A 57,525-nucleotide genomic window follows, 5' to 3' on the forward strand; every position below is an offset into this window, starting at 1 on the left:
GACCGCCACGGGGACCAGGCTTCGGCCATTTGCCGCAGTTGTTTCTCTGTTGGCCGTTCCGAAAGGTCATAAAGAACGCGCGCAGCCTCCTGAAGTGCCAGGTCGCCCGGTGCAAAGACGTCCGCACGTCCCAGAGAAAACATGGCGTAAATCTCGGCCGTCCAGGCTCCGATGCCCGGAACTTCGGTCAGAGTTGTGATGATTTCCGCATCTGATGCTGAACGTAAGGCGTTGTAATCTATACGCGCCTCAGCCAAAGCGCGGGCATAGCGGATCTTCTGTCGGCTCAGGCCTGCGTTTCGCAAGTCGTCGTCGGTCGCCCACATGATCTTGCGCGGCCCAGTGAGTCTGGCCTGCCTAAGCCGGATCCAGATCGCGTTGGCTGATGCGACACTGACTTGCTGGCTGACAATCGCGCTCAGTAACTGCGCAAACCCGTCTGGCCTGCGACGTAGTGGCAGGGGACCCGTCAGTTCCATCGCACGCGCCATACGCGGGCATTGACCCGCCAGCCAGGCCGCCCCTTCGGCGACACAATCAGACGTTTCGATTATCCGGCCGGTGCTCATCCGGACACTCCGTTTCAAGGGACGCAACGTTTCACAGGTTAAGGTGCGCCACAGCACATTCAACCCGCTTGTGAACCTTTGGATTCGCCGGTACGGATCTGGCCATGACAATGGCGGCCCAATATCAAGACAACAGCCTTGCCAAAAGGAACGTGATCGTTCTGGTGGCAGCGCAGGCTATTTTGGGCGCGCAGATGCCAATGGTTTTCATTGTCGGTGGCCTGGCCGGGCAGTCTCTTGCCAGCAACCCTTGTTTGGCCACCCTGCCCATCTCGCTGATCGTTCTGGGCTCGATGTTGGCGGCCACACCGATATCCGCGATCATGCAGAAATGGGGCCGGAAAGCCGGATTTCTCGTCGGCGCCACCGCCGGTTCTATGGGCGGTGCAGTCGGCGCCTATGGCCTTTATCTTGGCTCTTTTCCGGTTTTTCTGGGCGGCAGCCTGTTGACCGGTGTCTATATGAGCGCGCACGGATTCTATCGTTTTGCCGCCGCTGACACGGCCTCTGACGAATTCAGACCCAAGGCGATTTCTTATGTGATGGCAGGCGGCTTGGCTGCAGCGGTTATCGGGCCGCAGATCGTAAAACTGACGTCGCAAGCCTATGTCGTTCCATTTCTCGGTACATATTTTGCGGTCATCATGCTGAATGTTATCGGCTCCGGGCTGTTTCTGTTCCTGAACATCCCCAAGCCTTCGGCACCTTCTGATGACGCGCCACGTGGCCGGACTCGGCTGGAGCTGCTTCGAACCCCGCGCATCGCCGTCGCCGTTATTTGTGCCATGGTGTCTTACGCCCTGATGAATCTCGTCATGACCTCAACTCCCCTTGCGGTCGTGGGTTGCGGGTTCTCTGAAAGCAATGCGGCAGACGTGGTGACCAGCCACGTCCTTGCCATGTACGTTCCCAGTTTTTTCACCGGGCATCTGATTGCGCGCTTCGGCGTGAAAAAGATCGTTTCCTGCGGACTCGCTATTCTCGCAGGTGCCGGTCTTGTCGCGCTGCAAGGTGTGAATCTTGGTAACTTCTTTGTCGCCCTCATCCTGCTGGGCATTGGTTGGAATTTCGGGTTCATCGGCGCGACCACGATGCTGGCTGGCGCACATGACATAAATGAGCGTGGGCGGATGCAGGGGCTCAATGATCTGCTGGTGTTCGGTGGGGTAACACTGGCATCCTTGTCGTCAGGCGGGTTGATGAACTGTTCGGGCGGCTCGCCGGTCGAAGGCTGGACAGCGGTCAACCTTGCCATGGTGCCGTTGTTGACATTGGCAGGTGGGTCTTTGATCTGGCTGACGCTGAGCGGCCGTGATTCCGTAAGGTGATCCGGACTATGATCACGGTTTGGGATGGGCGGCCGCCAGCCTTGGCAACGCGAAAACCGATCAAACATCCGTGAATAGCCAAGTTTCGTTTCGATGACCACGATCAGGAAGGTACCCTGATCAGATTATCCGTCTGTATTTCAGGGAGTTCGAAATGAACAAAGCCGCATTGCCGTTTTTGGCGCTTGCCTTCATGGGCCCAGCAGTTGCTGAAACCTATCATGTCGACCCAAGCCACACGGAAATCCGCGTATATTACAACCACGCAGGTATAACCGAACAATCCGGCGAGTGGACGGGAGTTTCAGGAACAATCGAATTCGACCCGAATGACGTCACCGCTACAATGGCGACCATCACGGTCGATGCCGCAAGCGTTTCGACAGGTGTCACAGCTCTGGACGACGATCTGAAAAGCAAGAACTTCTTTGAGGTGTCGGCGTTCCCCAAAATGAACTTCGTCTCGACGTCCGCAGTTCAGACCGGCGCCGATTCCCTCAGGCTGACCGGTGATCTGACCATAAGGGACGTGACGGCACCGATCATTCTGGACGTTCGCTTGACGTACATGGGAACCAACCCGATGGGCGCCTTTTTTGACTACTACAGCGGCGACTGGATCGGGGTGCACGCTACAAGTACCTTGCTGCGCAGCGACCTTGGTGTCGGGCAGTACGCGCCCCTGATTTCCGATGAAATCAGGCTGGAAATCTCGGCAGAGATGAAAGCGGGCGGCTGGAACTGATCTACCAACGACCGGTAGAAGCAATCCACATCAGTGATGCCCTTCGGTGAAACTCGCTTTGGCCAAGGGTCCCTTCCGAGACGCGGCGCGGTTCATTCAGCACCTGTTTCAGGATGGCCTCAGACTGCCACCCACACAACAGCGCCGGTCGTGCCTGCGTTGACACGTCAACACGACGTTGGCGGGCGCGGTGCAACCGGTCCAAAGCCAGTTGCGCCAGAGTCTGGATACCTTTCGTTGTCCCATCCAGCAAAGGGATGCGTCCGCGCACCTCAAGCTCTGGAATGGCCCGAAACCAGTTCGCTACGCCAGTGGCAAAAGCATAGTCGCGCACAACATCTTCTTTGGCTCCTCCCAGTATACGGGCGGCGACCCAGACCAGCGTACCAGTGCTGTGATCAAGATAAGTGGCGAAATGCTCAGCATCCACAAAGGCATCTTTATATATATCCCACCGCCTTACCGCGACATATTCATCCATTTGCCCGGCCAGATCGGCAGGCAGGATCAAGGCCAAAGGCGTCACCACCTCGTGCCGCTTGACAGGTCTCCCCTTTGCAATTGCTTCCAAGGCGTCACGCCACCATTGCAGGCGCATCTCCGCAATCATCGGCTCTTGCGTGACCCAAGGCGCGCGGGCGACCTCGACGTTCAGAGCATAAAGCGGAAACAGCACCCGACGCGCGTCGACCGGTGCTGCCATGGTCGCTAGAAACCGATCGGGATCGGCCCGTTGCACCAACGCGGCGCACGCGTTCAGGTCGTCGTCAAACGTCACGTCCTACTCCGCCGCGCTTGCCTGCGCGCCACAATCGCGTACCAGTTTCCACTGGATCGCTTCGAGCAACGCCTCGAACGAGGCATCAACTATGTTGGCGCTGACACCCACCGTTGACCAGCGCCGCCCCTTGCCGTCCTCGCTGTCGATGATGACCCGCGTTACCGCCTCAGTTCCGCCCTGGGTGATACGCACCTTGAAATCGACCAGATGCATGTCATCCAGGATCTCTGAATACCGTCCCAGGTCCTTGGCGAGCGCCTTGGCCAGCGCATTCACCGGCCCCCGGTCGCTGCCATTTTCGTCAAGGGACTCGCTTACCGACAGTTTCTTTTCACCGTCAACTTTCACCACGACAACGGCCTCGGACAGGCTGACCATCTTGTTGTACTTGTTCTTGCGGCGCTCAACGGTGACTTTATACCGCTTGACCTCGAAAAACTCGGGAAGCTGCCCCAGCTCCTCTCGCGCCAGCAGCTCGAACGAAGCCTGCGCGGTGTCATAGGAATAACCCTCGGCCTCGCGCTCTTTGATCCGCTCCAGAATCCGTCCCAGGGTCGAGTCGCCAGGCTCAACCGCCAGTCCGGCCTCGTTCAACCGTTTTCGCAAGTTAGACTGACCGGCCTGGTTCGACATCGGGATGACGCGGGAATTGCCAACTGTCGAGGGGTCCACATGCTCGTATGTCGACGGGTCCTTGAGTATGGCGCTGGCATGCAAGCCCGCCTTGTGGGCAAAGGCCGACGCACCCACATAAGCCGCCTGTTTGGTCGGTACCCGGTTCAGGATTTCATCCAGCATCCGGCTGATCCGCGTCAAACCGGCAAGCGCTTCGTGGCTCACACCGGTTTCGAAGGTTGAAGCGTAAGGTTCCTTGAGCAACAGCGTCGGGATCAATGCGGTCAGATTGGCATTGCCGCAGCGTTCGCCCAACCCGTTCAGAGTACCCTGAATCTGCCGCGCGCCTGAATCCACGGCCGCGAGCGAACAGGCCACGGCGTTTTCGGTATCGTTGTGCGTGTGGATACCCAGCCGATCACCGGGAAGACCGGTAGCAATCACTTCGGCCACGATCCGCCCCACCTCGGAGGGTAATGCGCCGCCGTTGGTATCGCATAGCACCACCCAGCGGGCCCCCATCTCCAGCGCGGCGCGACAGGTCGCAACGGCGTAATCCGGATTGTCTTTATAGCCGTCAAAGAAATGCTCGGCGTCAAACAACGCCTCGCGCCCCTGCCCCACGATATGCGCCATCGAGGCCCGGATATTCTCGATATTCTCCTCCAGCGAAATGCCAAGCGCATGAGTCACGTGATAGTCATGCGCCTTTCCGACCAGACAGACCGCCTGAGTACCCGCATTCATAACTGCCGCAAGAACATCGTCGTTTTCCGCCGACCGACCCGACCTTTTGGTCATCCCAAAGGCCGTCAACCGCGCCTTGGTGGTCGGAGCGGCATCGAAAAACGCGCTGTCGGTCGGGTTCGCACCGGGCCAGCCGCCTTCGATATAGTCGATGCCCAGAACATCCAGCGCCTGCGCAATCCGCATCTTTTCAGCCGTCGAGAACTGCACACCCTGCGTCTGCTGGCCGTCCCGAAGGGTGGTGTCGTAGAGATAGAGGCGTTCAACCATTTAAAACCCTCCCGGCGTTCAGACTGCTCATCCCACCGCCTCCAGCTTGGAGGCATCAAATCCCGGCCCCGGCACCAGCTCGATGCCGGCCTTGCTCATCCTCACTTCCAGCCCGGCCGCAAGATATTCCGCTTTCAAACGGTCCACTTCGGCAAAGTCCTTGCTCGCCATCGCTTCGGCCCGCGCCTCAGCCAAACGCGCTTCATGTTCCGAAAGATCAATGGTCGAGGCAGAAGCCCAATCCGGCACACAGTCCTCCATTAACCCGAGGAACTGAAGCGAATAACGCAGGGTGGCGACATCGTTGGCAAGCGACAGTTGGTGCAACTCAGAGATTGCGCCAGCGGTGTTCAGGTCTTCTGCCAGGCATTCGATGATCTGCGGATGTGGTTCACCCAACCCTGTGCCCTGCGCCGCCTGCGCATAGAGTTTCCTGAGGGTTCGCTCCGCCTCGCGCGCCTTCTTCTCGGTCCAATCCATCGGCTTGCGATAGTGCGTCGACAGAAATACGAACCGGATCACCTCGCCCGGAACGCCCTGTTCCAGCAGGTCGTGAACGGTAAAGAAATTACCCAGCGATTTGGACATCTTCTTGCCTTCGACCTGCAACATCTCGTTGTGCATCCAGACATTGGCGAACCGTCCCTCGGGATGGGCACAGCAGCTTTGGGCAATTTCGTTTTCGTGGTGCGGGAACATCAGGTCATTGCCGCCACCATGGATGTCAAAGCTTTCCCCCAACAACTCATAGCTCATGGCCGAGCATTCGATATGCCAGCCCGGCCGCCCGCGGCCCCAGGGGCTGTCCCAACCCGGCAGGTCGTCGGTCGAAGGTTTCCACAATACAAAGTCCATCGGGTTTTTCTTGTAGGGCGCAACCTCGACCCGAGCACCCGCGATCATGTCGTCGACGGACCGGCCGGATAGCTTGCCATAATGTTCTTTCCACGAGTCCACAGCAAACAACACATGCCCCTTAGCGGCATAGGCGTGGCCCTTTTCGATCAGCACCTCGATCATCTCGACCATCTGGCCGATATACTGGGTTGCGCGTGGCATGTGATCGGGCTCCAGCGCACCCAACTGGCCCATATCATCCAGAAACCACTGAGTCGTTTCGGCGGTGATGTCACCAATCTTGCGTCCGGTTTCGGCTGCCCGCGCATTGATCTTGTCGTCCACGTCGGTGAAGTTGCGCACATAGGTCACGTGATCAGGGCCATAGACATGGCGCAGCAACCGATAGAGAACATCAAAAACCACCACCGGCCGTGCATTGCCCAGATGCGCCCGGTCATAGACGGTGGGGCCACAGACATACATCCGCACATTGTCGGGGTCGATCGGAACGAATTCTTCTTTCTTCCGGGTCCGGGTATTGTGCAGTTTGATCGTGGTCATCGGGTCTAGTCCTCAACAGCATGCGCAAGCGCCTTGGCGCGGGCTTAGCAACTTGTCTCAGGGATGAAAACGAAAGAAACCGGCCCGCCTGAAAGTTCAGCAGGTAATGCAGCAGATAATGATGCAAATGCTCCGGTTCATGAGTTCTGGATACCTCGCAAGTTCGCCCAGATCAAGTTGCCGCTCAAAACATGCGAACTACTGCCCGCTATGCTAAGCTGCTCAGCAGGTCTTTTGTCAGGAGCGAGGAATTTAGCCAATGTTCACGAAGGGACCCCTGTTCGATACCTTGCCGCCCGGCTTGCAGCGGCAAATCAAGGAAGCGAATGCCAAATACACCAGCAGTGAAGTGAAGAACTTGGACAAGGAATGCGCCAAGCTGGTCATCGACCTCCGGGTGAAACAAAAGAAATTCGACACCGACGTCAAAAAAAACCTGAACGAACTCGACACGGCCATTACCAGAGTCGAGAATCAGCGCGGTGCTCTAGTAACCTGCACAACACAGATTTATGGGCATGAGAAGATCATCGCAAAGCACATGACGGCGTTGAAAAAAGCACATGCGGCAGGTGACGTTAAAAAGTGCAAGACAATTGAAGACAAAATCAAAAAACAAACAGAATCCTATCACAAAACCATGAAGGAGGCGTCCAAGATATCGTCATCGATCGAAACCGACCTGGCAGACGCCGTCAAGTTGATCGAAGCTTTCAAAACCGTTGCCAACATCATCCCGGTATCGCGCATGGTAATCAAATCTACTCTGTGAAGATCAAACCTGGGCACCACACAAGCATATCTTTTTTTGAGTTTCCCAATCCGTCCTCGTGAGATTGACGAATCAAAGCGGTCCTGCCCCTCTCTGTCGAATTACCAAGGGAGCGGATCATGAAACTGTCACATCGAATTACTCATCTGACCGGAGGTGGTTCGGATGGCTGGGAGGTTTTCTATCGGTCACGCCGGATGATTGCCGAGGGAACATCGGTGACCGAACTGACAATCGGTGAGCACGACATTCGCACACACCCTTCGATACTCAAGGTCATGAACGATTCGGCGCTTGGTGGGCATACCGGGTATGCCATGGTGCCGGGAACAGCGTTGTTACGCGATACCGTAGCCGCACGGGTGCAAGCCCGAACAGGCGTGGCGACGACACGAGACAACGTGTTGATCACACCGGGTGGTCAAGCGGCGCTGTTTGCCGCCCACACTGCGGTCTGCAATCCCGGCGATACGGCTCTCTATCTCGATCCCTATTACGCAACCTATCCCGGCACCATTCGCGGCGTGGGTGGCGTTGCAAAGGCGGTCAAGACCCGCGCCACAGACGCCTTCCAACCCCGAGCAACGGATATTGATTCAGCGGCAGAAGGCGCCGTTTCCCTTCTGATCAACTCCCCAAACAATCCTACCGGTGTGGTTTATTCCCGCGAGACGATCAATGCGATTGCCGAAGTCAGCAAAGCCAGAGATCTATGGCTGATTTCGGACGAGGTCTATGACACCCAGGTCTGGAAAGGTGAACATGTCTCACCTCGCTCCCTGCCCGGTATGGCCGAACGCACGCTGGTTGTCGGGTCGATATCAAAATCGCACGCGATGACCGGGTCACGCTGCGGCTGGATCGTGGGGCCAAGCGACGTTATCGGGCATCTGATTAACCTTGCCACACACACGACTTACGGCGTGCCGGGATTCATACAGGACGCAGCCAGCTATGCACTGGCTGCGGGTCAAGAGCTGGAAGACGAGATTTCGGCCCCTTTCCTGCGTCGCAGAGCCTTGGCGCAAGAGATATTGGCGCGTCAAAACGCGATTCTCCCAGTGCCTTCACAGGGGGCCATGTATCTTATGCTCGATATCCGGGCGACCGGGTTGAGTGGCGAATCTTTTGCAAATGCGTTGCTGGACACCCACAGAATCGCGGTCATGCCCGGAGAGAGCTTTGGGCAAGCCGCAGCAGGGCATATCCGCGTTGCAATGACAATCGAGGACGCGGCATTTGTACGCTCGCTGGAACAAGTTTGCAGATTCGCTGCCACGCTGACGCAACAACGTGCGGCGGTGTGATTGTCGGAGAAGGTCAGAACCGGAATGTTGTTCGTAGATTGAAGGTATTTGTCCCAAAATCGCCTGACGCGCCGTTCAAGTCCTTGAAGTCGTGATGCAACGCCTCGCCGCTGATTACCAGCCGGTCAGTGATGGGGTATGCAACGCCAATGCCATAGACGGCCGCGTTATCGCTGTTGCCCGAGGTATGCGCACGCGCTGCTCCAAGGACGACATAGCCCAGGGCCGAGCCGAAATCATAACCGCCGCGCAGCTTAAGACGGCTGATATCGTCAATATCCCCACCCCCGGCACCCAGATTGATGTTGGCATAGTTATATTCCAGTTCGCCACCGACCACGAACCTGCCGAAATCGTAGTCGTAGCCGATATGAGGACCGAAATTGAAGTCATTCCCGCCAAGGCTTCCCGGCCCGGTCGCATCCGTATAACCGAAACTGAATCCGCCATACACACCAGTCCAGTCCTCAGCCGTTGCCGGTGTGACAAAACCGAGCAACAGGATTGCCAATGCTGCGGAGATGACTTTCATCTTCCTTCCTTCTGGTCCTCGGCATCGCATGACCGCGATGCCGAACTTTCCAAATCTTCAACTACTTACGTGGGCAACCTGCCCGGGGCTTTCAATACAACGATGCAAATCACCGACCTTTGCTTCAACCATAACAGATTCGGTAATCACCGTGGGTAAATTCCTGTAAACCGACCAATTTCGTAGTCGCAAACAGAACAGATCGAGTCGCGCACATAGGCCTAATGTCCTGACAGGCGTGGATGGAGAAATTAATGCAGGGCGAGCAGTCGAAAATCTGCTTGGTTAGTCGGACGATCGGCGCCGACCGGGGCCGTGCCGCGCGTGGAAGGCCGTGAAAGCTGTTTTCATTCAGCACCTTCCACAACACTACACGGAAAAAAATTTATGAACGATCAATCCCGTAGCTCCTCTCGCAGCGGTGGCCGTGCAGCCCGTCGCGCCGCCCGCGCAACCTCTCTTCCCGAACATATGCGCCCCGTCCGCCCGGGTCAGGAAGGCGGCTGGCTGAAACCTCTGACGCAAGAGGGAATGGAGCGCATTCACCGTGCGGCGCTGGACGCTCTGGAACAAATTGGCCTGGCCGATGCGCCGCAAAGCGGCATCGATTATCTAGTGAATGCCGGATGCATCCTGGGCGACGATGGCCGCATTCGCTTTCCCCGCGCCCTGGTCGAAGACACGATTGCCAGGGCCAATCGGTCGGTAACTCTTTATAGTCGCGATGGAAAAACCGATCTGAACCTGTCGGGCAACCGTGTCCACTATGGCACTGCGGGCGCTGCGGTTCACATGGTGGATGTCGAGGGGCGCAACTATCGCGACTCGACCGTTCAGGATCTGCACGATGCCTCACGGATCTGCGAAAACCTGGAAAATGTCCATTTTGTACAACGCCCCATGGTATGTCGTGACATTTTGGACAATCGCGAGATGGACCTGAACACGATCTACGCCTGCTGTTCGGGAACGTACAAACACGTCGGAACGTCGTTCACCGATCCCAGCTATGTCGCCCCGGCGATGGAAATGCTGCACATGATCGCGGGCGGCGAGGACAAATGGCGTGAGCGGCCATTCGTGTCGAACTCGAACTGCTTCGTCGTGCCACCGATGAAGTTCGCCACCGAAAGCTGTCAGGTGATGGAGGAGTGCATCAAGGCGGGCATGCCGGTGCTGCTGCTGTCTGCGGGCATGGCGGGTGCGACCGCCCCTTCGACAGTTGCCGGCGCGATTACACAGGCCACCGCCGAGTGCCTGGCGGGTCTCGTCTATGTGAACGCTGTCAAACCCGGCGCGCCGGCGATCTTTGGCACCTGGCCTTTCGGGCTGGATTTGCGAACGGGTGCGATGACGGTCGGATCGGGAGAACAGGCATTGCTGAGCGCGGGCTGCGCGCAGATGCACAAGTTCTATGACCTGCCCGGCGGCGCGGCTGCGGGGGCATCGGATTCCAAGATGCCCGATATGCAGGCCGGGTGGGAGCAGATGTGTTCGAACGTCATGGCCGGGCTGTCGGGGCTGAACATGGTCTATGAGGCGGCAGGCATGCATGCCTCGCTGCTGGGTTTTTGTCACGAGTCACTCATTCTGAGCGACGATTTGATCGGACAAGCCTTGCGCTGTGTACGCGGTATCGAAGTGACCGACGAAACTCTGGCGCTGGATCAGATGGCCGAAGTTTGCCTTGGCGGCCCCGGCCACTATCTGGGCACCGACGCCACACTGAGCCGGATGCAGATCGACTATGTCTATCCTGCGCTTGGTGACCGAACCTCGCCCAAGGAATGGGCGGAACGCGACAAGCCCGACCTTATTGCAAAAGCGATAGCACGCAAGGAAGCGATCCTTGCCGAGCGGTCTCCGGCCCGGTTCGACGCGACATTGGACGCAAGCATTCGCGCCAAGTTCAACATTCACTTGCCGTCGTAACCTGTTGAAAAGAAGCAGCCGGAGCGATCCGGCTGCCCTATTTGCGTGTGAGTTACCCGTCGGTTGCGGGTATCAGACCTGCCTGCTGCGCCACGGCAACTTCGTCGCGATCCAGCGCGCCGTCACCATTGGCGTCCATGGTCGAGAATTGATCGGCACCAATCTCGGGAAAGACGGCCTGCATTTCTTCGATTGTCAGAACACCGTCGCCATTGGAATCGGCACCGGATTGAGCAAAGGCGATGGTCGGGATACTGACGACCAGCGCGGCCAGATATTTCAGGGTCATTGCGGTTTCTCCTGATTAAAAGGAATTGTTGACGTCCGGACGAAGCCAACAAAACCGCTATCCCGTTCTGTGTCAGCACCGACGCCCTTGGCGGGCAATTTCAAGCCAAAGCCCGCGAAAGCCGCCAGAGTCGTTCAGCAGCGTTCCGCACAACTGACGGTGGATTGACCTTGTCGGCAATTCTTCCCTTACGGAAAAACCGAAAAGTGGCGCGATCTGGCCGATCATTTCGGATTGAAAACAGAAAAAAGGGGGCCGAAGCCCCCTTGTCGAGTTTCGCCGTCCAGGCTCATTACATTGACCGCCCGGTGTTTTTTTGCCTGCGGCCTGGACGTCGTCCAGGGCGAGCGCACCCGCCCCATGTGAGAGTGGGAAGGACCGATATTCCGTCCCACCCTGTTCCGGCCGAACATGGGCATGTTCCGCCGAGTGGGATGACGCGTCACGGGTAAGTCTTGGACTTGACTGTCATCCCGGGTGTGGTCGGGACCGGATCACCGAGGGAGATCCAAGCCCCTACACGCCGTCGCCGGCGCGATTCAGTTTAGAGGGTCACGAGCACCCGCTCGTGGATCCACAGGTGTTGCACTTCATGCAGGTGCCGTTGCGCACCAGCGTGTAGTTGCCGCATTCGCCGCAGGGGTCGCCCTCGTATCCCTGCATCTTGGCCTTGGTGCGGGCGTCCATGCCGGTTGCGGTCACGGTTTCGCTGACCACGACGGTTTCAGTCGCCTGCGCCTTGAACCCGGCCGCCGGCTCAGCCATGCCGCCAAAGGCGCTGGCACCGCCGTTGAACACCACCAGTTCTTGCGGCAACCTCTTGCGCAGATATCCCGTCGAACTGATTTGTTTCAGCACTTCCAGTGACTTGGAAGCCGCACTTTCACTAACCTCGGCAATGTTAGAGACGTTTTCATCCTCGCCCCGGCCCAGATCGTCAAAGGTGGCGCCCTCGGGCTTTACATGGGCCAGATCGGTGCGGTCGAGATAGCTGACCGCCAGTTCGCGGAAGATGTAGTCAAGGATCGACGTTGCGTTCTTGATCGAGTCGTTGCCCTGCACCATGCCTGCCGGTTCGAACTTGGTGAAAGTGAAGGCGTCAACGAACTCTTCCAGCGGAACACCGTATTGCAGGCCGACCGACACGGCGATGGCGAAGTTGTTCATCATCGCACGGAACCCGGCACCTTCCTTGTGCATGTCGATGAAGATTTCGCCAAGCTGACCATCTTCGAACTCGCCCGTGCGCAGGTACACCTTGTGTCCGCCCACGATCGCCTTTTGGGTATAGCCCTTGCGGCGATGCGGCAGCTTTTCGCGGTGGCTGCGGATGATTTCCTTGACCACCACCTTTTCGATGATCTTTTCGGCCAGCGTCACCGCTTTTTCCTGAGGCGAGCCGCTTTCCAGAATTTCGGCGGCTTCATCGTCGTCCTCGACCAGGGCCGCGGCCAGCGGCTGGCTGAGTTTTGAGCCGTCGCGATAAAGCGCGTTGGCCTTGATCCCCAGCGACCACGACAGCTCATAGGCTTTTTGACAATCCTCGATGGTCGCGTCATTCGGCATGTTGATCGTTTTCGAAATCGCGCCTGAGATGAAGCTTTGCGCAGCAGCCATCATGGTGATGTGGCTGTCGACATTGAGGAAACGCTTACCCTTCTTGCCGCAAGGATTGGCGCAATCGAAGATCGCATAGTGCTCGGGCTTCAGGTGCGGTGCACCTTCAAGGGTCATGGTGCCACAAACGTGGTCGTTGGCGGCCTCGATATCCTTGCGGGTAAAGCCCAGATGGCGGAGCAGATCGAAGGTCGGGTCGTTCAGCTTGGCCGCAGGAATGCCCAGAACACCGGTGCAGAACTCTTCGCCCAGTGTCCACTGGTTGAACACGAACCGGATGTCAAAGGCCGATTCCAGCGCTTCGTCCACCTTGCGCAGCTCGTTCGGGCCAAAGCCGTGGCCTGTCAGCGAAGTGTGGTTGATCCCCGGCGCGTTGCCGATGGTGCCGTGCCCGACGGCGTAAGACACGATTTCCTCGATCTGGGCCGAGGTGTAGCCCAGTTTCTCAAGCGCGGAGGGAACCGAGCGGTTGATGATCTTGAAATAACCGCCGCCGGCGAGTTTCTTGAATTTGACCAGCGCGAAATCCGGCTCGATCCCGGTGGTGTCGCAATCCATCACCAGCCCAATCGTGCCCGTCGGCGCAATCACCGTGGCCTGCGCGTTGCGATAACCGTTCTGCTCGCCCAGGCTCAGCGCTTCGTCCCAGGCGGACATGGCCAGATCAATCAGGCGCTTGTCGGGGCAGTTGGCATGATCCAGCGGCACCGGCTTGACGGCGAGCTTTTCGTAACCCTGGGTCACGCCTTGCGCCGCACGGCGGTGGTTGCGGATGACGCGCAGCATGTGATCGGCGTTTCGTTCGTAACCGGCGAATGGCCCCAGCTCGCCCGCGATCTCTGCCGAGGTGGCATAGGCAACTCCGGTCATGATCGCGGTCAGCGCGCCACAGATCGCGCGGCCTTCGACCGAGTCATAGCTGTAGCCCATGTTCATCAGCAGACCGCCGATATTGGCGTACCCCAGACCCAAGGTACGGAAATCATAGGACAGTTGCGCAATTTCCTTGGACGGGAACTGCGCCATCATTACCGAGATCTCCAGCGTCAGCGTCCAGAGGCGTGCTGCGTGCATATAGTCGTCGGCCTGGAACACGCCATCCTTGAGGAAGGTCAGCAGGTTCATCGATGCCAGATTGCAGGCGGTGTCATCAAGGAACATGTACTCGGAACATGGGTTCGAGCCGCGGATCGGGCCGTCTGCCGGGCAGGTGTGCCATTCATTCACGGTGTCATGGTACTGGATGCCCGGATCGGCGCAGGCCCAGGCGGCATGGCCGACCTTTTCCCACAGGTCCCGCGCCTTGACGGTCTTGGCGACCTTGCCGTTGGTGCGGTTGATCAGCTCCCAGTCGGCATCTTTTTCGACCGCGGTCAGGAATGCGTTGGTGACGCGGATCGAGTTGTTCGAGTTCTGTCCCGAGACAGAGCTGTATGCCTCGCTGTCCCAGTCGGTATCATAGGTCGGGAATTCGATGCTGTCGTGGCCCTGCTTGGCGTAATCCAGCACGCGCTTGATGTATGTTTCCGGGATCGCGACCTTTTTCGCTTCGCGGATCGCGGTTTTCAGGCTGTCGTTTGTATTGGGATCATAAGCGTCATCAGCTGTGCCGTCCCAGCTGCGGATGGCCTCGAAGATACCGTTCAGCATCTTTTCGTGCATTTTCGATCCGGCTACGATCGAGGCCACCTTTTGCTCTTCGATCACTTTCCACTCGATAAACTGTTCGATGTCGGGGTGGTCCGCATCGACAATCACCATCTTCGCTGCCCGACGGGTGGTCCCGCCTGATTTGATCGCGCCCGCTGCGCGGTCGCCGATCTTTAGAAAACCCATAAGACCCGAGGACTTGCCACCGCCAGACAAAGCCTCGCCTTCGGCGCGCAGGTGGCTGAAGTTGGTGCCCGTGCCCGAGCCATACTTGAACAGGCGCGCCTCGCGCACCCACAGATCCATGATCCCGCCTTCGTTCACGAGGTCATCATCGACCGACTGGATGAAACAGGCGTGCGGCTGAGGATGCTCGTAGGCGGATTTCGATTTGGTCAGCTTGCCGGTCTTGTAGTCGACATAGTGGTGCCCCTGCGCCGGGCCATCGATGCCATAGGCCCAGTGCAGTCCGGTGTTGAACCATTGTGGGCTGTTAGGTGCGGCGCGCTGGGTCGCCAGCATGTACCGCATCTCGTCGAAATAGGCGCGCGCATCGTCCTCGGTCGAGAAATAGCCGCCTTTCCAGCCCCAATAGGCCCAGGCGCCTGCGAGACGATCAAAGACCTGCTTGGACGATGTCTCACCTTCGAACTCGGCCCCGTCGTCCGGCACCGAACGCCAGAGGAATTCGGGGACGTCCTTTTCCTTGACCTTCTTCAGCCGCGACGGGACGCCGGCCTTGCGGAAGTATTTTTGTGCAATCACATCGCTGGCGACCTGGCTCCAGCGGGCAGGAACTTCGATGTTGTCGAGACGAAAGACAATGGTGCCATCCGGATTTCGGATTTCGGAGGTTGCGGACACAAAATCCAGATCCGCATATGCATCCTGACCGGTCTTGGTGAATTTTCTTTCAATCTTCATGTCCGCCGCCCTAGCTTCTCAATCAACATGTCCCCGACCGATCGGCCGAATTATCTTCCTGCGGGTGCTTGCCCACCCTGGAAACCGGTTCGAGACGCCAAAGAATTCCCGGCGCTGAAATTCACAGCGCGAAGTCGATCACCGACCACACGTTTCCTTGAATTGCTTTCCGTCCCTTGCCCGTTGCCTTTCTGGTCATTACCTACCAGATTTAGTGGCAACGCATCCGGCCCACACAATTTGGCGTATATATCCATAGAAGGTCAACGCCATTTTTGGCCCAAATTCGAATCTTTTTTGTTGACCCCCCAATTCACTCTCGCCCGGCCCGGCGACGTATCCGATTCCTCCACAAGTTGTTCACAGGCCAATACGACCGTGTCCAAACGCCTTCTGCGATTTTTTTCTTTGTTTTCAGGTCGGGTTATGTCGCGTACTGTTCGTGGCAGATACCGTCGAAGGCTCTGACAGGGTTCCGGGAATCACTATCGCCTGGCGATGCGGATGGTTCCATGCGCGGTTGATGACCTGTGACCTGAATTGGACCGTCGACCCATGCGCGCAGTTTGTTTCCCCTTGTTCATGACCTTGATCGTGGCCTGTGCACCACAAGATATAGAGACATCGCGCAGCGCTTCTTATCCGGAATACCCCGAATCTCTCATCCGGGCGTTCGAGGCCGCATGTTCGGACACGGGCGAAAGAATTCTTCGCCCCAGCCGCACCTCAATTGAGTGCAGACAGTTGATGCCGCCCCAAACGACGGCCTATCTCATCCTCACATATGACGGCACGCCCGAGAAATTGCCGGAAAGCGTGATGCGCATGAGTGTCACCGAAATATCCGGCGGTCATCGGGTCGATACCGAGTTTTTTCTGGATATCCCGCGCAAGGATCGTGGCGTAACACGGGTCAGGATCGAAAGCGACAGGTTGGATCGAAAAGTTGCGCGACTGCTGCGGGCAACTGGTGGAACTTCTCTCTGACTGAAGTGTGGTCGGGGCGGCAGGATTCGAACCTACGACCCCCTGTACCCAAAACAGGTGCGCTACCAGACTGCGCCACGCCCCGGACCGTGCGCCTTCCTAGCGATGTGTTTCTGATTTGAAAAGACCTAACAGGGCCAGATTGCGGGCCCACCCGAAAAAATTTCGTGCCGCAAGCGGGTTCCCGGCGAAATTCCATAACGACGGGCCAGCCCAGCATTGATTTCGAACACCGCATATATGTCATCACCGCCAAAGATCGCGGTTTCGTCATGGGGGATTGCGTTCTCGTGAACCCGTTGCACGATACCGGTTCGATCAACGAAAATCATATCCAGCGGAATCAACGTATTCTTCATCCAGAACACGACCGGTTGCGGCGGGTCGAACACGAAAAGCATGCCCGAGCGATCCGGCATCTCTTCGCGGAACATCAGACCTTTGGACCGTTCCTGAGGTGTCACGGCAAGTTCGATGTTGAAGCGGATCTGAGAGGTGTCGTTCTTGAGGTCAAGCACCGTCGGCGCGCATTGCGCCAACGCGGTTTCGGCCCGGAGCGCCAGAAACAGCCCCAAAAACAGGAGTAGTTTCTTCAACACCGCGGAATCAATGGTCGACGGCCGCTTCCCAGGCCAGAACCTGGGCCGCCATTCGACCACGTTTACCGTCGATCACCCGCATGGCAAGCGCTTCGCCCGGCTGAAGATCGGAAAGCCCCGAACGGCGTAGGACTTCGATATGCAGAAACACATCCTCGTCACGACCGAATACGTTGGCAAAGCCAAAACCCTTGCCCTTGTCGAACCATTTCACACGCGCGGCTTCCAGCGGCGCCTGTTCAATCGCATCCGGTGAAAGGTCTGCAAAATCGGAAAGCAGCATCGATTCGGCCCGTTCGGGCGGTGCGATGGCAACAACCTCGACGGCCTGCACACCCCTGTCGGTGCGGTGGGTCATAATCTCAATGCCCGCCCCGTCGGCGACCGAACTCTGGCCAAAGTTCCTAAGTACGTTCACGTGCAACAAGATATCCGGCCCGCCTGCGTCGGACACGACAAATCCGTACCCCTTGGCGGGGTCGAACCATTTTACGTGTCCGCGGACTCGTTGCATGTTGTTCAAATCTTCCGGCACTTGCTTCCCAACGTGACTTCTGCCCATCCCATAGGCTGACGATGTGTATGGAATTGGTTGGTAAATTCAAGCTGAAAAACTCTAGCCTTTTCAGCGTTCTGCATTTCACGACACGCAAACGTCATGGATTTAACCTCTGCACTAACCACTCTGAAGCCATATCCTGTCGACGCCACACGAACCGATCATGCAACCGAAACGCGCCATCTGCCCAGAACTCGATTTCAGTCGGGACCAACCGGTATCCGCCCCAAAACGGAGGGCGCGGTGGATTGGGACCCAGCTTTGCCGTCACCTTCGCCACTTCTGCCATCAGGGCCGCTCGGCTGGACAATGGTTGCGACTGGCGCGAGGCCCATGCGCCCAATCTGCTCTTGAGGGAGCGCGAAGCGTAGTATTCGTCAGCCATTGGCCCCTCTTCGCGGGAAATGGTTCCACGAACGCGAATCTGACGTCGCAGTGATTTCCAGTGTATCACAAAGGCCGCTTTTCCGGCAGTTTCCAGTTCCTTCGCCTTGGCGCTTTCATAATTCGTATAAAAAACAAACGCATCAGGCTCGATATCTTTCAGGAGAACCATGCGCACATTCGGCAGGCCACTCGAATCCACGGTGGACAGCGCGATCGCGTTCGGATCGTTCGGTTCTGACTGTTCGGCCTCGTGCAGCCACCGGCCCGCTATTTCAAACGGATCGGCACCGGCAAAGATGCCATCACGCTCGCTCATTTCCATCCCCTTGAACGACTTGGCGGTGACCCTACGGCGAGAACTCCGCTCAAGCAATAGCCAGCGGCCTTGAAGCAATCAGACCAATGGCATAAACCACATCAACACAACGCGACGACAGGCGGAGAACCGAACATGTCAAATCAGTTGATGGCCGGCAAGCGCGGCCTCATCATGGGACTGGCCAATGACAAATCCATCGCGTGGGGCATCGCCCGCGCCTTGTCCGAGGCCGGGGCCGAGCTTGCATTCTCTTACCAGGGGGATGCATTGAAGAAACGGGTCGATCCGCTGGCCGCACAGCTTGGCAGTGAAATTGTCCTGCCCTGCGACGTGAGCGACGAGGACTCGATCGATGCTCTTTTTTCGGCATTGGGTGAAAAATGGGGGCAGCTGGATTTTGTCGTGCATGCCATCGGATTTTCCGACAAGAACGAATTGCGCGGGCGATATGTCGATACCAGCCGGGCCAATTTCAAACTGACTATGGACGTGTCGGTCTATTCCTTCACCGCCGTTATGCAGCGCGCCGAAAAGCTGATGACTGATGGCGGCAGCGCAATAACGCTGACATATTACGGTGCCGAACAGGTGATGCCGCATTATAATGTCATGGGCGTTGCCAAGGCAGCGCTTGAAGCATCGGTGAAATACCTGGCCGAGGATCTGGGCAAGGATGGAATCCGCGTCAATTCGATCTCGGCCGGCCCAATCAAGACGCTTGCCGCATCCGGCATCGGCGACTTCCGCTATATCATGAAGTGGAACGAGTATAACTCGCCGCTGCGCCGCAACGTAACAATCGATGACGTAGGCAAGTCGGCGCTCTATCTGCTCAGCGATCTCAGCAGCGGCGTGACCGGTGAAAACCTGCACGTGGATTCGGGTTATCACATCGTCGGCATGAAGGCCGTCGATGCGCCCGATGTTGAAAAGGGATAACCGGCATGAGCGCCAAGGATCGACTGCCGCACGAAAAGGGCTTTCACATAAGCTGGGACCAGATTCACCGCGATTCCCGCGCACTGGCCTGGCGCCTGGACGGGCAAGGCCCGGATGACGGCGCGTGGCGCGCTGTGGTGGCAATCACCCGTGGCGGCATGGCGCCCGCGATGATCGTCAGCCGCGAACTGGATATCCGCACGGTCGACACGATCAGCGTCAAGTCCTATCACCATCAGGCCCAGGGTGAAGCCGAAGTGCTGAAATCGCCCGATGGCGATTTGATGGGGGATGGTGAAGGCGTTCTGATCATCGACGATCTGGTGGACAGTGGCAAAACGCTGGAGCTCGTGCGCAAGATGTATCCCAAGGCACATTTCGCAACCGTCTACGCCAAACCCAAAGGCCGCCCGATGGTGGATACCTTCATCACCGAGGTAAGCCAGGACACCTGGATCTTTTTCCCGTGGGACATGGCCCTGCAATATGTCGAGCCCTATCGCGGCACGGATTGAAACCGAGACGCGCCCAACCGGGCGCGTTTTTTTGGACCATCGGCGCATACCGAAACACTCCAGGACGGATTCACAATGACACAGACCCGAACCGCCGCTACATTCGCGCCGCCGGTCATGGAAGCGCGTCGCTGGATACAAGGGGTCGAATTTCCAGCGGACCGACCGCTGATCAATGTCAGCCAAGCAGCCCCGGTCGACCCTCCACCCGAACCATTGCGTCGCGCCATGGCCGAGTTTGCGATCAACGAGGATGGCGCCCACCTTTATGGTCCTGTTCTGGGCAATGACGATCTGCGCACGGAACTGGCCAGTCAGATCTCTGAACACTATTGCGGCTCTGTCAAAGCGACCCAAGTCGCGATCACCAGCGGCTGCAATCAGGCGTTCTCTGCCGCGATTTCCGCCATTACCGGTGAAGGCGACGAAGTGATTCTGCCTACGCCTTGGTATTTCAATCACAAGATGTGGCTTGATATGGCGGGCGTTCGCGCGGTGGACCTGCGTACCGGGGATGATTTGCTGCCCGATCCCGAACAGGCGCGGTTGCTGATCACGGACAAGACCCGGGCAATTTCGTTGGTGACACCCAACAATCCCGGCGGCGTCGAATACCCGGCGGAGTTGGTGCGCGCCTTTTACGATCTTGCCAGGGAATACGGCATTCGCTTGCTGGTGGACGAAACCTATCGCGATTTCGACAGCCGCAGCGGCGCACCGCACGACCTTTTCACCGACCCCGACTGGGACAAAACGCTGGTGCATCTCTATTCCTTCTCCAAGGCCTATCGTCTGACCGGCCATCGCGTCGGGGCTTTGGCCAGCAGCCCAGCCTTGTTGGCCGAGATCGAAAAATTCCTGGATACGGTTGCGATCTGCCCCGGCCAGATCGGTCAGTTTGCAGCCCATTGGGGGATGCAGAACCTGTCGCAGTGGCTGGCCGGTGAACGTGCTGAAATTCTTGACCGCCGTGCCGCGATTACCGAAGGGATGCCTGCGCTGGAGAATAAGGGCTGGAAATTGCTGGGCCTGGGTGCCTATTTCGCCTATCTTGAGCACCCCTTCGACATGCCGTCAGACGAACTGGCACGTGAACTGGTCAGGAAGGCAGGCGTTCTGCTGCTGCCCGGCACCATGTTCATGCCTGCCCACGACAGCGCGGGCCAAAGTCAGGTTCGCGTCGCGTTTGCCAATCTGGATCGGGCCGGGATCGGACAGTTGTTCCAGCGGTTACAGGCGGTCACCTTCTGATCTTGCCCCCCGCCAGTGCGCGTCGTATTCAGGGCCGCAACGAAAAGGGCAGAATAACGCCGCAAGACTAGGGGGCATCATGGCCGCGCGCATCAAGAGCTTGTCTAAAACCTTTGTCTGGATCCTGATGGGCCTGCTTATGCTGGGTCTTGCCGGGTTCGGCGCGGTCAACCTCAGCGGCACGATCCGCACCGTGGCTCAGGTCGGGGATGAATCCATCTCGGTCGATGCCTACGCCCGAGAACTGCAGCGAGAAATTCGCGCGGTCGAGGCGCAGACAGGCCAGCCCATGCAGATGTCGCAAGCACGCGAACTCGGCCTCGACCAGTTGGCACTGGCCCGTCTCGTTGCTCTTGCTTCACTCGACAACGAAGTGGCGCAAATGGGCGTGTCGGTTGGCGACGAGAACCTGCAAAAAGAGATCGTTCAGATCCCGGCTTTTCAGGGTATAGACGGATCTTTCGATCGCGAAGCCTATCGTTTTCAGCTTGAGCAGGTCGGGTTGAGCGAGGCGGAGTTCGAAGCAGACATTCGCAAGGAAACTTCGCGGACATTGGTGCAGGGCGCCGTCATGGCAGGGGTAACCATGCCGGACACAATGGTTGACACGCTGGTCGATTACATCGGCGCGCGCCGCAGCTTTACGATGGCCACCTTGGGCGCGGAAAACCTCGAAGCTCCGGTTCCTGCGCCGACCGATGCACAGGTTCAGGGTTATTACGACGAGAACCCTGACCAGTTCACCCTGCCACGCACCAAGCGGCTGACATATGCACTGCTGTCGCCCGAGATGCTGCTGGACACGATCGAAGTGGACGAGGATGCGGTGCGAAACCTGTACTCTCAGCGCGAAGCAGAATTCCGCCAGCCCGAGCGCCGCCTGGTCGAGCGGCTGGTTTTTGGCGACGAAGAAGCCGCCAAAAGCGCTATGGCCCAGATCGAAGTGGGCGGTGCGAGTTTCGAGCAAATGGTACAGGATCGAGGCTTGGAACTACGCGATATTGATCTGGGCGACGTGACAGCTGACGATCTTGGCGCTGCGGCCGATACCGTTTTTGCAGCCGAAGTCGGCAAAGTGGTCGGCCCCCTGCCCTCCGATCTCGGCCCGGCGCTGTTCCGGATCAACGGATCACTGGCCGAACAGATCGTGACCTTTGAACAGGCCGAGGCCGAGTTGCGCGATGAACTGGCCGCTGACCGGGCGCGTCGCCAGATAGAGGCGCAATCCGAGGACATCAATGACCTGCTGGCGGGCGGAGCAACGCTTGAGGAGCTGGCAGGTGAGACCGGGATGGAGCTTGGTCAGATTGACTGGACCGAAGAAAGCAGCGATGGCGTAGCGGCTTACAACGGGTTCCGCGATGCTGCCGAAGCCGTGCAGGAAGGTGATTTTCCCGAGATCGCCTTTCTCGAAGACGGCTCGATCTTTGCGCTGCGTCTGGACGAGGAGCTTGGCCCGAGACCCGAACCGCTGGACAACGCACGCGACAAGGTCATAGCTGCGTGGGTGCAGGCGGAAACCGCCAAGGTTCTTGGAGAGCAGGCGAACACGGTGCTGGCACAGCTAGCGACCGACGGAGATTTCGCCGCCATCGGCCTGCCGTTCCGGGTTGAAAACGGGTTGACCCGTTCCGCCTATCTGGACGGAACTCCGGTCGATTTCCTGAATCAGGTATTCGAGATGGAGCCGGGTGAACTGCGTGTGCTTTCGGGCACAGGCACCGCCCTGATCGTGAGGCTTGACGATGTCCTGCCACCAGCGGACACCGATGATCTGAAACAGATGCGCGCGGCGTTGGGCGAACAGCTCAATCAGGCGCTGGCGCAAAACGTCTTTGACATCTATGTGCGCGACGCTCAGACCCGCGCGCGTCCGACGCTGGATCAACGCGCCCTGAATGCCGTGCAATCCAATTTCTGACACGAGACTGACATGGCCCTGACCCCCGACTTCGAAACCTTTGCGCGCGCCTATGAGGCCGGCGAAAATCAGGTCGTCTATGCCAGGCTGGCCGCGGATCTGGACACGCCTGTGTCACTGATGCTCAAGCTGACTGGCGCGCAGAAAGACGCCTTCATGCTTGAATCCGTGACGGGTGGAGAGGTGCGCGGGCGTTATTCCATCATCGGGATGAAACCGGATCTGATCTGGCGCTGTCATGGTCAGCAATCCGCGCTGAACCGTTCGGCCCGCTTTGATGCGGATGCCTTTGATCCGCAGGACGGCAACCCGATGGACAACCTGCGCGCCCTGTTGGCCGAGAGTCGCATCGACCTGCCGGATGACCTGCCACAGGCGGCGGCGGGTCTGTTCGGCTATCTGGGTTATGACATGGTGCGTCTGGTCGAAAATCTGCCGGACGTAAACCCCGATCCGCTGGGTCTGCCGGACGCGGTGATGATGCGCCCTTCGGTTGTGGCGGTGCTCGACGGGGTCAAGGGCGAAGTCACGGTGGTCTCGCCCGCATGGATCAGCGAGGGGCAAACCGCCAAGGCAGCATATGCCCAGGCCGCCGAGCGGGTGATGGACGCGGTTCGCGATCTGGAGCGCGCCATGCCCGCCGAAACGCGTGATCTGGGCGAGGCACAGGAAGTCGCTCCGCCGGTGTCGAATTTCACCAAATCCGGCTATATGGAGGCGGTCGAAAAGGCCAAGGAATACATCCGCGCAGGAGACATCTTTCAGGTGGTTCCGGCACAGCGCTGGACACAGGAATTCCCGCTGCCTCCTTTTGCGCTCTACCGTTCGCTGCGGCGCACCAATCCGTCGCCCTTCATGTTCTATTTCAACTTTGGCGGCTTTCAGGTCATCGGTGCATCGCCCGAGATCCTTGTGCGGGTTTTTGGCAGCGAGGTGACCATCCGCCCCATCGCGGGCACCCGCCCCCGCGGCGCCACCCCCGAGGAGGACCGCGCACTCGAGGCCGATCTGCTGGCGGATCAAAAGGAACTGGCCGAACACCTGATGCTGCTGGATCTGGGTCGAAACGACACCGGACGCGTCGCCAGGATCGGCACAGTTCGCCCGACTGAAAAGTTCATCATCGAACGCTACAGCCACGTGATGCACATCGTGTCGAACGTCGTTGGTGAACTGGCCGAGGACAAAGACGCGCTGGATGCGTTTTTTGCTGGAATGCCTGCAGGCACCGTTTCCGGTGCGCCCAAGGTGCGCGCGATGGAGATCATCGACGAACTGGAGCCGGAAAAGCGCGGCATCTATGGCGGCGGGGTCGGTTATTTCTCGGCTGGCGGCGACATGGATATGTGCATCGCCCTGCGTACCGCCATCGTGAAGGATCGCAAGCTCTATATCCAGGCAGGCGGTGGTGTTGTCTATGACAGCGACCCCGAGGCGGAATATATGGAAACCGTGCACAAATCCAACGCGATCCGCCGCGCTGCTGCAGACGCGTCCCGGTTCACGGGTAATGGCAACCGGTGACATCCGGTTCGGGCATGCAGATATTCACGCCAGATCAGTACGTTACGTCGCAGTGGAAAAACGGTGGTGGCATCACGCATGAAATTGCGCGCGGTAATCAGGACGGTCACCTGCTCTGGCGGCTGAGCCTGGCTGAGGTCGACCGGGACGGGCCGTTTTCGGTTTTTCCGGGCCTGCACCGCATTCTCACGGTTGTCTCGGGCGCCGGAATGGTCTTGGAAGGCGTACAGGGGAACCTGCCTGCGCCACCTTTTTCACCGCTCACTTTCTCAGGTGATATTGAACTTTGCGGAAGGCTGCGGAGTGGGCCGGTACGAAACTTCAATCTGATCTTTGACCCCACCCGGCTTTGTCCCCGCGTCACGTGTCACAGTGGGCCGGAGCGTTTGCGTTTTCCGGACCACCCTTGTGGGGTGTATATGGTTTCGGGGCAGGCTGGCATCGGCAGTATCAAACTGAAGTCCGGGTCCTTCGTTCTTGAACCGAACGATGACGTTGCATTGGATCCGGGCGCAACGGCACTGTGCGTCGAATTGCGAGCCGTGAATTCACCAAAGAATTGAGAGCACCCGCCAGCCCTGCATCACCCCCCGGCCCCGCTTTTCAGAACCGCTGAGACCGGCGCCAGAGAAACCCGGCTCGCGCGGTCCTGGAGGCCCCAAAGCACCAGCGCCGAGATGGTGTCAGGGCGCACCCGACCCAACATGATCACGGAACCTTCCTGCCCGGCCCGGAATGCCGCCTGATCCAGAAAACGCCGCATCACCTTGGGCTCCTGACCCGCACCGTCAAAATCCCGGAACACCACTGCCGAGGGAACGCCGTTACGCGCCGCAAGTTTCTGTGCGGTGTTCAGGCCATTGTCCTGCATGACCACTCCGCGCCCGGTGCCGCCCGCAATGGCCGTGACCTGTTCGGCAAGGTCCCGGTTGCCCTGGACACCGGTCAACGTGCCTTCGAGAATGCCGACCGTTTCGGGCAAGGTTTCAAGCCAGACCGCCAGCGAAACCTCGGCATCTTTTGCGGTCGCTTCCAGTGGCATATCGGTCATCATCATGACTTCGAAACCGGCCGTCCGGTAACGGGCCATTTTTTCACTGGCTTCCGGATCGACCGGGCTGATCGCAAAGGTAAGTGGATAGGGAAAGTCCGCCAATGCCTCGGCACCCAAGGACCCGATATCGTCGATCAGAACGATTGCCATCAACGGCCGACCGCCCGGATTTTCAAAGTCAGCGGCATATTCCTCGATCGGTGGACCGGCCGCTTCCTGCGCCGTTGCTCCGTCGGACTGTTGTTGCGGTTCGTCGTCCCGTTCAGTCAGCGGAACCACCGGCGTGCCCACGCCTGACGCGGTAGAGGCCGCATCATCGCCTCCGATCTGCGGTAACTCACGCACCTTGGGGAGATCGGGCGTTTCAGGTACCGGTTGTTGTTCCGGCTCTATTTGTTCTGCAGAAAAGTCGGGCTCAGCGTTTTCCGGCTGCAGGGCCGCCACTTCGGTGTCGGCCTCGGGCAACTCAGTCTCTGCTGTCGGAACAGACAATGGTGCGGGAATATCATTCTGTCGCGGCGGAATTTCCGCCACCTCAGGTGCTTTTGCAGGCGACGGCTGCGCAGGGCTTTCATCAACCTGAACCAACTCGACGTCATGCTGGGGGAATGTTGGCAGGGCAGCCGGCTGGACCGGTTCGACCGGCGCCACCGGCGCAACGTTTACGGCGACGTCTGTCGAAATCTCCGGCGAGGTGATCGCATTGGTATCTGTTGCAAGTTCCGGGCGTGAAATCGGCGTTTTGTCTGTCTCTTCGAGAACCGTGACATTATCGTCGTCCACCGGCTCGGGGTCCAGAGCGCGCGGTGCAAGCTCCACCACATCGGCATCCGCCCCGGCCTTGTCCACCGTCTCGTCTGTTGATGCTTGCTCGACCGAAGCGGGGACCGGTGTTACGCTGCCCACTTCGGGGTTGCGCGCCATCGGAGACGTCAGCGACAGATAAACCCCCGCGCCCACCAGCATGGCCGCGCCTACTAGAACCCCTCCCAGAAAACCTTGCATCTCTGCTTGCCCCTATCCTGGTCTGTCGCCAATTCCGGTTTCACCGCGTTATGCGGCCCTGACCTGCGCGGATGCAAGGGACGTAAGTGCCCTTGACGCTGCCGCACAAGCCTGAGCATGTATGTCCCGAACATTGTAATGTGGCCCGGGACCGCAACGCCAGTCCCAATATGCCCAAGTCAAGACACGTACCAAGATGCTGCTGCTGATCGACAACTACGACTCGTTTACCTACAACCTCGTTCACTATCTCGGAGAGTTGGGCGCCGAGATGGTCGTGCGCCGAAATGACGCGCTGGATGTACAGGAGGCGATGGCGATGAACCCGGCGGGCATTTTGCTCAGCCCGGGCCCCTGTGATCCCGATCAGGCAGGCATTTGTCTCGCCCTCACCGAAGCTGCCGCGGAAACACGAACACCCTTGATGGGCGTCTGCCTTGGCCATCAGACAATCGGTCAGGCTTTTGGCGGCAAGGTGGTGCGTTGCCATGAAATCGTTCACGGCAAGATGGGAATGATGCATCACACCGGCAAGGGTTTGTTTGCTGGCCTGCCCTCTCCGTTTGAAGCCACGCGGTATCATTCCCTGGTGGTCGAGCGCGAAAGCCTGCCGGATTGCCTGGAAATCACCGCCGAGCTCGAAGATGGAACCATCATGGGCCTTCAGCACAAGGAACTGCCGATCCACGGCGTACAGTTCCACCCCGAATCGATTGCCTCCGAGCATGGTCATGCTTTGCTCGAAAACTTCCTGAAAGAAATGAAAGTCCCTGCATGAGCGATGCGCTGAAACCGCTGATCGGGGCGGCCGCCGACCGCGCCCTGACCCGGGCCGAGGCCGAGGCCGCCTTTTCCATCCTGTTCGAAGGTGAGGCCACGCCCAGCCAGATCGGCGGCCTGCTGATGGCCATGCGCACCCGGGGCGAAACGGTGGATGAATACGCCGCCGCCGCCGCCGTGATGCGAGCGAAATGCCACGCCGTAAAAGCGCCCCAGGGCGCGATGGACATTGTGGGGACCGGGGGTGACGGCAAGGGTACTCTGAACATCTCGACGGCCACCGCCTTTGTCGTAGCTGGCGCGGGGGTGACGGTCGCCAAACACGGAAACCGCAATCTCAGCTCGAAATCGGGTGCGGCGGATGCGTTGGGACAGTTGGGCATCAACGTGATGGTTGGTCCGCAAGTTGTTGAAAAAGCGTTGAATGAGGTCGGGATCGGGTTCATGATGGCACCCATGCACCATCCGTCGATCGCCAATGTGATGCCAACCCGGCAGGAACTGGGCACACGCACAATCTTCAATATTCTGGGTCCTTTGACCAACCCTGCAGGCGTCAAGCGCCAGTTGACCGGGGCCTTTAGCCGCGACCTGATCCGCCCCATGGCCGAAACGCTTGGCGTTCTGGGGGCAGAGCGCGCTTGGCTGGTTCACGGTTCGGACGGCACCGACGAGTTGACCATTACCGGTGTCAGCTGGGTTTCCGCGTTGGAGGACGGGGCGGTCAAGGATGTTGAGTTGCATCCCGAAGATGCCGGGCTTGCCGTACACCCTTTCGAAGACATCCTTGGCGGCACGCCAGAGGAGAACGCAGTCGCCTTCCGTGCGCTTCTGGATGGCGCACCCTCGGCCTATCGCGACGCGGTGTTGCTGAACGCGGCTGCGGCACTGGTTGTGGCCGACAAGGTTAGCGACTTGCGCGACGGCGTTGCCATGGCGGCTGAGAGCATCGACAGCGGCAAGGCAAAGGAAAAGACCGCCGCACTGGCCCGAATTACACAGGAAGGCGCATGACCGAGACGATACTGGACAAGATCAAAGCCTATAAGCTTGAAGAAGTTGCCGCTGACAAAGCACGAAAATCTCTGCAAGAGGTCGAGGCCGAAGCACGTGATGCCGACGCGGTTCGCGGTTTCGCCAAAGCGCTGACAACTGCGGCCCGATCCGGGTACGGGTTGATTGCCGAAATCAAAAAAGCCAGTCCATCCAAAGGGTTGATCCGTGCAGACTTCGATCCTCCTTCCCTGGCTCAGGCGTATGAAGCCGGCGGGGCGTCCTGTTTGTCGGTGTTGACCGATACGCCCAGCTTTCAGGGTGCAAAGGAATACCTGACGGCGGCACGTGCTGCATGTGACCTGCCCGCATTGCGCAAGGATTTCATGTATGATCCCTATCAGGTCGCCGAAGCACGGGCGCTTGGGGCGGACTGTATTCTGATCATCATGGCCTCGGTCGACGATGGGCAGGCGGCAGAGCTGGAACAGACCGCCTTTGATTGGGACATGGACGTTTTGATCGAGGTGCATGATGAGGCGGAACTTGAGCGTGCGACCGACCTCAAAAGCCCGTTGATCGGAATAAATAACCGCAATCTCAAGACCTTTGAGACCACTCTTGATACGACGCGCAGATTGTCGAAACTTGTTCCGGTCGACCGGATGATTGTGTGTGAAAGCGGCCTGAACACGCCAGAGGATCTGGCCGATATCGCCCGCTATGGTGCGCGCAGCTTTCTGATCGGGGAAAGCCTGATGCGCCAGGAAGATGTTGCCGAGGCGACGCGCAGTCTGCTGGCCAACCCTCTGGTGCGAGGTACGATGTAATGTCACTCACGCATTTTGATAGCAAGGGCGACGCTCATATGGTGGACGTCTCCGACAAGGCGGTGACTGACCGGGTGGCCGTAGCCGAAGCTCACATCAAGATGGCGCAGGAAACCTTTGAAATCATTTCAGAAGGTCGCGCAAAAAAGGGTGATGTTCTGGGCGTTGCTCGGCTTGCGGGCATTATGGGGGCAAAGAAAACACCGGATCTGATCCCGCTTTGCCATCCGCTGCCGGTTACGAAGGTTGCCGTCGAACTGACGCTGGACCCTGGACTTCCCGGCGTGCGCATCGAGGCAACGGTCAAGACATCTGGCCAGACAGGCGTCGAGATGGAGGCGCTGACGGCTGCTTCGACAGCCGCGCTCACCGTATATGACATGGCCAAGGCCGTCGATAAGGCGATGGAAATCGGCGGTATACGCGTTCTTTTGAAAGATGGTGGAAAATCCGGTCGTTACGAGGCGAAATGATTACGGTAGACGAAGCCCGCTCTCTGCTGTTCGATCTGGTTTCGCCATTGCCAACCGAACCCGTTGGCCTGACGGATGCTGCCGGGCGTGTTCTGGCAGAAGAAGTCGCGGCAACCCGCGATCAGCCCCCGTTCGCGGCTTCATCGATGGACGGGTATGCCGTCAAATCCGCAGAGGTCGAACTGCACGCGATGTTCAAAGTGGTTGGCGAGGCGGCAGCGGGCCACCGTTTCAGCACCACTGTGGGCGCGGGTCAGGCGGTTCGCATCTTTACCGGCGCCCCGATGCCCAACGGCGCGGATTTCGTTGTCATTCAAGAGGATGTCGATCGCCGTGGAGATCTGATCACCATTTCACGTGATCCCGGTACCAAGTCGAATGTCCGCCCCGTCGGCATCGATTTCGCAAAAGGAACAATAATTCAGGCACCTCGCGTTCTGCGGGCCGAGGATGTCGCCCTGATGGCGGCCATGAATATCCCGGAAGTTCCGGTTGTGAAAAAGCCCGAGATTGCCCTGATCTCGACCGGGGATGAGTTGGTCATGCCGGGTGAAATCCCCGGCCCCGATCAGATCATCGCGTCGAACACGTTTGGCCTCAAGGCGCTGCTTGAAGGGGTCGGGGCACATGTCCGCATCCTGCCGATTGCCCGCGATACGATATCCTCGCTGGAGACCGCGTTTGGATTGGCCAAAGGGGCCGATCTGGTTGTCACCATCGGCGGCGCATCCGTAGGCGACCACGATCTGGTTGCCGATGTAGCCGCCGGACTGGGCATGGAGCGCGCGTTCTACAAGATCCGAATGCGGCCCGGAAAACCATTGATGGCCGGGCGCATCGGGCAGACGCCAATGGTCGGCCTGCCGGGCAACCCGGTGTCGGCAATGGTTTGTGGCTATCTGTTTCTCGCGCCCATGGTGCGGCGCATGCTTGGCCTGTCGGATGTCGTGCCCGCCTTTCGCCGCGCACGCCTTGCCGCGCCGCTGTCCCGGAATGGACCGCGCGAGCACTATATGCGCGCCACGATCGACGAAAACGGCATCCGCGCCTGCGACGATCAGGACAGTTCCCTGCTCAGCGTTCTGGCCCGCGCCGATGCCCTGCTGGTGCGACCACCGGACGAGCCCGCACGTAATGCCGGGGACCAGGTCTTGTATCTCCCATTGTAGAACTGGCTCATATCCGTTGACACAAAACGTGAACATGCGTAGAACAAAAGCAAACGCATGAACGACGAGGTATGAGCGATGCTGACAAAGAAGCAGTTGGATTTGCTGGAATTCATCCACAAGCGCCTGCAACGGGATGGCGTGCCACCCAGTTTCGACGAGATGAAAGAGGCGCTGGATCTCAGGTCCAAGTCCGGCATCCATCGTTTGATCACGGCGCTGGAAGAACGCGGCTTCATCCGCCGCCTCGCGCACCGCGCCCGCGCCATCGAGATTGTCAAACTGCCCGAAAGCCTGGGCGGCGAACCAACGACCGGGTTCAAACCCCGTGTAATCGATGGCGACCGCCCGGAAGGGCCGCGTCCCGCAAATGTCGAACCGGTCGTGGCTCATGCGCTCGAGGTGCCTGTCATGGGCCGGATCGCCGCCGGTGTCCCGATCGAGGCGATCAGCCATGTCTCGCATCAGGTCGCGGTTCCAGGTTCCATGCTATCCGGCAAGGGACAGCACTACGCGCTGGAGGTGCGCGGCGACTCGATGGTTGAAGCCGGGATCAACGACGGCGATGTCGTGGTGATCCGCGAAACCTCGGTCGCCGACAACGGCGACATCGTCGTTGCGTTGGTCGAGGATCAGGAGGCCACTCTGAAACGCTTTTTTCGCCGGGGCGCCACCATCGCGCTGGAGGCCGCGAACCCCGCCTATGAAACCCGCGTCCTTCCTGCCGACAAGGTCAAGGTGCAGGGACGGCTGGTCGGGCTGATCCGAACGTATTGATACCTGCCTACGGTGACCAAAGCCGCGCTCCCGAAAGCGCGCGGCTTTGTTGGATCTGACCGCCGGAAATCGCCAGGCTCCCCGTCATGGACAACTTGGCCGGATCGAACAAAAGGCAATCGCCCGAAAGGTTTAGTGGAACCTGAGAGACAACGATCTGTTTCTCCGAGCACGTGGTGAGGCCACCGGCCATCTTTTTGCCGGTAATGTGGACAAGCTCGACATCGCCAAGATCAATCCGGCGCAGCATGTCCTCATCCTGAGGCCAGCGTAGCGCCGCCTGTTGCTGGTCTGCCCCATCCCCGTCGTTCTCCAGCCAAACTGACGCAATGAATCCCGCTCCGCGCGCCTTGCTGAGTGCGCGCCCTTCTGGCGTCATCACGCCGACCAAGGCGCCGGTATCCGCCACAAGAATTTCGGGCCGCGTCCCCTGCCCCCACAAGGAGAGCGCGGCGACCACGCCGACTGCACCGAACCAGCGGAAGCGCCCCTGCCACAGAATCAGGAATAACGCGGCCAGAGCCAGCGCAGGCAACACATAGGTCGGTGGACTGACGACATAACCCCTTGCGCCGTCAAGCGTGGAAATCCACTCCGCAACGGCCAGTATCCAGCGCAGGCCGACCCCCATCAGCCCCAAACCGATCCATTGCAGTCCAAACGGAGCCAGCAACGCCGCCAGAACCGCCGCCGGGATGACAAGGCTTCCCATCACAGGAACGGACAACAGGTTTGCCAACAGGCCAAAATGTGCCAGCGCATTGAAATGCGCTGCCGCGACCGGCGCCGTCGCAAGGCCGGCGACCGCCGAAGACAAGACCAGCGCAAAAACAGACCGGAATGGACCGCGCATCACCGCGATCTCAGAGTTCCGGAGCGCGCCAAACACGGCGACCAGTGCGGTGGTCGCGGCAAAGGACATCTGGAAACCGGGGCTGAGCAAAGCCTGAGGTTGCAGGACCAGCACGATCGTGGCCGCAACCGCCACCGCCCTTAGCGATATTGCGCGACGGTCCACGAGGATTGCACATAACATGACTGCCACCATGACATAGGCGCGCTCGGTCGCGACGCTGCCGCCTGAAAGCAACAGATAGGCGGTGGCGGCCCCCAGCGCCAGCACAGCGGCAATCTTTTTGACCGGCACGCGCAACGCCAGTGCGGGAATCAGGGACAGGGCGATACGTGTGGCGGAAAAAATAAATCCGGCCAGCAACCCCATGTGAAGCCCGGAAATTGCAAGCAGATGGGCCAGATTGGATGCCCTGAGCGCATCCAGCGTTTGCTGTCCGATCGCGCTCCGGTCTCCGGTGGTCACGGCAGCTGCAAACCCACCGAGATCCCCCGGCAACTCGGTTTGAATGTGATTGGAGATCGCGGTCCGCACCGCTGATATCCGAACACCTTCCCGCCCCATTCCGGGCGGCGAAGCAGTCAAGACCGGCACGCGCGTATACCCTACGGCCCCGAGGCGCTGAAACCATGCGTGACGACGAAAATCAAATCCGCCGGGTTCCACCGGCCCTTGCGGCGGCGACAGATGTCCGGTCGTCATGATCCTTTGGCCCGGTACCAGCGGCACGGTGCCACCGTGCAGGGAAATTCGGATGCGCGCGGGGCGCTCCCCCTCCGGTACACCGTTGAGGCGCACCTGATCGAGCGTTACCCGCAGCGCATCCGAAGCAGACCGATCCAGGCCTACGACCCTCCCCTCTATGGGGCCATAGTAGCGCCATTGCAGAATCGGCTCTGCCACGTTGTGCGCGTGCGCCCCGGCAAGGATCAGACCCCCGGCCGACAGCGCCAGCGCCCATGCAATTGGTGCCCACGCGGCGGTTGCAAACCATGCAGCAAGAAGCGAAACAAGCATCACCAGCCCCGCCCCGACGTATTCGGACGGACCGGGTTCGCGGCTCAGAGCGAAGTACCCCCCGATCCCGATGGCCAGAAACACCGGCACCCAGGGAAACAGAAACCCGCGCTGAGCCAGCATCGCCGCCTCGACCCTTGCCAGTATGCGCATGGTTGCTCCTGCCCGCCTGGCTCGTTAGACAAGCGCAAACTAGAACCTCATTGGTTACCAAAAGGTAAACGCCAGATATGTCAGAAAAGATCGTCACCCGCTTTGCCCCCTCTCCCACCGGCTTTCTGCACATCGGAGGCGCACGCACCGCGCTGTTCAACTGGCTCTATGCCCGCGGTCGGGGCGGCAAATTCCTGTTGCGGATTGAAGACACCGATCGCGAGCGGTCCACGCCCGAGGCCACGGATGCGATTCTGCAGGGGCTGAGCTGGCTGGGGCTTGATCACGATGGTGATGTGATCAGCCAGTTCGAAGGCGCAGCGCGCCATGCCGAAGTTGCGCACGAACTACTGGCTCAGGGCAAAGCCTACAAATGCTTTGCAACACAGGACGAAATTGCGGCCTTTCGCGAACAGGCGCGGGCCGAAGGAAAATCCACGCTATATCGCAGCCCGTGGCGCGACGCCGACCCCTCGACACATCCCGATACGCCTTTCGCGATCCGGATCAAGGCGCCGCAAGATGGTGTCACGGTTATCCGCGACAAGGTTCAGGGTGACGTCACCATCCGCAACGACCAGCTTGACGACATGATCCTGCTGCGTTCGGACGGGACGCCGGTTTACATGCTGGCCGTGGTGGTGGACGACCACGACATGGGGGTCACACACGTCATCCGCGGCGATGATCACCTCAACAACGCCGCGCGCCAGATGATGATCTATGAAGCCATGGGTTGGGATGTGCCCGTGTGGGCACATATTCCGCTGATCCACGGACCAGACGGCAAAAAGCTGTCCAAGCGTCACGGCGCACTCGGGGCGCAGGAGTATCAGGCGATGGGATATCCGGCCGCGGGCATGCGTAATTATCTGGCGCGCCTGGGCTGGAGCCATGGGGATGACGAATTTTTTACCGATGTTCAGGCGCAGGAATGGTTCGACCTTGATGGTATCGGCAAAAGCCCTGCGCGCTTCGACCTCAAGAAACTGGAGAACCTGTGCGGTCAGCACATAGCGATTGCGAGTGATGCTGCGTTGCGGCAGGAGATCGAAGCCTATCTTGCCGCAGCAAATCTTTCCGCGCTTACAGCAACGCAATCAAGCGACCTTGAACGTGCGATGTATTGCCTCAAGGATCGGGCCAGAACCTTTCCGGAACTTCTTGAAAAAGCTCATTTTATCCTCACGGCCCGACCAATTGAGCCAGATGAGAAAGCAGCAGCCGCCCTCGCGTCAGTATCCGACGGTATACTGAATGAATTGACGCCGCATCTGCAAAATGCTAGCTGGACGCGAGATGGACTGGAGGATAACCTCAACGCATTCGCTGAAATGCAGGGGGTCAAGTTCGGCAAGTTGGCCGGTCCCTTGCGGGCGGTGCTGGCAGGTCGGGCAGTAACGCCTTCGGTATTTGACATGATGCTTGTGTTGGGGCGAGAAGAAACCCTGGCACGGCTTTCCGATGCAGTGAACTAGGTCCCGCACCTTCGGTCGGGCAACGCTGCTCCGCAAAGACCAGGACTGCGCAGCCATGCGCAGCCGTTGCCCGCAGGTACGGACATCGGTCCGCGCCGCGTATGATTGAGGAAGGGACACCCATGACTGAAAGCCAAAAAACAGCCACTCTGACTGTACATGGTAAAAGCTTTGAGCTGCCGGTCTTTTCTCCGACTGCTGGCCCGGACGTGATTGATATTCGCAAGCTTTACAGCATGGCGGATGTGTTCACCTATGATCCCGGCTTTACTTCGACAGCAAGTTGCGACAGCACCATCACCTATATCGACGGTGAAAAGGGCGAACTGCTGCACCGGGGCTATCCGATCGACCAGCTGGCCGAGAAATCGCATTTCCTTGAAGTCTGCTTCTTGCTGCTTTACGGGTATCTGCCGCAGGCTGAGGAACTCGAGCATTTCGAGACCACGATCAGCCGCCACACGATGATCCACGAGCAGATGCACTATTTCTTCCGTGGGTTCCGTCGCGACGCTCATCCGATGGCAACCATGGTGGGTGTCGTCGGTGCGATGTCCGCGTTCTATCACGACTCCACCGATGTCAATGACGAACGGCAGCGTGAAATCGCAACGCATCGCCTTATCGCCAAGATGCCGACCATTGCCGCGATGGCCTATAAATACTCTGTCGGCCAGCCGTTTATGTATCCGCGCAACGACCTCGATTATGCGTCCAATTTCCTGTACATGTGCTTTGCCGTTCCGGCCGAGGACTTTCAGGTTAACCCGATCCTCAGCCGCGCGATGGATCGCATCCTGACGCTGCACGCCGATCACGAACAGAACGCCTCGACCTCGACCGTGCGTCTGGCCTCGTCTTCGGGTGCGAACCCGTTTGCCTGCATCGCAGCCGGTATCGCCTGTCTCTGGGGGCCTGCTCATGGCGGCGCCAACCAGGCGTGCCTGGAAATGCTGGAAGAGATCGGTTCGGTTGACCGCATTCCCGAATACATCGCCCGCGCCAAGGACAAGAACGATCCGTTCCGTCTGATGGGCTTTGGCCACCGCGTTTACAAGAACTTTGACCCCCGCGCCAAAGTGATGAAGCAGTCCGCCGACGAGGTGCTGGATCTGTTGGGCGTTGAGAACAACCCCAAACTTCAGGTTGCCAAGGCGCTGGAGAAGCAGGCGTTGGAAGACCCGTATTTCATCGACAAGAAGCTGTTCCCGAATGTCGACTTCTACTCGGGCATCATCCTCGAAGCGATGGGCTTTCCGACCTCCATGTTCACGCCTATCTTCGCCTTGTCGCGTACCGTTGGGTGGGTGAGCCAGTGGAAAGAGATGATCGCCGATCCACAGAACAAGATCGGTCGTCCGCGTCAGTTGTACCTAGGCGAAACTCTGCGCGACTACGTCGACATCGAAAAGCGCTGACCGACAGAAACAGCCGAAAAAATGTCCCCGCCATCGGCGGGGCATTTTCGTCTTCAGAACAGCGACAACTGATCGCCGGACTGGGCGGGCACCCGAAACAGATCGCACCTCAGTGGTGGTGTTTGGATCAACAATCCGATTCTGCGCGTTGCGGCCTTGAACCGCTGCGAAATCATTTCGGCATATTGCCCCTCGCCCCGCATGCGATGTCCCCAGCGTGGATCATAGTCCTTGCCGCCATGCATATCGCGTAGACGCGACATGATCTTGTCCGCGCGGCCCTCATAGTGCTGCGCCAACCATTCCTGCCACAGCTGCGACACCTCGCGTGGCAGCCGCAACATGATCCAGCTGGCCGCATCTGCCCCCGCATCCCGCCCGGCCTGCAATATGTCCTCCAGTTCGTGATCCGTCAGGCCGGGAATTATCGGCGAAGTCATCAGGCGCACGGGCACGCCTGCTCCGGTCAACCGTTCGATCATCTGCAATCGGCGCCTGGGCGCGGGTGCGCGCGGCTCCATCCTGCGCGACAGAACCGGGTCCAGTGTCGTGACGGATATCCCCACGCGCACCAACCCCTGCTTTGCCAAACGAGACAGAACATCCAGATCGCGCTCGATCAATGCCCCTTTGGTCACGATCGCCACCGGATGCCGAAATTCTTCCAGAACCTCCAGGCAAGCTCTTGTGATAAGGCGATTTTTTTCTACCGGCTGGTACGGGTCTGTATTTGTGCCCAAGGCAATCGCGCCAACCTTGTAGGACCGCGCACTCAATTCCCGACGCAGGATTTCAGCCGCATTCGGTCGCGCGACAAGCCGCGTTTCAAAATCCAGCCCTGGTGACAGCCCCAGATAAGCGTGTGTTGGGCGCGCAAAACAATAGGAACATCCGTGTTCGCACCCGCGGTACGGGTTGATCGAACGATCGAACGGCAAGTCCGGGGACCGGTTGAACGTGATCAGGCTTCGGGCGATCTCGTCGCTCACCACCGTGCGCAGTGTTGGCACGTCTTCTTCCAGATCCCAACCGTCGTCCACGGACACGGTACTGTGCTTTTCGAACTGTCCCGTTTTGTTCGACGTCACGCCCCTGCCGGGCGCATGTACGTGCAGCGGCATTGCAATCTCCCACATGAACCACAATCCATTTAGAACAATACGTGAACATCTGCAATATTCTCGGTCAGCCATTTAAGCAAAACCCAACCTTGTGCGAGTTGAAGCTGCACGAGATGGATATGAGGCGGCCTCAGCTTCTTTCTGAAGAACATTCAATCGATCTGAGGCAAAATATTTCCTATACGTCGGTTGCGTAGCGGCCCATGTCGCAATCGACACAGTGAAATTATGGCAAACTGGCAAAACGGACCAAATTGCCACTCGGGGGCTTTGCCCCTTTAGCTCAGGGAAACGGCTTATGTCGGATGAAGAAGACATCGTCCTGTCGGAATTGAACGACGAGGAACTCGTCGAACAGATGTTTGACGACCTTTATGACGGCCTCAAGGAAGAGATCGAAGAAGGCGTAAACATCCTGCTTGAACGGGGTTGGACGCCGTATAACATCCTCACGAAGGCTTTGGTCGGTGGCATGACCATCGTCGGCGCCGACTTCCGTGACGGCATCCTGTTCGTTCCCGAAGTTCTGCTGGCCGCCAACGCGATGAAAGGTGGCATGGCCATCCTCAAGCCGCTTTTGGCCGAAACCGGCGCACCGCGCGTCGGCAAGATGGTCATCGGCACCGTCAAGGGCGACATCCACGACATCGGCAAGAACCTCGTGTCGATGATGATGGAGGGCGCGGGCTTTGAAGTTGTCGATCTGGGCATCAACAACCCGGTCGAGAACTATCTGGAAGCGCTTGAGAACGAAAAGCCCGACATTCTGGGCATGTCCGCTCTGCTGACCACCACCATGCCGTATATGAAGGTCGTGATCGACACCCTGGTCGAACAAGGCCTGCGTGACGAATACATCGTTCTGGTCGGCGGTGCCCCGCTGAACGAGGAATTTGGCAAGGCCATCGGCGCTGACGCCTATTGCCGTGACGCGGCAGTTGCGGTTGAAACCGCCAAGGATTTCGTCTCGCGCAAGCACAACCAGATGGCTGGCTGAAACACCCCACCCACTCTATGAAAAGGCCGCCCGATCACGGAGCGGCCTTTTCCTATGACAAGTGCGTGAACCGCACCACAATCCCCGACCACCTAATTTACCCCATCTTAACCCCTTGTTATTTAGCGATAGTTAAAAGTTCTAGGGGTTCACATGCCAACTACATTCAACGCTATTTTTCTGGGTACATTTTCCGAGATCGACACTGTCGAAGGCAACAGCAACGCAGAAAATGCAGAGGCTCTTGTTGGTCTCACGGTCGGAAGCGAAACCGACCCATTGTATACAAACGCTGTTACCTGGAGTCCTGTCGGGGATGTCGGCACGTTCTATGACATGAACAACCCACCGTTCGAGCAATTCTCCATCGACAATGGTCCAGCGCAAACCTTTGACGGCGTGGCAATTTACAATGCCACGCTGACTTATGTCGATGGCTCAACTGCCACGATATCCGCTGTGATTTCGCAAGACGTTGATGGAAATACCTATCTCGTACCCGAATTCTCGCCCAATACCGATCAGGATGCTCTCGAAGCCGGCGCTATACAATCGATTTCTCTGGACAGCGTTGCACGAAACACAGGCATTGCCGGCACCAACGCTGATCGGCAAGCATGGAACATAGTCACCTGTTTCGCCAAAGGTACACGTATCAAGACCGCCAAAGGCTGGAAGCGCGTCGAAACCCTCAGACCCGACGACCAAATCTGTACACTGGATAGCGGCCCGCAGGAGTTGCGCTGGATCGGCAGCTGTACGGTAGAGGCAACCGGCGCATATGCTCCGGTGCTGTTCCGCGCAGGCGCCATTGGCAACACCCGGGATCTTTTGGTCTCGCAACAACACCGCATGCTGGTGCGCAACTGGAAAGTCGAACTTCATACGGGCCAGCGCGAAGCGCTGGCACCTGCCAAGTCGCTGATCGACGGCAAGAATATCGTGTTGCAGCCCGGGGGTAGCATCACCTATTTCCACCTGCTTTTCGATCGTCACGAGTTGATCTGGGCCGATGGGTGCATAAGCGAAAGCTTTCATCCCGGCGAATTGGCTTGGAACAGCATGGAAAAGGCGACGCAACAGGAAATCCTGTCTCTCTTTCCTGAAATGGAAGCAAACGGACTGGCCTCATATGGCCCCAGTGCCCGCCCCACTTTGTCTACGTTTGAAACTCAGGTGTCGGTTGCCTGATTTCCAGTGTCGGAACAGGACTTGCCCCGGCGGTCAATGAAGATAACTCTGAGTGCAACGCACAAGGAGATCTCGATTGACCGCACATCAACCGCCCCAGGATCGCCATCTTACGACCACCGGGTTCGACGCAAAGACCAGCTCGGGGCGTATCCTGCTGGTCGCATGTGGCGCGCTGGCGCGGGAAATCCTGGACATCCGCGACCGCAATGGATGGGATCACATGGATCTCACCTGCCTGCCAGCTATCCTTCACGTCACACCGGAAAAAATCACCGAGGCGGTACAACAAGCGGTCGCCAAGCATAGATCCAAATACGAGAAGATCTTTGTTGTCTACGCCGATTGCGGGACCGGAGGCTTGTTGCAGCGGGCCTGTGACGATCTGGGTGTCGAAATGGTTGCCGGACCACACTGCTATTCCTTTTTCGAAGGCAATGACGCTTTTTCGGCGCGCGACGAAAGTGACACGACGGCGTTTTACCTCACCGATTTCCTGACCCGTCAGTTTGATGCGTTCGTATGGAAACCTTTGGGGCTTGATCGCCATCCACAGCTCAGGGACATGTATTTTGGTAATTACACCAAACTGGTCTATCAGGCGCAGACGAACGATCCGGCATTGGTCGACAAGGCAAAGACCTGCGCCGCGCGGATGGGGCTGGAATTCGAATATCGCTTCACCGGTTATGGCGATCTGGAAACCACGCTTACCGATTGGTCTGAGCAGGTTTCAGAATAAAGGCACCGCTCACACGTTCTCTGATGCGACATCGCGGATACGTTCGATCATCGAGCGCAGACCATTTGACCGCTGGGCCGACAGATGCTCGTTCAGACCCAACCGCTCCAGTTCCGCCCGTGCGTCGACCTTGGGAACCTCACCCACTGGCAAGCCATTGTAAAGCGAGCGCAAAACCGCGATCAAGCCGCGCACGATCAGGGCATCACTGTCACCATCAAAACTGAAAACTCCGTTTTCGATGGTCGGATGCAACCAAACCTGACTGGCGCAGCCATGCACCTTGGTCGCGGGTACCTTGAGCGCCTCGTCAAGGGGCTCCATCGCCTTGCCCTGCTCGATCACATGACGATAGCGGTCTTCCCAGTCCTCCAGGAACTCGAAGTCTTCGACAATTTCCTCAAAGGCGGGGCTGGCCATGCGGCGATCCTCTCAAATCTTCGTCAAACTGTGACCTAAGCCCGCGCCAGGGCCGTGTCCAGCCCCGCCACGTCTTTTCAAGCCGGTTCATTTAGGCTAACCCGTTTTCAGGTTGCTCCTTCAACGTGTTGGTTGTCATGAACAAATCTTTGCCAGTTCTCCTTATGGTTGCCGCTTTGACGCTGTCTGCCTGCAGCAGTTGGCGCGACTCTCGCGCAAATCCGTCCAACTGGTTCGGCAAAAGCACGCCAAGCGAACCAACACAGGTTGATGAAACCAACGCACTGATCCCGCAAAGAGGCGGCAAAGGTCTGTTTGATGGGCCTGAAGCCGTGGACATCAGCGTTCCTATTGCCACGGTTACCGAACTCCGGGTGGATCCCACATCGACCGGCGCGATACTGGTTGCAACAGGCGTTGCTGCCCGACAGGGTGCCTATGACGCACAATTGCGGCTGAATTCATCCGAAGAAGATCAAAAGAACGGCGTTCTCGCCTTCACATTCCGCGTTGTCTATCCCGATTATGCCACCGCGCAAGGGACGGAACGCACTCGCACAATCACCGAGGCGGTCAATCTGAGCAAACAGGATCTTGAGGGTATTCGGCTCATCCGCGTCTCGGCTGCGCAAAACGCTCGCGAAACCCGCAGGCGCTGACGCCGGTCAGCCCAGCGGAACGACCCGAACGGTCTGCCCTTTGGCTGCCAGCGCAATCTGACCGTCGCAAAGCCGCAGGGCGTCTTCTCCGAACACTTCATACCGCCACCCCGACAGCGATGGTACATCGCGTTCTCCGGCCGCAATCAAATCAAGCTCGGCGCTGTTGGCGATCAGTTTTGCAGCAACACCTGCGCTTTCAGTTTTCGATTTCAGAAGCACTCGCAGCAGATCGGCCAAGGCGGGGTTGACCTGAATCTTGTCCCGGCTCTTGTCGATCTTTGGCAGTTTGTCCGGGGGACATTCAATACCCTGCGCCACCGCCGCCAGAATGCCATCGGCAATGGCCCCTTTTCGCGCCTCGCGCAGCAGCAGGCGTGACCCCCCCAGATCGGCCGGGGTTCTGGGCTTGGTCGAGGCCAGTTCGATCAAAGCGTCGTCCTTGAAGACCCGGTTGCGCGGAACATTGTTTTCCTGCGCATAAGCTTCGCGGAATTTGGCCAGTTCCCGAACCATTGCAAGGAACTTGGCCGAATTCGTGCGTGTCTTGATGCGACGCCACGCCTCTTCGGGGCGAATGTCATACGTGGCCGGATCGGTCAGGATCTGCAATTCTTCCGCAACCCAGTGGTCCCGTCTGGTTTTCTTCAGCTCCGCCGCCAGGAACTCATAGATCTTGCGCAAATGCGTCACGTCCGCCAGCGCATAGGTCTTTTGCGCGTCGGTCAGTGGGCGGCGCGACCAGTCGGTAAACCGCGAGGTCTTGTCCACCCCCTGCTTGCAGATCTTGCGCACAAGGGTTTCATAGCCTACCTGCTCGCCAAATCCGCATACCATCGCGGCCACCTGGGTATCGAACAACGGTTCGGGGAATACACCGGATTCGACCCAGAATATTTCCAGATCCTGCCGCGCCGCATGAAACACTTTGACCACATTTTCGTTGCGAAACAGTTCCAGCAACGGTTCCAGCGACATCCCTTCCGCCAACGGATCGACCAGCACGGCGCTGTCCTCCCCCTCGGCGGGAAGGGCCAATTGAACGAGACACAGTTTCGAGTAATAGGTCCGCTCGCGAAGAAACTCGGTATCGACGGTGACATAAGGGTGCGCGGCGGCGGCCTTGCAGAATTCCGCAAGCTCGGGCGTGGTGGTAAGGGTTTTCATAAGCGGTTTTGTTTCTTGCACTTTTTATTCATTCCAAAACTCAAAGACCCCACACATCCCCGAGCAATTCCTGAACCATAGGACAAAGCTGGCGCGGCTGTAAACGCCGACAAGGGATCACGGCAACAGAACCGGCGTTGTGTTGCCAGAAGAGAACCGCCGCAAAACCGCCGGATAAAGTTTATGTTCCCACTTCAGCACCCGCGCCGCGAGGGATTCGGGCGTATCGCCGGGTTCGATCTGAATTCGCGCCTGCCCCAGAATGGGGCCGTCATCCAGCGCTGCGGTCACCTCGTGCACGGTGCAGCCGTGTTCGGCGTCACCCGCCGCGATGGCGCGCGCATGGGTGTTGAGCCCCTTGTACTTGGGGAGAAGCGAGGGATGGATATTCAGCATCCGTCCCTGAAACTGTGACACGAACCCGCCTGTGAGCACGCGCATGAACCCGGCGAGACAGACAATGTCGACTGCGGCCTCCAGCAACGGTTTCACCAGTTCGGCCTCAAACGCCGCGCGATCCCCGCCAAAAGGCCTATGATCGACAACTGCGGTCGGCACACCGCGATCCGCCGCCTTCTGCAATCCGCCGGCCTGCGCGTCGTTCGACATCACAAGGCACGGTCGCGCCGGGTGGTCACCGGACATGCTGTCGACCAGCGACACCATGTTCGACCCCCCCCCGGATATCAGGATGGCAACGCGCTTATGACTCACAACAGCGCGCCTGTGTAAGTCACACCGGGTGTTCCGGTTACGCTGCCGATGCGCGATACGGTTTCCCCTTCGGCCCGCAGCAGCGCGGCCAGATCATCGGCTTTGTCCGGCGCACAGACAACAATCATGCCTACACCGCAATTGAAGGTCTTGAGCATCTCGGCCTCGGCTATACCACCGGTTTCGGCCATCCACCGGAACACGGGTGGCAGATCCCACGCATCAAGGTCAATGGTCGCTCCAGCGCCTTCCGGCAGGACCCGCGGCAGGTTCTCGGTAAGCCCACCGCCGGTGATATGGGCCAGCGCATGCACGCCCCCCTCCCGGATCGCCGCCAGAGCAGATTTCACGTAAAGCCGAGTCGGCGTCAGCAGCACCTTTCCCATCGCGCCTTCGGCAAATGGACACTCCGATTCCCAGTTAAGTCCGGAATGTTCCACCAACCGGCGAACCAATGAATAGCCATTGGAATGGACCCCGTCCGAGGCCAGCCCAAGCAGCACGTCACCCTCCTGCACGCCCGCAGGCAGCGCCGTTCCGCGCTCCATCGCGCCGACAGCAAAACCTGCCAGGTCGAAATCCCCCGCCGGATACATCCCGGGCATTTCTGCCGTCTCACCACCGATCAGTGCACAGCCCGAGCGCACGCAGCCTTCGGCAATACCTTCGATGATCCGCGCGGCCGTTTCCGTCTCCAGCTTTCCTGTTGCGAAATAATCAAGGAAAAACAAAGGTTCCGCGCCCTGACAGATCAGATCGTTCACGCACATCGCCACCAGATCGATGCCGACCCCGTCAACCACCCCGGTATCAATGGCAATCCGCAGCTTGGTGCCGACACCATCGGTTGCCCCCACCAGAATCGGGTCGCTGTATCCAGCCGCCTTGAGGTCGAACAACGCGCCAAAACCGCCCAGCCCGCTTGCCACGCCAGGCCGGTCGGTTCGCTTTGCCGCAGGTTTGATACGGTCGACCAGTGCGTTGCCCGCATCGATATCCACGCCCGCATCGGCATACGTCATGCCGCTTTTGCCCGTTGTCATGGCTGAACCCTCATGAATGCTTTGAGCGCGGGTTAGTCGATTGTGCGCCTGCATGCAACGGTCAGGCTTGACGCGGGCGACACGCGTGATACGCAATGCGCTCAGGCGGGCCTGTAGCTCAATTGGTTAGAGCAGAGCGCTCATAACGCTTTGGTTGGGGGTTCGAGTCCCTCCGGGCCTACCAATCCGCCCTTTTCACTTACGAAAACTGCGTTTTTAGCCGCCGACATAGACACCGTCCTTTGGACGATAGAAAATCTTCTGATCGTGCAATCGGCCTAGCAGGTCATGGATTCGGCGCACGGTTTCTGCGCGTTTGGCTCGGTTTGCGTCATCCTCTTCCGCCGGTCGGTGTGAAATAGACGCCGAGGCGGTCCGCAAGGCCATTTCGATCAGATCCACATCCTCGACCGACAACTCGAACATGTCATTGAATTGCGGCATTCTATCCCTCCTTGGCTGGCGTCTCGGTAAATTGGGTTCATTCGCACCGGGCGCATTCCCCTTATACCATCCGATCTGCCAAAGCGCTCCGGCTTTTACCGAGCGATAACGATATCCGCGCGCAAACCGCCCAGCTTTTCGCTTTCGCCCAACCGCAACATTCCCCCATGGGCACGGGCCACATCGGCGACAATGGCCAGGCCCAGCCCGACACCGCCGCCCTGATTCTGATTGCGCGCGGGATCAAGCCGCGCGAATGGTTTGATCGCCTCGCCGCGCTGTTCGACCGGGATGCCCGGCCCATCGTCCTCGACCCGAATGCGCAAGGATTTCGACGTGACGGCACAGCTCACGTCGGCCCTCGTGCCGTAGCGCACCGCATTGCCGATCAGGTTCTCGACCGCCCGTCGAATCGCCGTCGGGCGCAATGTCACAGGCTCCGAACCCTCGCATGTGCCCAATTCCACCTGACGCCCTGCCCGCCTGGCATCCTCGACGATCTGGCCCAGCAACGATGCTATGTCGACCACTTCGGGTGCGCCTTCCGAGGCTCCTCGCGTGAAATCAAGAAATGTGTCCAGCAAACGCTGCATTTCATCGACGTCCTGCAATAGCGGCGCCGCCTCGTCGTCGGGCATCATCGCAAGCCCGAGTTTCAGACGTGTCAGCGGCGTGCGCAGATCGTGGCTCACGCCAGACAGCATCAGGGTACGTTGTTCGATCTGCCGTTCGATCCGGGCGCGCATGTCCAGAAACGCGCTGCCGGCGGTACGCACCTCTATCGCGCCTCGTGGTGAATAGGGCACCACTCTACCCCGCCCGAACGCCTGCGCCGCGTCCGCCAGTTTGGCAATGGGTTTGAGCTGGTTACGCATGTAAAGAAAGGAAATCGACGTCATCAGCACTGCAAAAAACACCATCGTCACGATCAACTGATGAGGTGCTGCGGGCGACAGGCGGCGACGGTCGAACGTCAACTGCAACGCGCCAAGACGCGTGTTCAGAATCAGCACGGTTTCACGGCTGCTGGGCAAAAGCACAGCTCTCGCATCAGGCAACAGCCGGTGTATGTTTTCCTGCACGATCTTTCCGGTCAGATCGTACCAGCGCCGCGTATCCACATCGGGAACCTCCGGCATTTCCAAAAACCGCGCCTGCATGTCAAGCGCATTCAGTGTCGGCCCCATTTTGGCAAGCGCGTCTTGCCGGTTCGAGGTGCCCTGCATCTGATCCTGCAGCAAACTGATTTCGCGCGACACCGTCAGCGTCATCTGCATGGTAACGTCTTCCAGATGGCGCTGCAGAAACGCTACCGCAACCACCAGCAGAACCACCACCATCGGCAGCGCCAGGATCAGGGCCGCTCGTGCATAGAGACTACGCGGCATATAAGGTTTGAGCCAGCGGAAGGACATGCGCTAAGCGTAGCGGGCCACCGGAACAAGAGGAAGAGGTCAAGATGCAACCGCCCGACGATTTCCAACCGCCTGTCGGCGTACCCTTCGAACTGGAACCGGGCCTGCGCCGCATCCTCGCCCCCAACCCCTCTCCCATGACCTATCGCGGCACCAACACCTACCTGTTGGGGCATACCGATCTTGCAATTATCGATCCGGGTCCATTGCAGAAGGCCCACCTGGCCGCCATTCAAGCCGCATTGCTGCCCGGCCAACGCATCAGCCATATTTTCGTCACCCACACACATCTGGATCATTCGCCGCTGGCCGCCCCTTTGGCCGAACAAACCGGAGCAACCGTCTTCGCCTTTGGTGGGCCAGAGGCCGGGCGCAGCGCCGTGATGAGGGAACTTGCCGCCGACGGCATGGCTGGTGGCGGCGAAGGCATCGACAAAGACTTTCGCCCGGGTGTCGAGGTCGCGGACGGCGAGATCGTCCAGGGTGACGGTTGGGAACTGGAAGTCATCCACACACCCGGACATCTTGGCAATCACATAGCCTTGGCGTGGCGCGGTCACTGCTTTACCGCTGATCACGTGATGGGCTGGGCCAGCTCTCTGGTGTCTCCGCCGGACGGCGACCTTACCGATTTCATGGCGTCCTGCCGCCGGTTGCGCAAAAAAGATTGGACGGTATTCCACCCCGGCCATGGAGCCCCGGTGATCGACCCCGCGGGTCGCCTCGACTGGCTGATTTCGCACAGGCTGGGACGTGAGCGCGCGATACTGGAACAACTCGACTCTACCCCGCTCACTGCCCGCGAACTGGCAGAGCGCATCTATACCGACACACCCGTGGCACTTCTGCCCGCGGCCGAACGCAATGTTTTTGCTCATCTTGTTGATCTTTTGGGGAAATCCAAAGTTCAACCGATCGATTCCCTGTCTTCGGCCTCGCGGTTCCGGCACAGTGGTTAAAAATGTGCGTTTCCCGTGCCGAACCCTCTGGACGCCGAAAACCGGTGTTGCTATACGGCGCGCACCGTTCCGGCGTAGCTCAGCGGTAGAGCAGTTGACTGTTAATCAATTGGTCGTAGGTTCGATCCCTACCGCCGGAGCCAACAGATTAGAAAAGGGGTTCGACACATAGTGTCGGACCCCTTTTTCGCTTGGCCGCCACGCGTATGGCATATTACCGCCCAGTTTCCCCGCACACTCAGCAAGGAATGGCTCAACGCACCGGAATGACGGGATTTTCCTGAATCTTCCCCTTTAATGCCCTCAGAATGAAAGCCATGTCTGGGGCGAATTTGAAGGAGAACAGAATGTCCCGTATTCTTGTCATAGCTGTGCTACTGGCCGCCGCAGGCGCCAGTGCCTATTACATTCTCACACGACCCGAACCCACACCTGCCGAGCGTCTGGAAAATGCCGCGCAGGAGGCCGGCGACGCCGTCGGCGAAGCCGCACAAGCCGTAACCGAAGCCGCAAGCGAAGCCGTCCAGAACGCGACGCAACAGGCCAACGAGGCGGCATCCTCCGTCTCTCAACAAGCCTCTGACGCGGCCGATCAGGCAAGCGCCGCCGTCGATACCGCCGCCCAGGCCGCAAACGATCAGATTGCCGCATTGGGCGATCAGGGCAATGCGCTGATCCAGTCCTGGCAGGACAGCGGTATCCTGACCGAGGCCGGGTTCGACTACGACAAAATGATGACCGCAGTTCAGGCCAGCCCGCTGACCGAATCCGTCAAGGCCGAAGCGGCGACGATTCTTGCCGATATCAAGGCCGCGCCCGATACCTTTGCCGAAAAGTTCGAAGAGCTGAAAAAGTTGCTGGCGCAATAACCAAAAAGGGTTTGGCGGCCACGTCCGCCACGCCCCCCCGGGCCGCGATTTCCGCCACGTCATCACAGCGCAAAATTGACGAACGCCCGCGCCGCATGCTTGGGTTGGATCATCCATTTCCAGAACCGGACCCGATTGTGACCCTGACTGCCCCGACCTCCTGCGTCACTCCAGACAGCCAAACCAATATCGAATCAAGGATTTAACCGACGTTGCTCCGTTGAGACCTTTCGCTTGCCTGACCGATGCCAAGGATTGCCGATATGACCGATCTTCCCGAAACCATGTTCGCAATCCTGCAAACGCATGACGGTTTTTCCGGCACCGCGACCGGACCTGAAATCACCGATGCCGCCGACTGGCTGACCGGTGCCGAGATACCGGTACCGACCCCCGGGCCGGGACAGGTCCTGATCCGTCTGCGCGCAGCTTCGGTCAACCCGTCCGATCTGCACTTCATCAAGGGCGAATACGGCCAGCCCCGCGTCAAGGGCGCTCCGGCGGGGTTCGAAGGGTGTGGCGACGTGGTCGCGACCGGAACCGGGGCCGAAGGGTTGCAGGGACAGCGCGTGGCCTTTGTCGCCGCTGGCGCCGGCGCCTGGGCGGAATACGTGGTCACACAGGCGCAGATGTGCATCCCCTTGCGTCCCGATATCTCCGACGAGGACGGCGCGGCGCAGATCGTGAACCCCATGACAGCCATGGCGATGGTCGATATCGCCCGCACCGAAGGCGAGGCATTTGTGCTTTCCGCCGCAACCAGCCAGCTGGGCAAGCTGATGTGCAGCCTTGGGCGCGATCTGGGCCTGAAACCCATCGCTCTCGTCCGGCGCGCCGAAGCGGCAGACGCACTGAAACAGTTGGGCGCGGCCGAGGTTCTGGTCACCTCTGATCCGGAGTTTGCACAGAAATTCGCGGCGCTCAGCAAGGATCTGAAACCGCGCGTGTTTCTGGATGCCGTCTCGGACCAGGTGTCGGAACAGGTCTTTACCGCGATGCCCAACAATGCGCGCTGGATCAGTTACGGCAAGCTCAGCGCCGAGTTACCCAGCCTCACGCAGATGGGGCAGCTCATCTTCATGGGCAAGCGGATCGAAGGGTTCTGGCTGACCAGCTGGATGACGGACACACCGCCCGCCGACCAGATGCGCGTTGTGGCCGAGGTGCAGGCCCGTTTTGCCGATGGCCGCTGGAAAACCGACGTCTCGGCCCATCTGCCATTGCGAAAGGTTGTTTCAGGCTTGGCGGGCGCCCTGGAAAAGACGGATGGAAAGGTGATGATCACACCGTAATATGGCCTTGACCCCGGCGAAGTGAGGAGCGCCGGGTCATGACAAGGGACGCCGGGCCCACCGGCGCGGGGAGGACAAGTTGGACAACGTGCAGCTGCTGATCAGCGGGCTGGCAAACGGCTGTGTCTACGGCCTGATCGCACTTGGCTTTGTGCTGATCTACAAGGCGACCGAGGCGGTGAACTTCGCGCAGGGCGATTTCATGATGCTGGGCGCCTTTGTGACCATCGGCCTGACCAACACCGAATATATGGGCCTGCCTTTCTGGCTGGCGCTTCCGGTCTCCTTGGGCATCATGGCTGGTCTGGGCTATCTGCTCGACCGCCTGATCATCCGGCGCATGTTTGGCGAAAGCCAGACCTCGGTCGTGATCCTGACCATCGCACTGGGCTTTGTGATCCGCTTTGTCGCCGGTCTGATCTGGGGGCATGAACCACAGACCCTGCAAAACCCGCTGGCGGGCAAGGAGGTGCGCTTTGGCGGCCTCGTGCTGGGGATGGAGGATGTCGCTGTCATCATCGTCACCATTCTGCTCACCTGGGGTCTTTATGTCTTTTTCAGCCGCACCAGGCTGGGTCTGGCGATGCAGGGCGCCTCGCAGAACCAGCTGGCAGCTTATTACATGGGCATTCCTGTCAAACGGATTCAGGGCCTGATCTGGGCCCTGGCCGGTGCGGTCGCGGCCGTTGCGGGCATCCTCTTTGCCGCCAAGGGTTCGGTCGATCCCAATACCGGGCTCTTGGGGATCAAGGCCTTTGCGGCGGCGGTGATCGGCGGCTTCGGCAGCCTGCCGGGCGCGCTTGCGGGCGGGCTGATCGTGGGCGTCATCGAACCCTTTGCCAGCCGTTACATCGCCGCCGGCTACAGCCAGATCGCCCCCTATGCGCTTTTGCTGGCGGTCCTGATCTTCCGCCCGCACGGCCTGTTCAGCCAAGTGCGCGTCAAGAAGGTCTAGCCCCATGCGGATCGTGTTCAAAACCAACTACATGCAGGATATCCGCCCGTGGAAAGACGGCTATCAGCTCGGTCTCTATCTGGTCCTGCTGGCCGTTGTCGCCCTCGCGCCGTGGTGGCTGGACGATTTCTATCTGGGCGAGTTGACCAACGTCCTGATCTGGGCCATTGCCGGGCTGGGCCTGATGATCCTGACCGGCCATACCGGGCAGGCCAGCCTCGGCCATGCCGCGTTTCTCGCCATCGGCTGCTATGCCAACGTCATCCTGATCGAGGCGGGCGTGCCGTTCCTCATCGCCTTCCCGCTGGCTGGGCTGATCACCGGCATCGCGGGCGCGATCATCGCCATCCCCGCCCTGCGTCTGCATGGCATCTACCTGGCGATCTTCACGCTGGCGCTGTCGATCCTGATGGACGACATCATCGTCCTCAGCGAGCCGATCACCGGCGGCGTCGCGGGCAAGTACATTGGCGGGGTCGAGATCTTTGGCGTCCTCGTCGATCGCTGGGGCACGCCCGTCCCGTTCTACTGGCTGACCCTCATCGTCACCGTTCTGGTGACGCTGGGCTATATCAACCTGCTGCGAGCGCCGTTGGGCCGCAGCTTCATCGCCGTGCGCGACTCCGAGGTGTCGGCACAGGCGATGGGCGTCGATATCTCGCGCACCAAGACCGTCTCGTTCGGCATCTCCTGCGCCGTAACCGGTTGGGCCGGAGCGTTGATGGGGCTCTATTCCGGCGCCTTCAATAACGAAACCTTCAGCGTGGTGATCTCGATCCAGCTTCTGATGATGATCGTCATTGGCGGCCTCGGCTCGATCCACGGGGCATTCTTCGGCGCCATCGTCATCGGCTTCCTGCCGCAGTTCCTGTCCATCGCCAAGGAATATGTCGGCGCCGTCATCGGCGGCAACACCGTTGCCATCCCGGGCCTGGAATTCGGCGTTTTCGGCATGATCCTGATCGCCTTCATCCTGTTCGAGCCGATGGGCATCTACGGCCGCTGGCTGAAGATCCGCACCTGGTTCGAACTTTTCCCCTTTTACCGCAAGGACATGTTCCGACGGCAGAAATCCTATCTGAAAACGGAGCGTCTGAGATGAGCCTGCTGGAACTGGAACACATCACGCTTAAATTCGGCGGCCTGACGGCGGTGAACGATCTGACCTTTTCCGTCCACGAGGGCGAGGTATTTGCAATCGTCGGCCCCAACGGCGCCGGAAAATCCACCGTTTTCAACCTGATATCGCGCTTTTATGATCCAGCTCAGGGATCTGTCCGGTTTGACGGCCACGACCTGCTGGCGGTCAATCCATCGGGCGTTGCGGCCTATGGCGTGGCCCGGACGTTTCAGAACATCGAACTGTTCGAACACGCCACCGTGCTGCAAAACCTTCTGGTCGGGCGGCACCGCCACCGCAAAAGCAACCTGCTGACCGAGCTGTTTTTCACTCCTTCGGCCAAACGGCAGGAGCTGGAAAACCGCGAAAAGGTCGAAGAGATCATCGATTTCCTCGACCTGCAGGCCTATCGCGACAAGATGATCGCCGGCCTGCCCTATGGCGTGCGCAAAGTGGTCGAGGTCGCCCGCGCGCTGGCGACGGAACCGCGCCTCTTGCTGCTCGATGAACCTGCCTCGGGGCTCTCGGTCGAGGAAACCACCGACATGCGCTGGTGGATCGACGATATCCGCCGCCAGATGGGCATTACCGTCTTGATGGTCGAACATGACATGGGGCTTGTCTCGGGCGTCTCCGACCGTGTGCTGGCCATGGCCGATGGCGCGAAACTTGCCCTTGGAACACCCTCGCAGGTGCAATCCCACCCCGCCGTGATCGAGGCATACCTTGGGAAAGCATCATGAGCGAACCCATCCTCAAGATCCGCAATGTCGAAAGCTTCTATGGCCCGATCATGGCCATTCGCGGCGTGTCGCTCGATGTGCATGCCGGGCGCATCGTCTCGATTCTTGGCGCCAACGGCGCGGGCAAGACCACGCTGATGAAGACCGTCTCGGGCGTGATGGATCCGGAAAAAGGCACGATCACCTTCGAAGGCGAAGAAATACAAGGGTCCGAGCCGCACAAGGTGGTGCAAAGGGGGATCGTCCACGTTCCCGAAGGGCGTGAGGTCTTTCCCCTGCTCACCGTCGACGAAAACCTGAGCCTCGGGGCCTATACCATTAAAAACAAAACACAAATCGAACGGGATAGGGATATGGTCTTTTCCTATTTCCCGATCCTCGGGGACCGCCGCGATCAAGAGGCCGGAACGCTGTCGGGCGGACAGCAACAGATGCTGGCCATCGGCCGGGGCCTGATGGCAAACCCCAAGATCATGCTGCTGGACGAACCCTCATTGGGCCTGTCCCCCATTCTGGTGCAGGAAATTTTCGCCATCCTCAAACGCCTGAATACGGAACAGAACATGACGATGATGCTGGTCGAGCAGAATGCCAGCGCCGCGCTTGAACTGGCTCATGACGGTTACGTCATGGAGGTCGGGCGGATCGTCATGGATGGGCCCGCCAGCGAGTTGATGAAATCCGAAGACATCCAGAACTTTTATCTGGGCGTTCAGGAAGAAGGCGCGCGCGAAAACCGCCGCTGGAAACGCAAAAAGACGTGGAGGTGAGCAAGATGGACGCCAGCCGCCTGCCCGCGCAAACCCTCATCAACAGTGTCAGCTTCAACGCCACGCCGGGCCAGCGCCCGGTTCTGGTCGACGGCACCACAACCATCGCCGGATTGTTCCAGAAACGTTGTGCCGAACTGGGCAAGCGGACCGCGCATCGCGAAAAGGATTTCGGCATATGGAAATCCTACTCCTGGGCGGATTACTGGCAACACGCCAAATGGATCGGCCTGGCCCTGCGCAAGCTCGGCCTGCAACGCGGCGACGTCGTCTCGATCCTGTCCGAAGACCGCAAGGAATGGGCCTGGTTCGACATGGGGATCCAATGCGTCGGCGGCATCGCATCGGGCGTCTACACCACCGATTCCGCCAGCCAGCTGTCCTATCTGGTCACCGACAGCGACAGCCGCTTTCTGATCGTCGAAGACGAAGAGCAACTGGACAAGTTCCTGCAGATCGAAGACGAGGTTCCGGGCCTTTCAAAGGTAATCATTCTCGAAGACGAGGGGCTGCACGATCTCGACCACCCCCGCTGCATGATGATTGACCAGTTGTATGAAATCGGTCGTCAGGCCGAACAGGATCAACCCGGTGTGTTCGAGGCCCAGATTGCCCTGGCGCAACCCGAAGACATCGCTTTGCTCATCTACACCTCCGGCACCACCGGACTGCCCAAAGGCGCAATGCTCAGCAACGAGAACATTTTGTCCGCCATCGAAGCGGGTGCGCACGGCCTGCCCTCGTTCGAGACCGACGAACAGCTATGTTTCCTGCCGCTCTGTCATATTCTGGAACGCGACGTTTCGATCTATTTCCCGCTCGCCTCCAAATCCACGGTGAATTTCGCGGAAAGCCCCGAGACGGTTTTTGCCAACCTGCAGGAGGTCTCCCCCAACACCTTCACAGCCGTCCCGCGCGTGTGGGAAAAGATCTACTCGCAGGTCCTGATCATGGCGCAGGAGGCCACACCCGTCGGCCGCGCCGCATTCGCCATGGCGTTGCAAGAGGGACAAAGGCGCGCGCGCTATCTCCTCCGGAACGAGCCTGTCCCCGCTTCCGTGGCCGCCCGGTTCTGGGTCTGGGACCGGCTGGTTTTACGCAACCTGCGCCGGATGCTGGGCATGGACAGGTTAAGGCGCGGCGGAACGGGCGCCGCCCCGATCTCGCCCGAGTTGCTGAAATGGTATTGGGCGATCGGGGTTCCTCTGGTCGAAGGGTACGGCATGACCGAGACCTCGGGCATCGCCACGATCAACACGCCGGGCAAGAATCGGATCGGTACAATTGGAAAAGCCGTACCCGGAATCGATGTACGAATTGCACAGGACGGCGAAATTCAGGTGTACGGTTTGAACACTTTTCAGGGTTACTGGCGAAACAATGAAAAAACCGCCGAAACCTTCACCGCCGACGGATGGCTTCGCACGGGCGATATCGGGCGTATGGACGACGACGGTTTTGTCACCATCACCGGCCGCCTGAAAGACATCATCATCACCGCCGGCGGCAAGAACATCACGCCGGCCGAGATCGAAAGCCGCCTGAAATTCAGCCACTATATTTCCGATGCAGTGATCATCGGCGACCGGCGCAAGTATCTGACGGCATTGATAATGATTGATCAGGAGAACGTCGAGAAATACGCTCAGGACCACAAGATACCGTTTTCGAACTTCGCCTCGCTTTGTGCCGCACCCGAGGTTCGCAGCCTGATCGGAGCCGAAATTGAGGCAGTAAATCAAGAGTTTGCGCGCGTCGAACAGATCAAGGATTTCCGCCTGATCGATGTCCTTCTCACCGCCGAGGACGAGGAACTGACCGCAACGATGAAACTGAAACGGAGCTTCGTTGAAAAGAAACACGCACATCTGATCGAAGATATGTATTGATAAAACATGGGATTACCCAAAAGGGAGGAGAGAAATGAGAAAGACAATTCTGAGGCTCGCCGCCGCCGCGGCCCTGACGGCAACGGCTACATTGACCAGCGCCGAAACCCAGGGCGTCACCGACGATGAAATCGTCATTGGTTCGGTCAACGACCTCTCCGGCATTTTCGCCGCCGTCGGCGTTCCGGCAGTAAAAGGCGCCAACGTGGTCTTTGACCGGGTGAATGCGGAAGGCGGCGTTCACGGCCGCAAGATCCGCTATGTCGTTGAAGACAATGGATATCAGATGCCTCGCGCGATGCAGGGCTACAACAAGCTGCTCAATCGCGACAAGGTGTTCGCCATGCTGCAAAGCCTTGGCACCCCCATGAACCTTGCCGGCTTCAAGCTGCTGGATCCCAAGGGCATTCCGAATGTCGCGCCGCTGTCTGCCGCGCGCCAGATGCTTCAGGACCCGATGCACAATAAATTTACTTCGTTTTCAAGCTATTACGACCAAAGCCGGGTGGGCGTCAAATACCTGACTGGCGAGTTCGGTGCAGAAAAAGTGTGCACCATGTATTTGCCGACGGACTTCGGAAAGGAAATCCTCGAAGGCTCCAAGGCGGGCGCGGAAGAGGCCGGCATCGCGTTTGCAGCCGAGACAACCCACAAACCCGACGAAACCGATTTCGTCGGCTCGCTCAGCAAACTGAACGAAGCCGGCTGCGACATCGTCACCATCGCCCTGGGCGTTCGCCAGGCCATCACGGTTGTTGGCACCGCAAAAAAGATGGGCCTGAACGACATGAAGTTCATGGGCACCTCTGCCAGCTTCCTGACCGTCGTGGCACAAGTCCCCGGTGGTGTCACCGACGGCTTTTATGCCGCTGCTTCCTGGCAGGATCTTTGGGCACGGGCGGACGAACCGGCCCCCAAGGCGTTTATCGAGGAATACAAGGCCGCCACCGGCGAAGACGCGGTTGGTTTTGCCATGCTCGGATATGCGGCGGCGGAAATGATGGTCAGGGCGCTTGAGGCCGCTGGCCCGGACCTGACACAGGAAAGTTTCATCGCCGCAATGGAAACCCTGAACTACCAGGATGATCTGGTGGGCAACCACATGACCTATGGGCCAGACGATCATCAGGGTGCTGACTCGGTCTACGTCAATGTGGTCGAGAATGGCGCGTGGAAGAAAATCCACGAAGAGTAATCGGCCTCGGGCGCTCTCCGTTCAGGAAAGCGCCCTTTTCGTTAATCCTGGTCAGTTTGATTTTCGATTGTAATTCAACAACATCTGTTCCGGCAAAATAGTGCCGGATCCAACAAATCGGTTGCCGCCGAAACCGGCAACGCGTCATAGTCCGGGCATGAGCGGCCCATCACTGACACAGGAATTTTCCGACGGTCGCCTCTTGATCCGGTTCAAGGGGCGGTTGTTGACGCAGTTTCTGGGCCAGGCGGAAACGCAGTTGGCTCAACTCCGTTCCGATGCTGATGTGGTTGAGTTTGACCTGTCAGGGGTCGAGGCCATCGACACCGGCGGTGCGTGGCTGATCGCGGACCTTCAAAAACGGCTGGAAAAGGCGAACACGCCGGTTTCGATCATTGGCGCGTCGCAGGCGCAGAACGCCCTGATCACGACCGTGGCGAAAAGTCTGTCCGATGAAGCAGCAGCGCAGGAACCACCACGCGGGTTTTTGCCATGGGTGGAACATATCGGCAAAGGCACGGTCGCAGCGTGGATGGACACGCTGTCGATCCTGAACTTTCTGGGACTGACCCTGCATCGGCTGGCCCGTTCAATGGTGATGCCATGGCGGTTGCGTGCCGCGCCGTTGGTAACGCAGATGGAAGAAACCGGCCTCAAGGCTGTTCCGATCATTGCCCTTATGGGGTTCCTGATCGGGGTGGTTCTGGCTTTTCAGGGCTCTACCCAGCTCAAGCAATTCGGGGCCGAGGTCTTTGTGGTCGAACTGATCTCGATATCGATCCTGCGCGAGCTGGGCATCCTTCTGACCGCAATCATCGTTGCCGGTCGATCCGGATCGGCCTTCACCGCCTCCATCGGCTCGATGAAGGTGCAGGAAGAGATTGACGCCATGCGAACCATCGGACTGGACCCGATCGAGGTTCTGGTCGTTCCCAGAACGCTCGCGTTGCTGATCGTCCTGCCGATCCTTGGCTTCATCGCGGACATATCCGGCCTGATCGGCGGCGCAATCATGAGCTGGATCGACCTTGGTGTCAGCCCGGGCATGTTCGTGACCCGACTGAAAGACAACACGGATGTCTGGCACCTTGCGGTCGGTCTTATCAAGGCCCCGTTCTTTGCCCTCGTGATCGGGGTCATCGCCTGCTGGCAGGCAATGCAGGTTCAGGGATCGGCCGAAAGCGTCGGGCGCCGAACCACGGCATCGGTGGTGCAATCCATCTTTATGGTCATCGCGCTGGATGCGCTGTTCTCGATCTTTTTCTCGGAAGTCGGGGTCTGACATGGCCGACGATTCAACCGGACAAAGCGAGATGCCAGACCGCGAAGCTGTCATTCGC

At 59.0% G+C, this 57,525-nt stretch carries 54 protein-coding genes and 3 tRNA genes (1 of these 57 only partly in view); 37 read left to right on the forward strand and 20 right to left on the reverse strand.

The features are described 5' to 3' along the window. The coding region (locus AC2FMY_RS16045) for a DNA-3-methyladenine glycosylase family protein (RefSeq protein WP_496807706.1) at window positions 1-569 on the reverse strand (569 nt) is incomplete at its 3' end. Between the two features lie 104 nt (window positions 570-673). Here AC2FMY_RS16045 and AC2FMY_RS16050 point away from each other — a divergent pair. Together AC2FMY_RS16050 and AC2FMY_RS16055 are read left to right on the forward strand one after the other, a co-directional pair. Further along, window positions 674-1,897 (forward strand): MFS transporter, encoded by a 1,224-nt coding sequence (locus tag AC2FMY_RS16050; protein ID WP_496744431.1) that lies wholly within the window; start codon window positions 674-676, stop codon window positions 1,895-1,897. Between the two features lie 154 nt (window positions 1,898-2,051). Further along, on the forward strand, window positions 2,052-2,642 hold the full coding sequence (locus AC2FMY_RS16055; protein WP_496807707.1) for a YceI family protein: 591 nt from the start codon (window positions 2,052-2,054) through the stop codon (window positions 2,640-2,642). Between the two features lies 1 nt (window position 2,643). Here the strand turns inward: AC2FMY_RS16055 and AC2FMY_RS16060 are convergent, their stop codons facing one another. From AC2FMY_RS16060 to cysS, 3 genes are read right to left on the reverse strand one after another with little or no spacing between them, the layout of a single operon-like run. Further along, window positions 2,644-3,420 (reverse strand): squalene/phytoene synthase family protein, encoded by a 777-nt coding sequence (locus tag AC2FMY_RS16060; protein ID WP_496807708.1) that lies wholly within the window; start codon window positions 3,418-3,420, stop codon window positions 2,644-2,646. A 3-nt stretch (window positions 3,421-3,423) separates the two neighbouring features. Continuing rightward, window positions 3,424-5,055, reverse strand: a complete 1,632-nt coding sequence (gene cimA, locus AC2FMY_RS16065; protein WP_496807709.1) for a citramalate synthase — start codon at window positions 5,053-5,055, stop codon at window positions 3,424-3,426. Window positions 5,056-5,082: 27 nt separating this feature from the next. Beyond that, on the reverse strand, window positions 5,083-6,456 hold the full coding sequence (gene cysS / locus AC2FMY_RS16070) for a cysteine--tRNA ligase (protein WP_496807710.1): 1,374 nt from the start codon (window positions 6,454-6,456) through the stop codon (window positions 5,083-5,085). 259 nt (window positions 6,457-6,715) lie between these two features. On the opposite strand from cysS, the gene AC2FMY_RS16075 reads away from it, so the two are divergent. Both AC2FMY_RS16075 and AC2FMY_RS16080 read left to right on the forward strand, forming a co-directional pair. Then, the gene (locus AC2FMY_RS16075; protein WP_496744439.1) at window positions 6,716-7,228 is read left to right on the forward strand and encodes a hypothetical protein; all 513 of its coding nucleotides are present in this window, start codon (window positions 6,716-6,718) and stop codon (window positions 7,226-7,228) included. Window positions 7,229-7,347: 119 nt separating this feature from the next. Beyond that, window positions 7,348-8,535 carry a pyridoxal phosphate-dependent aminotransferase gene (locus AC2FMY_RS16080; RefSeq protein WP_496744441.1) on the forward strand — a complete coding sequence of 396 codons (1,188 nt, stop codon included), beginning with the start codon at window positions 7,348-7,350 and terminating at the stop codon, window positions 8,533-8,535. A 13-nt stretch (window positions 8,536-8,548) separates the two neighbouring features. Here the strand turns inward: AC2FMY_RS16080 and AC2FMY_RS16085 are convergent, their stop codons facing one another. Further along, a complete protein-coding gene (locus AC2FMY_RS16085; RefSeq protein WP_496744443.1) occupies window positions 8,549-9,067 on the reverse strand; it encodes an outer membrane protein in 519 nt (172 codons plus the stop codon). Window positions 9,068-9,454: 387 nt separating this feature from the next. On the opposite strand from AC2FMY_RS16085, the gene AC2FMY_RS16090 reads away from it, so the two are divergent. Further along, on the forward strand, window positions 9,455-10,999 hold the full coding sequence (locus AC2FMY_RS16090) for a trimethylamine methyltransferase family protein (protein ID WP_480750476.1): 1,545 nt from the start codon (window positions 9,455-9,457) through the stop codon (window positions 10,997-10,999). Between the two features lie 52 nt (window positions 11,000-11,051). Here AC2FMY_RS16090 and AC2FMY_RS16095 read toward each other — a convergent pair whose 3' ends face one another. Both AC2FMY_RS16095 and AC2FMY_RS16100 read right to left on the reverse strand, forming a co-directional pair. Beyond that, window positions 11,052-11,288 (reverse strand): EF-hand domain-containing protein, encoded by a 237-nt coding sequence (locus AC2FMY_RS16095; protein WP_496807711.1) that lies wholly within the window; start codon window positions 11,286-11,288, stop codon window positions 11,052-11,054. Between the two features lie 552 nt (window positions 11,289-11,840). After that, window positions 11,841-15,479, reverse strand: a complete 3,639-nt coding sequence (locus tag AC2FMY_RS16100; protein ID WP_496744445.1) for a vitamin B12-dependent ribonucleotide reductase — start codon at window positions 15,477-15,479, stop codon at window positions 11,841-11,843. A 747-nt stretch (window positions 15,480-16,226) separates the two neighbouring features. Between AC2FMY_RS16100 and AC2FMY_RS16105 the strand changes: the two genes are divergently transcribed. Next, on the forward strand, window positions 16,227-16,466 hold the full coding sequence (locus tag AC2FMY_RS16105; protein ID WP_480750473.1) for a hypothetical protein: 240 nt from the start codon (window positions 16,227-16,229) through the stop codon (window positions 16,464-16,466). Window positions 16,467-16,474: 8 nt separating this feature from the next. On the opposite strand, the gene AC2FMY_RS16110 is transcribed toward AC2FMY_RS16105, so the two are convergent. The 4 genes from AC2FMY_RS16110 to pdxH all read right to left on the reverse strand — a co-directional run bounded on the left by AC2FMY_RS16110 (window position 16,475) and on the right by pdxH (window position 18,327). After that, window positions 16,475-16,551: transfer RNA gene (locus AC2FMY_RS16110), tRNA-Pro, on the reverse strand. Window positions 16,552-16,594: 43 nt separating this feature from the next. Continuing rightward, window positions 16,595-17,062, reverse strand: a complete 468-nt coding sequence (locus tag AC2FMY_RS16115) for a DUF192 domain-containing protein (protein WP_480750472.1) — start codon at window positions 17,060-17,062, stop codon at window positions 16,595-16,597. Between the two features lie 10 nt (window positions 17,063-17,072). Further along, window positions 17,073-17,600, reverse strand: coding sequence for a cold-shock protein (locus AC2FMY_RS16120; RefSeq protein WP_480750471.1), 528 nt, complete (start codon window positions 17,598-17,600; stop codon window positions 17,073-17,075). Between the two features lie 121 nt (window positions 17,601-17,721). Further along, window positions 17,722-18,327, reverse strand: a complete 606-nt coding sequence (gene pdxH / locus AC2FMY_RS16125) for a pyridoxamine 5'-phosphate oxidase (RefSeq protein ID WP_496807712.1) — start codon at window positions 18,325-18,327, stop codon at window positions 17,722-17,724. A gap of 135 nt (window positions 18,328-18,462) precedes the next feature. Here pdxH and fabI point away from each other — a divergent pair, with 135 nt between their 5' ends. The 6 genes from fabI (at window position 18,463) to AC2FMY_RS16155 (ending at window position 25,043) form a co-directional block, all read left to right on the forward strand. Beyond that, the gene (gene fabI / locus AC2FMY_RS16130) at window positions 18,463-19,269 is read left to right on the forward strand and encodes an enoyl-ACP reductase FabI (RefSeq protein ID WP_480750469.1); all 807 of its coding nucleotides are present in this window, start codon (window positions 18,463-18,465) and stop codon (window positions 19,267-19,269) included. Window positions 19,270-19,274: 5 nt separating this feature from the next. Further along, window positions 19,275-19,784: a xanthine phosphoribosyltransferase gene (gene gpt / locus AC2FMY_RS16135; RefSeq protein WP_480750468.1), complete on the forward strand. Its 510-nt coding sequence runs from the start codon at window positions 19,275-19,277 to the stop codon at window positions 19,782-19,784. A gap of 75 nt (window positions 19,785-19,859) precedes the next feature. Beyond that, entirely contained in the window at window positions 19,860-21,035 is a 1,176-nt protein-coding gene (locus AC2FMY_RS16140) for an aminotransferase (protein ID WP_496807713.1), read from the forward strand. A gap of 79 nt (window positions 21,036-21,114) precedes the next feature. Then, window positions 21,115-22,956, forward strand: coding sequence for a peptidylprolyl isomerase (locus AC2FMY_RS16145; protein ID WP_496748637.1), 1,842 nt, complete (start codon window positions 21,115-21,117; stop codon window positions 22,954-22,956). 12 nt (window positions 22,957-22,968) lie between these two features. Next, window positions 22,969-24,480, forward strand: a complete 1,512-nt coding sequence (trpE, locus tag AC2FMY_RS16150; protein ID WP_496807714.1) for an anthranilate synthase component I — start codon at window positions 22,969-22,971, stop codon at window positions 24,478-24,480. A 14-nt stretch (window positions 24,481-24,494) separates the two neighbouring features. Further along, window positions 24,495-25,043 (forward strand): HutD/Ves family protein, encoded by a 549-nt coding sequence (locus AC2FMY_RS16155; protein ID WP_496807715.1) that lies wholly within the window; start codon window positions 24,495-24,497, stop codon window positions 25,041-25,043. Between the two features lie 20 nt (window positions 25,044-25,063). On the opposite strand, the gene AC2FMY_RS16160 is transcribed toward AC2FMY_RS16155, so the two are convergent. Then, window positions 25,064-26,539, reverse strand: coding sequence for a divergent polysaccharide deacetylase family protein (locus AC2FMY_RS16160; RefSeq protein ID WP_496807716.1), 1,476 nt, complete (start codon window positions 26,537-26,539; stop codon window positions 25,064-25,066). 196 nt (window positions 26,540-26,735) lie between these two features. On the opposite strand from AC2FMY_RS16160, the gene AC2FMY_RS16165 reads away from it, so the two are divergent. The 6 genes from AC2FMY_RS16165 to lexA all read left to right on the forward strand — a co-directional run bounded on the left by AC2FMY_RS16165 (window position 26,736) and on the right by lexA (window position 31,561). Then, window positions 26,736-27,317 carry an anthranilate synthase component II gene (locus AC2FMY_RS16165; RefSeq protein ID WP_480750462.1) on the forward strand — a complete coding sequence of 194 codons (582 nt, stop codon included), beginning with the start codon at window positions 26,736-26,738 and terminating at the stop codon, window positions 27,315-27,317. Beyond that, window positions 27,314-28,333, forward strand: coding sequence for an anthranilate phosphoribosyltransferase (trpD, locus tag AC2FMY_RS16170; protein WP_496748432.1), 1,020 nt, complete (start codon window positions 27,314-27,316; stop codon window positions 28,331-28,333). The genes AC2FMY_RS16165 and trpD overlap by 4 nt, the downstream gene beginning before the upstream one ends. Continuing rightward, entirely contained in the window at window positions 28,330-29,142 is an 813-nt protein-coding gene (gene trpC / locus AC2FMY_RS16175) for an indole-3-glycerol phosphate synthase TrpC (RefSeq protein ID WP_480750460.1), read from the forward strand. The genes trpD and trpC overlap by 4 nt, the downstream gene beginning before the upstream one ends. Next, a complete protein-coding gene (moaC, locus tag AC2FMY_RS16180; RefSeq protein WP_480750459.1) occupies window positions 29,142-29,615 on the forward strand; it encodes a cyclic pyranopterin monophosphate synthase MoaC in 474 nt (157 codons plus the stop codon). The genes trpC and moaC overlap by 1 nt, the downstream gene beginning before the upstream one ends. Then, complete coding sequence (locus tag AC2FMY_RS16185; protein ID WP_496748433.1) at window positions 29,612-30,784, forward strand: molybdopterin molybdotransferase MoeA; 1,173 nt, start codon at window positions 29,612-29,614, stop codon at window positions 30,782-30,784. The genes moaC and AC2FMY_RS16185 overlap by 4 nt, the downstream gene beginning before the upstream one ends. Window positions 30,785-30,862: 78 nt before the next feature. Continuing rightward, window positions 30,863-31,561 (forward strand): transcriptional repressor LexA, encoded by a 699-nt coding sequence (gene lexA / locus AC2FMY_RS16190; RefSeq protein ID WP_480750457.1) that lies wholly within the window; start codon window positions 30,863-30,865, stop codon window positions 31,559-31,561. 7 nt (window positions 31,562-31,568) lie between these two features. On the opposite strand, the gene AC2FMY_RS16195 is transcribed toward lexA, so the two are convergent. After that, window positions 31,569-33,584, reverse strand: coding sequence for a ComEC/Rec2 family competence protein (locus AC2FMY_RS16195; protein WP_496748434.1), 2,016 nt, complete (start codon window positions 33,582-33,584; stop codon window positions 31,569-31,571). A 77-nt stretch (window positions 33,585-33,661) separates the two neighbouring features. Between AC2FMY_RS16195 and gltX the strand changes: the two genes are divergently transcribed. After that, entirely contained in the window at window positions 33,662-35,062 is a 1,401-nt protein-coding gene (gene gltX / locus AC2FMY_RS16200; protein ID WP_496748435.1) for a glutamate--tRNA ligase, read from the forward strand. 122 nt (window positions 35,063-35,184) lie between these two features. Continuing rightward, window positions 35,185-36,480 (forward strand): citrate synthase, encoded by a 1,296-nt coding sequence (locus tag AC2FMY_RS16205; protein WP_480750454.1) that lies wholly within the window; start codon window positions 35,185-35,187, stop codon window positions 36,478-36,480. A 53-nt stretch (window positions 36,481-36,533) separates the two neighbouring features. Here the strand turns inward: AC2FMY_RS16205 and AC2FMY_RS16210 are convergent, their stop codons facing one another. Beyond that, complete coding sequence (locus tag AC2FMY_RS16210; protein ID WP_496807717.1) at window positions 36,534-37,601, reverse strand: PA0069 family radical SAM protein; 1,068 nt, start codon at window positions 37,599-37,601, stop codon at window positions 36,534-36,536. Between the two features lie 298 nt (window positions 37,602-37,899). On the opposite strand from AC2FMY_RS16210, the gene AC2FMY_RS16215 reads away from it, so the two are divergent. From AC2FMY_RS16215 to AC2FMY_RS16225, 3 genes are all read left to right on the forward strand, one after another. Further along, a complete protein-coding gene (locus AC2FMY_RS16215) occupies window positions 37,900-38,598 on the forward strand; it encodes a corrinoid protein (RefSeq protein ID WP_480750452.1) in 699 nt (232 codons plus the stop codon). A gap of 153 nt (window positions 38,599-38,751) precedes the next feature. Further along, on the forward strand, window positions 38,752-39,789 hold the full coding sequence (locus tag AC2FMY_RS16220; protein WP_496807718.1) for a Hint domain-containing protein: 1,038 nt from the start codon (window positions 38,752-38,754) through the stop codon (window positions 39,787-39,789). A gap of 76 nt (window positions 39,790-39,865) precedes the next feature. Beyond that, window positions 39,866-40,531: a DUF1638 domain-containing protein gene (locus tag AC2FMY_RS16225; protein WP_496807719.1), complete on the forward strand. Its 666-nt coding sequence runs from the start codon at window positions 39,866-39,868 to the stop codon at window positions 40,529-40,531. Between the two features lie 9 nt (window positions 40,532-40,540). Here the strand turns inward: AC2FMY_RS16225 and AC2FMY_RS16230 are convergent, their stop codons facing one another. Then, window positions 40,541-40,951: a SufE family protein gene (locus tag AC2FMY_RS16230; protein WP_480750449.1), complete on the reverse strand. Its 411-nt coding sequence runs from the start codon at window positions 40,949-40,951 to the stop codon at window positions 40,541-40,543. Window positions 40,952-41,100: 149 nt separating this feature from the next. Between AC2FMY_RS16230 and AC2FMY_RS16235 the strand changes: the two genes are divergently transcribed. Beyond that, window positions 41,101-41,610 carry a hypothetical protein gene (locus tag AC2FMY_RS16235; protein ID WP_496807720.1) on the forward strand — a complete coding sequence of 170 codons (510 nt, stop codon included), beginning with the start codon at window positions 41,101-41,103 and terminating at the stop codon, window positions 41,608-41,610. A gap of 6 nt (window positions 41,611-41,616) precedes the next feature. Here the strand turns inward: AC2FMY_RS16235 and rnd are convergent, their stop codons facing one another. The 3 genes from rnd to purM all read right to left on the reverse strand — a co-directional run bounded on the left by rnd (window position 41,617) and on the right by purM (window position 44,534). After that, window positions 41,617-42,777, reverse strand: a complete 1,161-nt coding sequence (gene rnd, locus AC2FMY_RS16240; RefSeq protein WP_480750447.1) for a ribonuclease D — start codon at window positions 42,775-42,777, stop codon at window positions 41,617-41,619. Between the two features lie 117 nt (window positions 42,778-42,894). Continuing rightward, complete coding sequence (purN, locus tag AC2FMY_RS16245; protein ID WP_496748239.1) at window positions 42,895-43,491, reverse strand: phosphoribosylglycinamide formyltransferase; 597 nt, start codon at window positions 43,489-43,491, stop codon at window positions 42,895-42,897. Further along, the gene (purM, locus tag AC2FMY_RS16250) at window positions 43,488-44,534 is read right to left on the reverse strand and encodes a phosphoribosylformylglycinamidine cyclo-ligase (RefSeq protein WP_480750445.1); all 1,047 of its coding nucleotides are present in this window, start codon (window positions 44,532-44,534) and stop codon (window positions 43,488-43,490) included. Before purM ends, purN begins: the two co-directional genes overlap by 4 nt. 107 nt (window positions 44,535-44,641) lie before the next feature. Between purM and AC2FMY_RS16255 the strand changes: the two genes are divergently transcribed. Then, window positions 44,642-44,718 (forward strand) — tRNA-Ile (locus AC2FMY_RS16255). 32 nt (window positions 44,719-44,750) lie between these two features. On the opposite strand, the gene AC2FMY_RS16260 is transcribed toward AC2FMY_RS16255, so the two are convergent. Then, window positions 44,751-44,978 carry a hypothetical protein gene (locus AC2FMY_RS16260; RefSeq protein WP_480750444.1) on the reverse strand — a complete coding sequence of 76 codons (228 nt, stop codon included), beginning with the start codon at window positions 44,976-44,978 and terminating at the stop codon, window positions 44,751-44,753. Window positions 44,979-45,073: 95 nt separating this feature from the next. Further along, window positions 45,074-46,393 (reverse strand): ATP-binding protein, encoded by a 1,320-nt coding sequence (locus AC2FMY_RS16265; protein ID WP_496748240.1) that lies wholly within the window; start codon window positions 46,391-46,393, stop codon window positions 45,074-45,076. A 44-nt stretch (window positions 46,394-46,437) separates the two neighbouring features. Here AC2FMY_RS16265 and AC2FMY_RS16270 point away from each other — a divergent pair, with 44 nt between their 5' ends. From AC2FMY_RS16270 to AC2FMY_RS16325, 12 genes are all read left to right on the forward strand, one after another. Next, a complete protein-coding gene (locus AC2FMY_RS16270) occupies window positions 46,438-47,352 on the forward strand; it encodes an MBL fold metallo-hydrolase (protein ID WP_496807721.1) in 915 nt (304 codons plus the stop codon). Between the two features lie 68 nt (window positions 47,353-47,420). Beyond that, a tRNA-Asn gene (locus AC2FMY_RS16275) sits at window positions 47,421-47,495 on the forward strand. 204 nt (window positions 47,496-47,699) lie between these two features. After that, entirely contained in the window at window positions 47,700-48,221 is a 522-nt protein-coding gene (locus AC2FMY_RS16280; RefSeq protein WP_496807722.1) for a hypothetical protein, read from the forward strand. Window positions 48,222-48,484: 263 nt separating this feature from the next. Continuing rightward, window positions 48,485-49,513, forward strand: a complete 1,029-nt coding sequence (locus AC2FMY_RS16285; RefSeq protein WP_496748241.1) for an alcohol dehydrogenase catalytic domain-containing protein — start codon at window positions 48,485-48,487, stop codon at window positions 49,511-49,513. 79 nt (window positions 49,514-49,592) lie between these two features. After that, window positions 49,593-50,468, forward strand: a complete 876-nt coding sequence (locus AC2FMY_RS16290) for a branched-chain amino acid ABC transporter permease (RefSeq protein WP_480750002.1) — start codon at window positions 49,593-49,595, stop codon at window positions 50,466-50,468. Between the two features lie 4 nt (window positions 50,469-50,472). Further along, complete coding sequence (locus tag AC2FMY_RS16295) at window positions 50,473-51,570, forward strand: branched-chain amino acid ABC transporter permease (RefSeq protein WP_496807723.1); 1,098 nt, start codon at window positions 50,473-50,475, stop codon at window positions 51,568-51,570. Beyond that, complete coding sequence (locus AC2FMY_RS16300; protein ID WP_496807724.1) at window positions 51,567-52,331, forward strand: ABC transporter ATP-binding protein; 765 nt, start codon at window positions 51,567-51,569, stop codon at window positions 52,329-52,331. The genes AC2FMY_RS16295 and AC2FMY_RS16300 overlap by 4 nt, the downstream gene beginning before the upstream one ends. Then, window positions 52,328-53,101, forward strand: a complete 774-nt coding sequence (locus AC2FMY_RS16305; RefSeq protein WP_480749999.1) for an ABC transporter ATP-binding protein — start codon at window positions 52,328-52,330, stop codon at window positions 53,099-53,101. Before AC2FMY_RS16300 ends, AC2FMY_RS16305 begins: the two co-directional genes overlap by 4 nt. Before the next feature lie 5 nt (window positions 53,102-53,106). After that, complete coding sequence (locus AC2FMY_RS16310; RefSeq protein WP_496807737.1) at window positions 53,107-54,990, forward strand: AMP-dependent synthetase/ligase; 1,884 nt, start codon at window positions 53,107-53,109, stop codon at window positions 54,988-54,990. A 34-nt stretch (window positions 54,991-55,024) separates the two neighbouring features. Further along, window positions 55,025-56,185, forward strand: a complete 1,161-nt coding sequence (locus tag AC2FMY_RS16315) for an ABC transporter substrate-binding protein (RefSeq protein WP_496807725.1) — start codon at window positions 55,025-55,027, stop codon at window positions 56,183-56,185. Window positions 56,186-56,342: 157 nt separating this feature from the next. Continuing rightward, the gene (locus tag AC2FMY_RS16320; protein WP_496807726.1) at window positions 56,343-57,467 is read left to right on the forward strand and encodes an MlaE family lipid ABC transporter permease subunit; all 1,125 of its coding nucleotides are present in this window, start codon (window positions 56,343-56,345) and stop codon (window positions 57,465-57,467) included. Window position 57,468: 1 nt separating this feature from the next. Further along, window positions 57,469-57,525: the start of an ABC transporter ATP-binding protein gene (locus AC2FMY_RS16325; protein WP_496746081.1), read on the forward strand. 753 nt of this gene lie beyond the right edge of the window; the window shows 57 of its 810 coding nt (coding positions 1-57); the start codon lies at window positions 57,469-57,471; its stop codon lies off the right edge, out of view.

This window comes from Ruegeria sp. YKSE079, assembly GCF_059612845.1.

Coding starts and splice junctions, on each gene's coding strand:
- AC2FMY_RS16295 (WP_496807723.1), top strand. CDS start 50,473: ATGCGGATCGTGTTCAAAACCAACTACATGCAGGATATCCGCCCGTGG.
- AC2FMY_RS16320 (WP_496807726.1), top strand. CDS start 56,343: ATGAGCGGCCCATCACTGACACAGGAATTTTCCGACGGTCGCCTCTTG.
- AC2FMY_RS16140 (WP_496807713.1), top strand. CDS start 19,860: ATGACACAGACCCGAACCGCCGCTACATTCGCGCCGCCGGTCATGGAA.
- gpt (WP_480750468.1), top strand. CDS start 19,275: ATGAGCGCCAAGGATCGACTGCCGCACGAAAAGGGCTTTCACATAAGC.
- AC2FMY_RS16285 (WP_496748241.1), top strand. CDS start 48,485: ATGACCGATCTTCCCGAAACCATGTTCGCAATCCTGCAAACGCATGAC.
- AC2FMY_RS16205 (WP_480750454.1), top strand. CDS start 35,185: ATGACTGAAAGCCAAAAAACAGCCACTCTGACTGTACATGGTAAAAGC.
- AC2FMY_RS16095 (WP_496807711.1), bottom strand. CDS start 11,288: ATGACCCTGAAATATCTGGCCGCGCTGGTCGTCAGTATCCCGACCATC.
- AC2FMY_RS16075 (WP_496744439.1), top strand. CDS start 6,716: ATGTTCACGAAGGGACCCCTGTTCGATACCTTGCCGCCCGGCTTGCAG.
- trpC (WP_480750460.1), top strand. CDS start 28,330: ATGACCGAGACGATACTGGACAAGATCAAAGCCTATAAGCTTGAAGAA.
- AC2FMY_RS16080 (WP_496744441.1), top strand. CDS start 7,348: ATGAAACTGTCACATCGAATTACTCATCTGACCGGAGGTGGTTCGGAT.
- AC2FMY_RS16280 (WP_496807722.1), top strand. CDS start 47,700: ATGTCCCGTATTCTTGTCATAGCTGTGCTACTGGCCGCCGCAGGCGCC.
- AC2FMY_RS16305 (WP_480749999.1), top strand. CDS start 52,328: ATGAGCGAACCCATCCTCAAGATCCGCAATGTCGAAAGCTTCTATGGC.
- rnd (WP_480750447.1), bottom strand. CDS start 42,777: ATGAAAACCCTTACCACCACGCCCGAGCTTGCGGAATTCTGCAAGGCC.
- AC2FMY_RS16055 (WP_496807707.1), top strand. CDS start 2,052: ATGAACAAAGCCGCATTGCCGTTTTTGGCGCTTGCCTTCATGGGCCCA.
- AC2FMY_RS16145 (WP_496748637.1), top strand. CDS start 21,115: ATGGCCGCGCGCATCAAGAGCTTGTCTAAAACCTTTGTCTGGATCCTG.
- AC2FMY_RS16310 (WP_496807737.1), top strand. CDS start 53,107: ATGGACGCCAGCCGCCTGCCCGCGCAAACCCTCATCAACAGTGTCAGC.
- AC2FMY_RS16050 (WP_496744431.1), top strand. CDS start 674: ATGACAATGGCGGCCCAATATCAAGACAACAGCCTTGCCAAAAGGAAC.
- AC2FMY_RS16160 (WP_496807716.1), bottom strand. CDS start 26,539: ATGCAAGGTTTTCTGGGAGGGGTTCTAGTAGGCGCGGCCATGCTGGTG.
- gltX (WP_496748435.1), top strand. CDS start 33,662: ATGTCAGAAAAGATCGTCACCCGCTTTGCCCCCTCTCCCACCGGCTTT.
- AC2FMY_RS16090 (WP_480750476.1), top strand. CDS start 9,455: ATGAACGATCAATCCCGTAGCTCCTCTCGCAGCGGTGGCCGTGCAGCC.
- AC2FMY_RS16270 (WP_496807721.1), top strand. CDS start 46,438: ATGCAACCGCCCGACGATTTCCAACCGCCTGTCGGCGTACCCTTCGAA.
- AC2FMY_RS16155 (WP_496807715.1), top strand. CDS start 24,495: ATGCAGATATTCACGCCAGATCAGTACGTTACGTCGCAGTGGAAAAAC.
- AC2FMY_RS16265 (WP_496748240.1), bottom strand. CDS start 46,393: ATGTCCTTCCGCTGGCTCAAACCTTATATGCCGCGTAGTCTCTATGCA.
- fabI (WP_480750469.1), top strand. CDS start 18,463: ATGTCAAATCAGTTGATGGCCGGCAAGCGCGGCCTCATCATGGGACTG.
- AC2FMY_RS16100 (WP_496744445.1), bottom strand. CDS start 15,479: ATGAAGATTGAAAGAAAATTCACCAAGACCGGTCAGGATGCATATGCG.
- AC2FMY_RS16230 (WP_480750449.1), bottom strand. CDS start 40,951: ATGGCCAGCCCCGCCTTTGAGGAAATTGTCGAAGACTTCGAGTTCCTG.
- cimA (WP_496807709.1), bottom strand. CDS start 5,055: ATGGTTGAACGCCTCTATCTCTACGACACCACCCTTCGGGACGGCCAG.
- AC2FMY_RS16215 (WP_480750452.1), top strand. CDS start 37,900: ATGTCGGATGAAGAAGACATCGTCCTGTCGGAATTGAACGACGAGGAA.
- AC2FMY_RS16220 (WP_496807718.1), top strand. CDS start 38,752: ATGCCAACTACATTCAACGCTATTTTTCTGGGTACATTTTCCGAGATC.
- trpD (WP_496748432.1), top strand. CDS start 27,314: ATGAGCGATGCGCTGAAACCGCTGATCGGGGCGGCCGCCGACCGCGCC.
- trpE (WP_496807714.1), top strand. CDS start 22,969: ATGGCCCTGACCCCCGACTTCGAAACCTTTGCGCGCGCCTATGAGGCC.
- AC2FMY_RS16300 (WP_496807724.1), top strand. CDS start 51,567: ATGAGCCTGCTGGAACTGGAACACATCACGCTTAAATTCGGCGGCCTG.
- AC2FMY_RS16260 (WP_480750444.1), bottom strand. CDS start 44,978: ATGCCGCAATTCAATGACATGTTCGAGTTGTCGGTCGAGGATGTGGAT.
- moaC (WP_480750459.1), top strand. CDS start 29,142: ATGTCACTCACGCATTTTGATAGCAAGGGCGACGCTCATATGGTGGAC.
- AC2FMY_RS16105 (WP_480750473.1), top strand. CDS start 16,227: ATGCCGCCCCAAACGACGGCCTATCTCATCCTCACATATGACGGCACG.
- AC2FMY_RS16315 (WP_496807725.1), top strand. CDS start 55,025: ATGAGAAAGACAATTCTGAGGCTCGCCGCCGCCGCGGCCCTGACGGCA.
- lexA (WP_480750457.1), top strand. CDS start 30,863: ATGCTGACAAAGAAGCAGTTGGATTTGCTGGAATTCATCCACAAGCGC.
- cysS (WP_496807710.1), bottom strand. CDS start 6,456: ATGACCACGATCAAACTGCACAATACCCGGACCCGGAAGAAAGAAGAA.
- AC2FMY_RS16195 (WP_496748434.1), bottom strand. CDS start 33,584: ATGCGCATACTGGCAAGGGTCGAGGCGGCGATGCTGGCTCAGCGCGGG.
- AC2FMY_RS16085 (WP_496744443.1), bottom strand. CDS start 9,067: ATGAAAGTCATCTCCGCAGCATTGGCAATCCTGTTGCTCGGTTTTGTC.
- pdxH (WP_496807712.1), bottom strand. CDS start 18,327: ATGAGCGAGCGTGATGGCATCTTTGCCGGTGCCGATCCGTTTGAAATA.
- AC2FMY_RS16185 (WP_496748433.1), top strand. CDS start 29,612: ATGATTACGGTAGACGAAGCCCGCTCTCTGCTGTTCGATCTGGTTTCG.
- AC2FMY_RS16210 (WP_496807717.1), bottom strand. CDS start 37,601: ATGCCGCTGCACGTACATGCGCCCGGCAGGGGCGTGACGTCGAACAAA.
- purM (WP_480750445.1), bottom strand. CDS start 44,534: ATGACAACGGGCAAAAGCGGCATGACGTATGCCGATGCGGGCGTGGAT.
- AC2FMY_RS16165 (WP_480750462.1), top strand. CDS start 26,736: ATGCTGCTGCTGATCGACAACTACGACTCGTTTACCTACAACCTCGTT.